General features: G+C 38.9%; 42 protein-coding genes and 1 pseudogene (1 of these 43 cut by a window edge). 9 read left to right on the forward strand and 34 right to left on the reverse strand.

Features of this window, described 5'->3' with window-relative positions:
• The 7 genes and pseudogenes from CAO17_RS14165 to CAO17_RS14190 form a co-directional block, all read right to left on the reverse strand.
• On the reverse strand, positions 1-1,089 hold a 1,089-nt coding region (locus CAO17_RS14165), incomplete at its 3' end, for an AbgT family transporter (protein ID WP_085993334.1).
• A 653-nt stretch (positions 1,090-1,742) separates the two neighbouring features.
• Entirely contained in the window at positions 1,743-3,242 is a 1,500-nt protein-coding gene (locus tag CAO17_RS14170) for an amidase (RefSeq protein WP_085993335.1), read from the reverse strand.
• Between the two features lie 467 nt (positions 3,243-3,709).
• Positions 3,710-5,107, reverse strand: a pseudogene (locus CAO17_RS14175) (FMN-binding glutamate synthase family protein); the annotation flags it as partial.
• A gap of 53 nt (positions 5,108-5,160) precedes the next feature.
• A complete protein-coding gene (locus CAO17_RS21115) occupies positions 5,161-5,322 on the reverse strand; it encodes a hypothetical protein (RefSeq protein ID WP_179151962.1) in 162 nt (53 codons plus the stop codon).
• Positions 5,322-6,506, reverse strand: a complete 1,185-nt coding sequence (locus CAO17_RS14180) for a Ger(x)C family spore germination protein (protein WP_179151963.1) — start codon at positions 6,504-6,506, stop codon at positions 5,322-5,324. Before CAO17_RS14180 ends, CAO17_RS21115 begins: the two co-directional genes overlap by 1 nt.
• On the reverse strand, positions 6,496-7,605 hold the full coding sequence (locus CAO17_RS14185; protein ID WP_085993338.1) for a GerAB/ArcD/ProY family transporter: 1,110 nt from the start codon (positions 7,603-7,605) through the stop codon (positions 6,496-6,498). The genes CAO17_RS14180 and CAO17_RS14185 overlap by 11 nt, the downstream gene beginning before the upstream one ends.
• 46 nt (positions 7,606-7,651) lie before the next feature.
• Positions 7,652-9,250 (reverse strand): spore germination protein, encoded by a 1,599-nt coding sequence (locus CAO17_RS14190; RefSeq protein WP_179151964.1) that lies wholly within the window; start codon positions 9,248-9,250, stop codon positions 7,652-7,654.
• 266 nt (positions 9,251-9,516) lie between these two features.
• On the opposite strand from CAO17_RS14190, the gene CAO17_RS21935 reads away from it, so the two are divergent.
• The 3 genes from CAO17_RS21935 (at position 9,517) to CAO17_RS14200 (ending at position 11,288) form a co-directional block, all read left to right on the forward strand.
• Positions 9,517-9,645: a hypothetical protein gene (locus tag CAO17_RS21935; RefSeq protein WP_281252939.1), complete on the forward strand. Its 129-nt coding sequence runs from the start codon at positions 9,517-9,519 to the stop codon at positions 9,643-9,645.
• Between the two features lie 138 nt (positions 9,646-9,783).
• Positions 9,784-10,785, forward strand: a complete 1,002-nt coding sequence (locus tag CAO17_RS14195; protein ID WP_085993339.1) for a DUF3231 family protein — start codon at positions 9,784-9,786, stop codon at positions 10,783-10,785.
• Positions 10,786-10,793: 8 nt separating this feature from the next.
• Positions 10,794-11,288, forward strand: a complete 495-nt coding sequence (locus CAO17_RS14200; RefSeq protein WP_085993340.1) for a hypothetical protein — start codon at positions 10,794-10,796, stop codon at positions 11,286-11,288.
• Positions 11,289-11,484: 196 nt separating this feature from the next.
• On the opposite strand, the gene CAO17_RS14205 is transcribed toward CAO17_RS14200, so the two are convergent.
• Positions 11,485-11,913: a cell wall hydrolase gene (locus CAO17_RS14205; RefSeq protein WP_085993341.1), complete on the reverse strand. Its 429-nt coding sequence runs from the start codon at positions 11,911-11,913 to the stop codon at positions 11,485-11,487.
• Positions 11,914-12,204: 291 nt separating this feature from the next.
• Here CAO17_RS14205 and CAO17_RS14210 point away from each other — a divergent pair, with 291 nt between their 5' ends.
• Together CAO17_RS14210 and CAO17_RS14215 are read left to right on the forward strand one after the other, a co-directional pair.
• Positions 12,205-13,230: a DUF3231 family protein gene (locus CAO17_RS14210; protein WP_085993342.1), complete on the forward strand. Its 1,026-nt coding sequence runs from the start codon at positions 12,205-12,207 to the stop codon at positions 13,228-13,230.
• Between the two features lie 315 nt (positions 13,231-13,545).
• Positions 13,546-15,318 (forward strand): sulfatase family protein, encoded by a 1,773-nt coding sequence (locus CAO17_RS14215; protein ID WP_085993343.1) that lies wholly within the window; start codon positions 13,546-13,548, stop codon positions 15,316-15,318.
• A gap of 459 nt (positions 15,319-15,777) precedes the next feature.
• Here the strand turns inward: CAO17_RS14215 and CAO17_RS14220 are convergent, their stop codons facing one another.
• From CAO17_RS14220 to CAO17_RS14235, 4 genes are all read right to left on the reverse strand, one after another.
• A complete protein-coding gene (locus CAO17_RS14220) occupies positions 15,778-16,566 on the reverse strand; it encodes a serine/threonine-protein kinase (RefSeq protein ID WP_085993344.1) in 789 nt (262 codons plus the stop codon).
• Positions 16,567-17,015: 449 nt separating this feature from the next.
• Positions 17,016-17,621: a 50S ribosomal protein L25/general stress protein Ctc gene (locus CAO17_RS14225; RefSeq protein WP_085993345.1), complete on the reverse strand. Its 606-nt coding sequence runs from the start codon at positions 17,619-17,621 to the stop codon at positions 17,016-17,018.
• 246 nt (positions 17,622-17,867) lie between these two features.
• Positions 17,868-18,680, reverse strand: coding sequence for a formate dehydrogenase accessory sulfurtransferase FdhD (fdhD, locus tag CAO17_RS14230; RefSeq protein WP_085993346.1), 813 nt, complete (start codon positions 18,678-18,680; stop codon positions 17,868-17,870).
• Positions 18,681-18,690: 10 nt separating this feature from the next.
• The gene (locus CAO17_RS14235) at positions 18,691-21,042 is read right to left on the reverse strand and encodes an FdhF/YdeP family oxidoreductase (RefSeq protein WP_085993347.1); all 2,352 of its coding nucleotides are present in this window, start codon (positions 21,040-21,042) and stop codon (positions 18,691-18,693) included.
• A gap of 289 nt (positions 21,043-21,331) precedes the next feature.
• On the opposite strand from CAO17_RS14235, the gene fdhA reads away from it, so the two are divergent.
• Positions 21,332-22,585 (forward strand): formaldehyde dehydrogenase, glutathione-independent, encoded by a 1,254-nt coding sequence (gene fdhA, locus CAO17_RS14240; protein WP_085993348.1) that lies wholly within the window; start codon positions 21,332-21,334, stop codon positions 22,583-22,585.
• Between the two features lie 400 nt (positions 22,586-22,985).
• Here fdhA and CAO17_RS14245 read toward each other — a convergent pair whose 3' ends face one another.
• Together CAO17_RS14245 and solA are read right to left on the reverse strand one after the other, a co-directional pair.
• Positions 22,986-23,414, reverse strand: coding sequence for a GlcG/HbpS family heme-binding protein (locus tag CAO17_RS14245; RefSeq protein WP_085993349.1), 429 nt, complete (start codon positions 23,412-23,414; stop codon positions 22,986-22,988).
• Positions 23,415-23,779: 365 nt separating this feature from the next.
• Complete coding sequence (gene solA, locus CAO17_RS14250) at positions 23,780-24,952, reverse strand: N-methyl-L-tryptophan oxidase (protein WP_085993350.1); 1,173 nt, start codon at positions 24,950-24,952, stop codon at positions 23,780-23,782.
• 427 nt (positions 24,953-25,379) lie between these two features.
• On the opposite strand from solA, the gene CAO17_RS14255 reads away from it, so the two are divergent.
• The gene (locus tag CAO17_RS14255; protein WP_085993351.1) at positions 25,380-26,297 is read left to right on the forward strand and encodes a LysR family transcriptional regulator; all 918 of its coding nucleotides are present in this window, start codon (positions 25,380-25,382) and stop codon (positions 26,295-26,297) included.
• 317 nt (positions 26,298-26,614) lie between these two features.
• Here the strand turns inward: CAO17_RS14255 and CAO17_RS14260 are convergent, their stop codons facing one another.
• The 8 genes from CAO17_RS14260 to CAO17_RS14300 all read right to left on the reverse strand — a co-directional run bounded on the left by CAO17_RS14260 (position 26,615) and on the right by CAO17_RS14300 (position 39,308).
• Positions 26,615-28,078, reverse strand: coding sequence for a sodium:solute symporter family protein (locus tag CAO17_RS14260; RefSeq protein WP_085993352.1), 1,464 nt, complete (start codon positions 28,076-28,078; stop codon positions 26,615-26,617).
• A 363-nt stretch (positions 28,079-28,441) separates the two neighbouring features.
• Positions 28,442-30,211, reverse strand: a complete 1,770-nt coding sequence (locus CAO17_RS14265) for a hydantoinase B/oxoprolinase family protein (RefSeq protein ID WP_085993353.1) — start codon at positions 30,209-30,211, stop codon at positions 28,442-28,444.
• Positions 30,204-32,348 carry a hydantoinase/oxoprolinase family protein gene (locus CAO17_RS14270; protein WP_085993354.1) on the reverse strand — a complete coding sequence of 715 codons (2,145 nt, stop codon included), beginning with the start codon at positions 32,346-32,348 and terminating at the stop codon, positions 30,204-30,206. The genes CAO17_RS14265 and CAO17_RS14270 overlap by 8 nt, the downstream gene beginning before the upstream one ends.
• 542 nt (positions 32,349-32,890) lie before the next feature.
• Complete coding sequence (locus CAO17_RS14280; protein ID WP_143833767.1) at positions 32,891-33,625, reverse strand: isochorismatase family protein; 735 nt, start codon at positions 33,623-33,625, stop codon at positions 32,891-32,893.
• A 229-nt stretch (positions 33,626-33,854) separates the two neighbouring features.
• On the reverse strand, positions 33,855-35,270 hold the full coding sequence (locus CAO17_RS14285) for a sigma-54 interaction domain-containing protein (RefSeq protein ID WP_179151965.1): 1,416 nt from the start codon (positions 35,268-35,270) through the stop codon (positions 33,855-33,857).
• 240 nt (positions 35,271-35,510) lie between these two features.
• Entirely contained in the window at positions 35,511-36,719 is a 1,209-nt protein-coding gene (locus tag CAO17_RS14290; RefSeq protein ID WP_085993357.1) for an MFS transporter, read from the reverse strand.
• 315 nt (positions 36,720-37,034) lie between these two features.
• Complete coding sequence (locus CAO17_RS14295; protein WP_085993358.1) at positions 37,035-37,964, reverse strand: alpha/beta hydrolase; 930 nt, start codon at positions 37,962-37,964, stop codon at positions 37,035-37,037.
• 234 nt (positions 37,965-38,198) lie between these two features.
• Entirely contained in the window at positions 38,199-39,308 is a 1,110-nt protein-coding gene (locus CAO17_RS14300; protein ID WP_085993359.1) for an FAD-dependent oxidoreductase, read from the reverse strand.
• Between the two features lie 293 nt (positions 39,309-39,601).
• Here CAO17_RS14300 and CAO17_RS14305 point away from each other — a divergent pair, with 293 nt between their 5' ends.
• Positions 39,602-40,225 (forward strand): TetR/AcrR family transcriptional regulator, encoded by a 624-nt coding sequence (locus tag CAO17_RS14305; protein WP_085993360.1) that lies wholly within the window; start codon positions 39,602-39,604, stop codon positions 40,223-40,225.
• A 724-nt stretch (positions 40,226-40,949) separates the two neighbouring features.
• On the opposite strand, the gene CAO17_RS14310 is transcribed toward CAO17_RS14305, so the two are convergent.
• Positions 40,950-45,968, reverse strand: coding sequence for a lamin tail domain-containing metallophosphoesterase family protein (locus tag CAO17_RS14310; protein ID WP_245831959.1), 5,019 nt, complete (start codon positions 45,966-45,968; stop codon positions 40,950-40,952).
• A gap of 578 nt (positions 45,969-46,546) precedes the next feature.
• On the opposite strand from CAO17_RS14310, the gene CAO17_RS14315 reads away from it, so the two are divergent.
• Complete coding sequence (locus CAO17_RS14315) at positions 46,547-47,221, forward strand: metal-dependent hydrolase (RefSeq protein WP_085993362.1); 675 nt, start codon at positions 46,547-46,549, stop codon at positions 47,219-47,221.
• A gap of 128 nt (positions 47,222-47,349) precedes the next feature.
• Here CAO17_RS14315 and rlmD read toward each other — a convergent pair whose 3' ends face one another.
• The 11 genes from rlmD to CAO17_RS14370 all read right to left on the reverse strand — a co-directional run.
• The gene (gene rlmD, locus CAO17_RS14320; protein WP_085993363.1) at positions 47,350-48,834 is read right to left on the reverse strand and encodes a 23S rRNA (uracil(1939)-C(5))-methyltransferase RlmD; all 1,485 of its coding nucleotides are present in this window, start codon (positions 48,832-48,834) and stop codon (positions 47,350-47,352) included.
• Between the two features lie 159 nt (positions 48,835-48,993).
• Positions 48,994-49,698, reverse strand: coding sequence for a hypothetical protein (locus CAO17_RS14325; protein ID WP_085993364.1), 705 nt, complete (start codon positions 49,696-49,698; stop codon positions 48,994-48,996).
• On the reverse strand, positions 49,691-50,572 hold the full coding sequence (locus CAO17_RS14330) for an ATP-binding cassette domain-containing protein (RefSeq protein ID WP_085993365.1): 882 nt from the start codon (positions 50,570-50,572) through the stop codon (positions 49,691-49,693). Before CAO17_RS14330 ends, CAO17_RS14325 begins: the two co-directional genes overlap by 8 nt.
• Before the next feature lie 3 nt (positions 50,573-50,575).
• Positions 50,576-50,947 carry a GntR family transcriptional regulator gene (locus CAO17_RS14335; RefSeq protein WP_085993366.1) on the reverse strand — a complete coding sequence of 124 codons (372 nt, stop codon included), beginning with the start codon at positions 50,945-50,947 and terminating at the stop codon, positions 50,576-50,578.
• Between the two features lie 675 nt (positions 50,948-51,622).
• Entirely contained in the window at positions 51,623-52,099 is a 477-nt protein-coding gene (locus CAO17_RS14340) for a thioesterase family protein (protein WP_085993367.1), read from the reverse strand.
• A gap of 12 nt (positions 52,100-52,111) precedes the next feature.
• On the reverse strand, positions 52,112-53,086 hold the full coding sequence (locus tag CAO17_RS14345; RefSeq protein WP_143833768.1) for a 3-hydroxyacyl-CoA dehydrogenase NAD-binding domain-containing protein: 975 nt from the start codon (positions 53,084-53,086) through the stop codon (positions 52,112-52,114).
• 1 nt (position 53,087) lies between these two features.
• Positions 53,088-53,981, reverse strand: a complete 894-nt coding sequence (locus CAO17_RS14350; RefSeq protein WP_085993368.1) for a beta-keto acid cleavage family enzyme — start codon at positions 53,979-53,981, stop codon at positions 53,088-53,090.
• A gap of 16 nt (positions 53,982-53,997) precedes the next feature.
• Positions 53,998-54,534, reverse strand: a complete 537-nt coding sequence (locus CAO17_RS14355; RefSeq protein WP_085993369.1) for a GbsR/MarR family transcriptional regulator — start codon at positions 54,532-54,534, stop codon at positions 53,998-54,000.
• Between the two features lie 37 nt (positions 54,535-54,571).
• A complete protein-coding gene (locus tag CAO17_RS14360; protein ID WP_245831855.1) occupies positions 54,572-56,248 on the reverse strand; it encodes a CocE/NonD family hydrolase in 1,677 nt (558 codons plus the stop codon).
• 47 nt (positions 56,249-56,295) lie between these two features.
• Entirely contained in the window at positions 56,296-56,946 is a 651-nt protein-coding gene (locus CAO17_RS14365) for an ABC transporter permease (RefSeq protein WP_085993370.1), read from the reverse strand.
• Between the two features lies 1 nt (position 56,947).
• On the reverse strand, positions 56,948-57,671 hold the 3' portion of the coding sequence (locus CAO17_RS14370; RefSeq protein ID WP_085993371.1) for an osmoprotectant ABC transporter substrate-binding protein. The gene runs 200 nt beyond the window's last position; 724 of the gene's 924 nt are visible here — the last part of the coding sequence; its start codon lies beyond the right edge, outside the window — the gene reads right to left on this strand; the stop codon is at positions 56,948-56,950.

A 57,671-nucleotide genomic window follows, 5' to 3' on the forward strand; every position in this document is an offset into this window, starting at 1 on the left:
AAAATATGCAACGAATTGACCTGCCGTAAATGCTAAAACAATAAACATTCCCATGGATGCCATTGTGTCTGTCATTTGGCCCGCTACATCTTTATCATTGCGAATGGATTTGGTTACCATCCCATAAACAAGTCCTGGAATAAAAAACAAAATCGCAATAATCGGCACTAAGGAGCTCATGAATGGTGACTGAATAATTTGATCCATCCAGTTCCCTTCCGTACCACGCATCGGTGCATTCTCTGGTAAAATAAGTAAACTCATGAGAATAACAGAGACAATCACAGAAACTCCAGCCCAAACAATCCCTTTTTTCTCGGCAGATGTTAATGTTTCTAATTTTTCACGATATTCTCCTTTATACTCGCCCAAGCGTGGTTCAACCACACGTTCCGTTACCCATGCGCCAATAAAAGTAAGAATAAATGTTGAAACAATAATAAAGTAATAGTTCATCGCAATACTCATATTGTCTGCATATGCAGGATCGATAATTGCCGCACCAGCAGTAGTCAATTCACCTAATAGTGCATCGGTACCTGATAGGAATAAATTTGCACTAAATCCACCAGAAACTCCTGCAAACGCTGCTGCTAAACCAGCAAGCGGGTGACGACCTAATGCTGCAAAGATTAACGCACCAAGTGGAGGTAGAACAACATATCCTGCGTCAGATGCCACACTAGACATAATCCCTGCAAATACTAGTCCTAATGTAATAAATCTCTTAGGAACAGATAATACGAACCCTCTTAGTAGGGCACTAATTAAACCCGAGCGCTCCGCTACACCAATACCAAGCATCGTTAAAAGAACAACTCCTAATGGTGCAAACCCTATGAAATTATCCGTCATGCTCGTAAATATATATTGTATTCCTTCAGCACTTAATAAATTTTTAATTTCAACCATTTCCCCTTCGTTACCAGGGTGTTCTACACGAATTCCTAATGGCTGTAATAATGCTGAAAGGAGAAGAACCGCTAAAGCTAAAATTGCGAACAATGTAACAGGATGTGGGAGTTTATTACCAACCACCTCAATCCCATCCAGTGAACGCTGAAACAAACCTCTTCTTTTATTACTCATAATTACTTCCTTTCTTTCACCATATGGATAATATTCTGAAAAATACTTCTTATTTTGTACACCAAGCTACATTATAAAATGTGTTATTACTATTGAGAACCCATTTTCCAGAAGTAAAAATTGCAACATATTTCTCCATATTTCGAGTAATTACTTTAATGACTCTGAACTTCAGTCCTTTTATTGGAGTTAGCACCTATTTATTCAGTGTTTCTTTTATCAGTAATATTTCAATTTATTGGTGTTCCACTCTTTTTATCAGCGGTCCTTTCCTTTTATCAGCTTTTCCTTCACGTTTATCGGCGTTCCTTCACGTTTATCGGCGTTCCTTCACGTTTATCAGCGTTCCTTCACGTTTATCGGCGTTCCTTCACGTTTATCAGCGTTCCTTCACGTTTATCGGCGTTCCTTCACGTTTATCGGCGTTCCTTCACGTTTATCGGCGTTCCTTCACGTTTATCGGCGTTCCTTCACGTTTATCGGCGTTCCTTCACGTTTATCAGCGTTCCTTCACGTTTATCAGCTTTCCTTCACGTTTATCGGCGTTCCTTCACGTTTATCAGCGGGCCATCCAATTTAGCAGGGTTCGCGCTCATGTTTTCGGATACCTTCTAGCGCTCTCCACTAATTTGAGTCTTATCCCTCCAAAACCTTCATTCAAAATACGAATTCCCCCTCATTCCAACCCATTTATCGGAATTCTCTAATTGATAAGCCAGCTGTAATAATTGATCTTCTTCTCCCTTTTGCGCCATTACCTGAACACCTAAAGGAAGACCATCACTCGTCATATGAACCGGTACGGACATGGCTGGTTGTCCCGTAAGATTTGCTAACTGTGTAAATGGTGAATAGGTTAAGCTAGGTAAAAACATGTCATAAATAACTTGTTGCTGCTCAAAAACATTCCGAGCTGAATGAATCTCTTCTAGTAGTTTTTCTCTTACCTCTAGATTTGGTGTTAGTTCTCCTACCTTTGGTGCATGATATGCCGTTGTCGGTGTTATGTAAAAGTCATACATTCGGTGAAAATTCGCCATTAATTCTGCAGCATGATCCCAAGAGGACAGGCTTGCAGAATACATTGCCGCTGATACCGATTTACCCGCATGGTGAAGAAGCCAGGACTCAATTTCCATATCATCGGCTGTTAGCTCTCTTCCCAAAGCCTGTTCCAACCCAATGACTGTTGCATTCATCTCTCCACTATTCATCAAATAATAATCCTTCATAAGTCTTACTCCATCTACCGGGCAATCAGCTTCTTCCACTTGATGTCCATTTGACTTAAGCCATTTTACCGTTTTCTTCACTGCCTGAACTGCCTCTTCTGAAACTGGCGAACCAACAGGAGATTTCGTGGAAAAAGCAATATGTAATGGGCGATTAAAATCTTCCACCATCTTTTGTTTATAACTTCCAGAAAATAATGGGGTTTGAAAAGCAGCCTCTGGTTGGACTACCTGAAGCACATCAAGCATTGCTGCGCTATCCCTTACAGTTCTACTTAATACAAAGCTAATCGCTGCACCTTGCCATTGTCTTCCATATCCCGGTCCAACTGGTGTACGACCTCGTGTTGGCTTAAGACCAAAAAGACCAGTAAAAGATGCCGGAATTCGAATGGAACCGCCTCCATCACTCGCACCAGCAATAGGGACAACTCCCGAAGCAATGGCAGCTGCTGCCCCTCCACTAGATCCACCAGGTGAATAATCAGGATTCCACGGGTTTCTAGTTGGACCATATAATTCTGGTTCTGTGATATTTTTCAAACCAAACTCCGGAGAATTGGTATGGCCCATAAAATGAAACCCAGCTTCACGGAGTTTTTTTACAAAATAGGAATCATGTTTGGAGCGATTTTTTTGAAGGAGTCTGGAGCCTGAGGTCATTAGCTCACCTTCTATATTTTGTGAAAGATTTTTTAGTAACAAAGGGACACCATTAAATGGTGCACCTTCCAAGGATAGCTGCTCCACCTCTTTTAAGGCACGTTCCTTTCTTACGTGTGTAACAATATTCAATGTATCCTGCACATTTTCTAATTGCTCGAATGCAACCGTTAGTAATTCTTTAGAACTAACCTCCTTCCTTCTGATTAAATTAGCCATCTCTGTCGCATCTAATGATAGATAGGTTTTTATATCCACGCAATCACCCCTAGCACTTTTTAGGCTAAGTCTAACATCTCTGTAAAATAGTTCCAGTTCTAAGGATTGTCAGAGCTTGAGCCCGTATTTTTGCGAACCTTCCTCACCCTTCTCTTCCTTATTTTCACTTCTTTCTTCCCTTGATTTTGTTGTTGTTCTCCCTGGATATTATTCTGTTGACCTTTCTGACTTACTTGCACACCAACTGGTTCTGCTTGAGTATTTTCTCCTTGATTTTGCCCTTGCTGACCCTGCTGTTCACTTTGCGTACCTTGCATTTCTTGAGCTTGTTGGTTTACTTGCATACGTTGCGTACGTTCCATTTCTTGGGCTTGTTGGTTCTCTTGCTTCCCCTTCGAACTCTCATTTTGCATTTTCCCTTGCTGGCTCTTTTCATTTGAAAGAGGTTGATTTTCGGGCTCTTTCTTTTCTTTCGCTTGTCCACCTCGATTCTGTTTCTTTCCTTGTTGTTGATTTGCTTTCCAAGGATGAAAAGAAAATGGAACCCCTACCATTTTGGAAACAGTCTCATCATAAGAAACAAGGTCACTTTTCACTACTTCACCTAATGAACGTTTTCCCATCGCTCTTATCGCAACTTTCATTTCCTCAATGGAGGCCGTTAAAAATTTCGTAGCAGCTTTTACACCATTTTCTTTTTTAAATGAATGACTGAATTTCCCCTCGTTCCAAACCACCTGTGTTGGTGGTTCAAAGGGAAGCGCATTCAATGTTTGTTTATGTGCTACAGAGAAAAGCATAGCAGATCCCACATAGACAGCATCTGCCCCTAATGCTAATACCTTTAAAAATTCGCCTGGTGTAAACAATCCACCAGAAACAATTAAGCTTATCTTTCCTTTCACTTTCCTTTTTTCTAGATGGTTGCTGGCACGAACGACGGCATGTAGTGTCGGTATTCCAAAATCATCAGATAGTATGGGAGGAGCACCATGAGTTGCCGCCTGTGCCCCATCTACAGCTATGACGTCTACCCCTAATTCAATCAATCGATCTAACTCCTCTTCCAAATTTCCGCCAGCACCAATTTTTGCACCAATAGGCACGCCACCTGAAACATTTCTGAGCTCCTTCACTAAATCCTTTAGATCCTTCAGGGTTTGATTTTCAAAAAAGTTATCGAAAATAACGGCATCCTCGCCCTCCTTAAGACCCATCACCTCTCGTGCTTTCCCCGTTAAGTTCTCGGGTGATATTCTCCCACCTGTTCCAAAAAGCGCACCTTGGCCAAGTTTAACTTCAATCATATCTGCACGTTTAAATAAATGATCTTCTTTAGACCATTCCGATTTAGAAAATTGCAGAATATACTTATCAGCTGCCTCCAACTCTTCAGATGGAATGCCGCCCTCACCAGAGTTAATTGCCGTCCCAGTATTTTTAGCTGCTTCCGCTAAAGATAATCTTACTTCCTCACTTAAAGCAACCCCATAGGCCATTCCACTAATTATTAACGGGATATCAAGTTCCAATGGCTTTTTTGCTTGTGGTCCTATCGTTACACTTACATCGACCTCCTCATCACCATCAACCGGAAAGGTAGAAACCTGTGCTGGAATAAAGGTAAGACTATCTAAATGTGGCCAATCTTTGGTTGAACCTAATGGCCGGTGTAATAAGTCCCCTGTTTCCGCACGTAAATTATTTTCAAGAGAGGTTAGTATTCCCATATGCTTAAATCCCGGTATCATTTCAATAATGTTCTCTTGATAGCTATCCGTAAAAATAATTCCTCCCATTTTCTTCACCATCTGCTTCAACATCCGGCGCCAACCAATCAAGACAAAAAAAAGGATGGTGCCCATAGACAACAGAATAAGGGATAAATTTATTATTGGTATCATTTCCGTTACTCCCCTCCTCTCAATCTTTAGAATTTATTCACCAAAGGCTATTTTCAATTCGATGATTGCTTTTTCTCTTCCTTCTTCCAAGGTGGATCCATATCTTTATGCAGTTTCTGATTTATTTTATAAGTTACATATGGTACTAAAAAGGCTAAAGCGGTGCAAAACATTCCTAGAGTTGATGGCATTCTCTCCATTATCATATTCCACATTAATCTTGTTCCCCCTTTTGTCGCATACGAACAGAGGTACCTGGTTCTGTGACATTTGCCTTCACATTGATTTCTATATCAGATTGCGAAAAGTAATTTTCCCCATGATCCCAATCTTCTTTTATTTCCTCCCATAATTTATTATGATGAATTCGCAAATACCTATCGAATTGTAATACATCTACCTGTAGGTCATCCTTTACTTTTTCTAACGTCTTTTCTGCCATCGTCTTAATTCTTCTTTGTAATGCTCGTTCAAATTTCCTTAATGACTTATTTTTATACAGATCCATTGTTCCAAAGTACTCTGTTATTTGTGCCGTTATATTGATATCTACTTGAAAGGTTAGGTTGTTCTTATCATTATTTGTCAGTTTGTATTTACTGTCCCCTTCGGTTATGACGAACGACGTCTGTTTACCTTCAACCTCCGATATAACACTGCCCCGTTGATTTCTGCCAATTATAAAATGAAGGCCTTTTGCCTCATCATCTTTCAATGTGTCCACTAATCGACTTGTTTGTCCATGAAATAATGCTACTCCTTCATATTCTATCGTTTTATCCGAAACCATCGAAAGTAATGGAATAGTGTAACTTTTCCCCATTAATAAATTTTCTTGTATATCACCAAGTCTCGTCGTTTCTGACGTTATCGGAGATTCATTATTTTCCATTAATTCCGTGATATATTTTGATGGAATTTTTATATGCTCTGGCTCTACATATAGAAGATCCTTTGCCTTTTCATCTGCTATTGCCAGAATGATACCTCTACGCATATTTTGTTGACGGACAAAAACATCCAAAATATCTGCAAATAACTCCTTCTTTTTAGCAAGTTCAGAAGAAACAATAATTAGATCTAAATGTTCGACATTTGTTTTTCGATTAAGTTGTCTAGAAATATTTGTATTAATTTCAAAAAGACTTTCACTAGAATCACCTACATTTCGAAATGCTTGGCCTCCTCCAGGCTGTGTAGTTGTACCTAGACCTCCAGGAACAACAACTTGCTCTGTCATCTCAAAAGTAATTTTTCCTCCATGTTCCTCTGCTAGATCTACCGCAACCCCAGAAACAAAGGCCCTCTCCTCCAATTCCACCTCATCCCAGCATCCAGTAAGGAGAAGTAACATAACGGAAAATAACGAAATAAGGGCAATCACTTTTTTATTCCCCATGTCGCTTTCCTCCTCTGATGCCATACATGACCCATAGTAGAACGGTGACCATTCCGGAAAGCCCCCAACCAGAATAACTCACCCAATCTCCAAATTTACTTATTTCTAAAAAATTGTTTGGAATCAGAGAAATAAGGAATATAATCGGTGATAGTATAAAAATAATTTTTACTTTTTTTACCTTTGGAAAAATGGAATTCAATGCATAGACAGTAACATCGAAAGCCATCATCGTAGTTGTAAAGATGGCCATAATCCAAATAACAAAAAATATTGATTCCATTCTTTCAAAAAAACCGCCTGGAATCTCAACAGACTTTGTTAATTCAATAAAAGGTAAGCGAATAACTTCTGTTGCAGGCTGACCAAATACCGCAATACAAGTTAAATAAACGAACAAATAAAGGCTAACTGCCCAGAACATACCAAAAGCAGCTTTACCTGGAGCTTTTTTGGGTTCCTTCACCAATGCCATATAAAAAAATAGGATACCAACCCCCGTGAAGGATAAGGTGCTATTCCACGCCCCTTGTAAATATCCTTTTACATCGGTTGTGAACACCGGTAGAACGTTTCCAACCTTCATATAACCAATAGAGAAAAGGATTAATAATCCCGTTGTTATAAATATAATCGGTAAGAACATAGCATTCAGACGGAATAGACCAACACGTTCACCTGACACACTATAAACAACTACGAGTAAAAATGTTAGTGCTACAACCTCGACTGGAGTTCTGTCAAACAAATATTGATGAGAAATATTTGTAATCATACGAACCTCAAAAGAGGTTAACGCTATTCCCTGAATAGCAAACAAAAGGGTTAAACAAATAGCAACAGGCTTTGTAACAAGGGATGAGGAATAGGAAAGAAAGGTTTGGTTAGGAAACTTAGAGGCTATTTTCGCTATAACCCATGTGAATAAAATAGCTATGATTCCGGATAACATGACAGAAACCCATCCATCGGAGAATTTGGTAGATTCAGCTAACGCTCTAGGAAACGTTAAAACACCAACCCCAATAGTCATTGAAGATACTGCAATCATGATATCCCTTGATTTAATCTGTTCATCTGCGTATTTAAAAGTAAACATGAATTTAGTTCCTTTCCTTCCGAGAGGATATTGTAGCTACATCCATTTATTTCTTTCTTCTTGACAAAATGCCAGTAGACTTTTTCTTTGTTGTCTTTTCCTCTATTTGAATATCTTTTGACACCTCGTCCTTTGCCTTTAAATAGGCTGGCCTTGTGGTTAGTTTTGTTATTGGAGCACGGATGACAATATCTTTCAAGTCTTTCCAAAATGTCGGTGCAAATGGAGTTGAATATGGTACACCAATACTTTTTAAATTGACGATATGTATATTCATCATGATATAAACAAGAATGACACCATATAATCCTAGAAAGGATGCCGCAAGAATATTAGCAAATCGCAATGCCCGAAAAGCAATTGCCATGCTATAGGATGGGACACTAAAGGAAGAGATAGCAGTCAGTGCCGTCACAATAACCATAATGGGACTAACAATTCCTGCACTAACTGCCGCTTCCCCAATCACCAACCCACCAACAATGCCAATCGTTTGTCCGACAACTTTTGGAAGCCTTACCCCAGCTTCATGTAAAATCTCAAAAGTTAACGCCATTAGAATTGCTTCAACCGGTGCAGGAAAAGGGACCCCTTCCCTCGTAGCTGCAATCGAATATGCTAAGGTACTTGGAATCATACCAGGATGATAAGAAACAAGTGCAACAAAAAGCCCTGGTAAGAAAACCGCAAAAAAAGCAGTCAAATAACGTAACAACCTCAATAAACTGGCAGAAATCCATCGTTGGGTATAATCTTCTGTGGAATACATGGCATCCCCAATCGTGACAGGAGCAATAAGTGCAAATGGGGTTCCATCAACAATAATTCCTACTTTTCCTTGCATGAGATTGGCGGATACCCTATCTGGCCTTTCTGTATCTAGTATTTGTGGGAATGGGGATAAAAAGCTTTCTTCAATCCATTGTTCCACAACTGACGAATCAGGTACATAATCAATATCCATCGTCTCTAGCCTACGGTTAATTTCATCTACTAATTCAGGATTTGTTATTCCTTCTACATAACACACCACTAATTGTTGTTTCGAACGCTTCCCAACCTCATGTTGTTTAAAACGTAAATTCGGATCCTTAATATCCCTACGAATTAATGCTATATTCGTATTAATATTTTCAACAAATCCATCCCTTGGACCGCGGATTAATGTTTCCGATTCCGGCTCAGTAATAGAACGACTTTCACCACCAGTGGTCCCCATAATTAATACTTCTTCTAATCCATCCAAATAAAAGGCTGTATTTCCATTTAAAATAGCGAATGAAACATCATCTAAGTTGTTGGTCCTTTTAATATCCGTAATAGCAATGACTTCTTTATGTATATTGTCTAAAACGTTCGTTTCAAATTCCTTTAGATTAAGCTGTATTGACTGTAAAATATTCTTATTAATTAGCTCCTCGTCCGTTATTCCACTAATGTAAATAACAGCAGCCCTCTTATCCACCCCACCTATGATTAATTCACGGACAACTAAATCACTAGGATTCCCTAGCATTTGTTTAATATTATTTACATTATCATCTAAATTTTTAGTGATTTTATTTTGAAATCCTTGTTTTGATTGCATTTGTCTTTCTATCTGTTTTTTGCTTTTTAAACGATTAAAAATGGAACCTCTCGCCATTTCATCCCCTCGATTGCAGAAATTTATTCCTCCTTCTTTTTCCCAATCTCGTCTTTTTTATGCAAATAAATAACGGTAACCAATTTGAATAACAAGCTCTGTAATAGATAAACTAATAAAGCCTGAATTAAGAAAATGGAGGAAACATGAAGATGGATAGGCGGATATCCTTACATTATCTGATACCCAGCCATTGTGGTTCTCAGTCAATTTAATCAGCAAGCAGAAAATCATGACATACGGAAAAAATTAGAGACGGATTAAAAATGCACAAAAAGCAAAAAAGTCAGCTGGAGACATTCTTCCATGAGGAAAGTCGACCACTACCAATTGGATCACCACATGAGTACAACCAACCCAAGGAAACGGACTTTGTGAAAAAAGTAAATGGTTGATGAATTACACGAGTGAGGAGATTGCATTATATGCTGAAGATGGGGCAAGTATAATGATTAAGAATTGGGTGGTTAGAAGACCACCGAGAATGGTCCATTGAGAAGAACTAGCAAAAACGAAAGGCGGGAAGTGAAAAATTGAATAACAATGAAAACATGGAACTAACAGCTGCAGAGATTTATACATTATGGTCGCAATACCAAGAAAAAACCTTGGCAATATGTATATTAAAGCATGCGTTAAATCATGTAGATGATAATGAGATAAAAGCTCTTCTAGGGGATACTTTAGATATCATGAATTCTCATATAGAAAAATTAACCCATTTTTTTCATAAGGAACAGTATCCAATTCCAAAAGGGTTTTCTGAAAAGGATGTAAATATCCAAGCCCCAAGGATTTTTTCTGATAACCTTTACCTTCTTTATATTCTAAATTCTTGTTATATAACCCTTGGTATGTACGCAATGCATCTTGCAAGTGCAGAGCGTGAGGATATTATCGAATATTATAATGAAAGCTTGACACAAGCACAGAAATACCATCAGCGCGCAAAAATGCTAGCAAAGGAAAAAGCAATATATACTCCATCACCACATATTCCAAAGCCTGACAAGGTGGAATTTGTAGAAAAGAAAAGCTTCCTCAATGGATGGTTTGGGCGTCGACCTTTAATGGCTAGTGAAATTGCAAACCTTACATTTAATGCACAACGGAATGCAATAGGTCAAGCTGCTATTACTGCATTCAGTCAGATCGCATCTTCAAAGGAAGTGCGAAAATATTTTGAAAGAGGAAGAGATATTGCAGGAAAGCATTTTGAGATATTTCATTCCATCTTAAATAATGAATATTTATCTGAGGGATCCTCCATCATGACTTCAGAGGTTACCGATTCAACCCAATCTCCCTTTTCGGATAAATTAATGATGTACCTTGTAACCGGTCTCATTTCAGCTGGAATTACACAATATGGAAAGGCAATTGCCGAAAGCCCTAGACATGATCTAGGTTTGCAGTATTCTCGTCTAACGATGGAAATAGCCAACTATGCAGATGACGGTACCAAAATCATGATTGATCATGGATGGATGGAGCAACCTCCAATGGCCACCGATCGAAAAAATCTGGCTAAATAGGGACTCTTATGGAATCAAACATCAATCAAAAAAGTAAAAAATTAGAAGCAATCCTATGGAGTATTGCTCTTCCTGGTTTTGCTCAATTATTAAATAAAAAATATGTTAAAGGATTATTATTAGTTGGCTTAGAATTTATTATTAATGTTATGGGTAATTTTAATACGATTATTCTCCTTAGCTTTAATTTTAAAGTGGAAGAGGCGATTACACAAACAAATTATGGTTGGTTAATGTTTTATCCTTGTTTATATTTTTTCGCCATGTGGGATGCATATAAAGATGCTGGCGGCGGACGTGATAAGCCATTTGCCTACTTACCATTTGTGTTCTCGGCCTATTTTGTAACCATTGGTGTATTTTACTCTCCTGCACTTAAATTATTCGGTCATTCTATCGGACCAATGTATTCAGGATTTCTATTTTTGCCAATCGGTATAAGTATCGGAGCCATTATCAGATGGATCCTAATAAAAATATATACGAAACCCAATACCAGTTAGTCGCTCTCTTGTACTTCCTACACTTCGCTGTATTTTTCAACCACGAGAGAGCGATTAACATTTGGTGTTTGTTATGATAGTAGCTTTTTATGTTACCTGCTATTTCCCTGAGTTCATCATACATAAACATGATAATAAACCCCCCCATCTTTTTTATAAAGAAAAGAGAGGCTTAAATAAACCCTAAGAATTCAGTTTAATACGTGCTATAAATAGCTTCACATTCTTCTGCAGTCGGTTCATAAAAACAATGACTTTTATAACGCCCAACAAATGGCTGGTCATACCAGGTTGCAGGGCAATCTTGAGGTGGCCTAAAATACCATAGACTATATACTGCAGGCCATAACCTTGTTCCTTTAACCGCTTTGCGAGCTAATCTTTTCTCACTTTCTCTTGCCCTTTGGTAAAAGTAACCATGTGTTACCGCTTCAAAGGCATGTGGTTGAAAAACCATTTGTGGTATCGTACGAATATCTTCAAAGTCAGAACATGGAACTCTTACCCGGTTAATACCTACATTTCCAACCATTAGCATCCCCTGCTTCCCCTCACCTTCTGCTTCTGCTCGAAGTAATCTTGCCAATAGATTAATATCCGATTCATTATATTGAACAACAGCCATGTATGTCCCCCCGCTATCTTTCTTCAAACTTATATGCTAAAGCCTCGAAAACAATTATATTAAAGGCTAACTGGATAATCATTACTTAACACAAGTAACATGTGTTATCATCACAATTTACCATATGCAAATCCTACTTAAAAATTGAATAGCGAAAGATGGTGCATGGATGTAGTCATATGTTTTATTACCGAGTAGCCTCTACTAATCCCCAAAGCTATATCATTGCTCATAATACATTTAAAATTGGGTAACATAACTCTATACTTAATAATTTATAGGAGGTTGCCAATGAATGAAAAAAAGATACCCCTGACATCTGCTGAGATTGCAGGTCTTTGGACGGGGTATATGAATGATAGTATGTCGATATGTATTCTCAAACATATGCTAAAGCACATACAGCATCCGGAAATAAAAACGATTGTACAGTTTGCCTGTGATATCTCAACTAAACATATAGAACAATTACTTGCCATTTTTAAAGAAGATCATTTTGCCGTACCAAACGGTTTTACGGAACAGGACGTTAATATGGATGCTCCATGGCTATTTACGGACATGTTCTGCTTAACTTATGTAAATCACATGGCTAAAGTAGGAATGATATCCTACAGTGGATTTATCTCTATGAGTACAAGAAAGGATATACGCCATTACTTTACAGGGGCTTTATCTGAAACATCTAAGCTCTATAACGAATCTACAGATATTGCCAGTTCAATGGGGATAAATGCCAGACATCCAATTATTGAGGTTCCTCATGAAACAGATTATGTGGATAGTAAGAAATACTTTAGTGGGTTAAATCCTTTTAGTGAAAACAGACCATTAAATGCCATAGAAATCTCCCATCTATACCAGAACATCATGACAAACTCCGTCGGGATAAAATTATGTCTCGCTTTTGCTCAGACATCACCAACAAATGAGGTACAAGAGTTTATGCTTCGTGCTAAGGATATATCGAAAAAGCATGTAAAACATTTTGTTGATACGCTATTAAAAGATGAAATTCAAACACCACATTTACCTGATGTGAGTGTTAGCGACTCGACAAGCCAAACCTTTTCAGATAAGTTAACCATGTTTCATATGTCACTCATTATGGCAGCTGGGATTGGAAATTACGCTACAGCTGGAGGAGCAAGCCAGCGAAGTGATTTAATGATTAATTATGAACGCTTATCTTTAGAAGTTGCCAGATTAGCCAAAAGCGGTGCCGATATCATGATAACGAACAACTGGCTTGAACAACCACCCGGAATTAAAGATAAGGATAAATTAGCACGATATAAATTTGATACGAATAATTAATGCCTATGGAACTTCCAGATTATTGTCGAGTACCATTAAAACAAAAGACTAACGTATTCCCTAATCATGGAGAATACGTTAGTCTTTTGTTAATATGAATCTTCAATCAGTTGGGGATTCTTTCATCCCCAACTGAAACAAAGGAATAAAGGCTAAAGTCGCAATGTCCGCCCCAACACATCCTAAGATCTATGTCTCTAGACCCGAACGAAGCGGGCCTTTAAGGGCTCTTTTTCCTTTTTGCATCTATCAAGACATACCTTCTTTACATACTATAGTAGTCAAAGGATTATTCATTTAAAGGAGGATGTTATATTGACTAAACAAAAAGATTCATATGACTCACAACTAAAAAAGTACCCTAATATCCTGGTAATTCTCGTTGATGAAGAACGATTCCCACCTGCCTATGAAAATGATGAAATCAAATCATGGCGTAAAGATAATTTGAAGACACAGGAATTATTACTGGAGCATGGAATGACCTTTTTAAATCATTATATTGCAAGTACGGCTTGCGCTCCGAGCCGAACCTCTCTGTATACTGGACAATACCCTTCCCTACATGGAGTGACTCAAACAACAGGTATTGCGAAAGGGGCTTTTGATCCAGATGTCTTCTGGCTAGACCCGAATACTGTTCCAACGTTTGGAGACTATTTTCGTTCTGCTGGTTACCAGACTTTTTGGAAGGGAAAATGGCATGCCAGTGATGAAGATATATTAATCCCGGGTTCACACGATGCCTTATTAAGCTATTATCCCCATACAGGTAAAACAGATACTGAAAAAGAACAACTTTACCTTCATGCCAACCAACTTGATTCTTATGGATTTAGTGGGTGGATTGGTCCCGAACCACACGGAGCGAGTCCGAGAAATTCAGCTTCCTCAGCAGCCAATGGAATTAGCGGACGTGATGAAATCTATGCGAAAGAAGTAGTTGAATTATTAGAAGACCTTAAAAGTAAAAAAAGTGACAAGCCTTGGCTCATTGTCTCTTCTTTCGTTAATCCTCATGATATCACCTTATTTGGACTACTCACTCAACTAAATCCATCTTTTAAGTTTTCCATAGATCCTTCTGTACCTTTCATTCCCCCTGCTCCTACAGCCAACGAGGATTTACTTACCAAACCATCAGCACAAAAGAGCTATAAAGAAGTGTATCAAAAAGCGATACAACCAACATATGACACTACTTTTTATCGCAGGCTCTATTATTCCCTTCATAAGCAAGTAGACAAAGAAATGTATAAAATTTTCCAAGCACTTAAAAATTCCCCGTTTTACGAAGATACTATCGTCGTATTTACAGCAGATCATGGTAGTTTAGTAGGGTCACATGGTGGAATGTTTCAAAAGTGGCATAACGCATATGAAGAGTCCCTCCATGTACCATTCATTATTCACAATCCGAAGCTATTTTCAGTATCCAATGAAACAACCATGCTCACCAGTCATGTGGATATTGTACCTACTTTACTAAGTTTAGCGAATATTAACGTACGAGACGTGCAAGAAAAGTTAAAAAAAGACCATACAGAAGTTCACCCTTTTGTTGGCAGAGATTTACGTCCTCTAATCCATGGTAAGTCAACATTCTCAAGGGCCAATGAAGCCTTATATTTTATGACAGACGATGAAGTTACGAAAGGACTTAATCAAGTAAATGTAACAGGTGAGCCATATGAGGCCGTCATTCAGCCAAACCATATAGAATCCATTATTACCAAACTCCCAACAGGCAAAAATCAAATAGAAGAGATTTGGAAGTTTTCCCGCTACTTCGATAACCCGCAATTCTGGAGTGACCCAAATAATGAAGATAGGGTGACAGAGAAAAATAAGGATAAACCCGTTTCAGAAACGAAGTATGCCTCTATATGCATTACTACAACACAATCCCATCCTATTCCAGACCAATTTGAACTCTATAATTTAACAAGAGACCCATTTGAAGAAATCAATTTAACTCATCCACAACATGAAACAGCAGAATCAAAAATCATACAACATATCCTTACCAAAATCTTAAAAGAGCAACGTAAACAAAAGCGATTATCCCCGTTAAATCGAATCCTTTAATGAATAGCCTTTTAAAAGAAATATAAACAAGACTGCTTGAATAGAAGATGGGGAATAATAAAAGTGTTTAACTCCCAAACAACGAACCATGCACTACCTTTTTTGTAAATTTCCTCACCGCTTAGAGTAGTAAGCTAACTTAAAATAGCAGCCAACTATTTAAGTATGGTAGAATAGGTCAAAATCGCACTTAGCAAAATACAAAAAGAGGTGAAAATATGTTTGATAAAATTAGAAGACAACTGAAGAATATGGCACGCGGAAGCAGTAGTAGAAGGCACCGTTACTACGGAGGTAGTAGTAGTAACAGGAGACATCGTTATTACAAAGGAAGTAGTAGTAGCAGACGCCATCGCTACTATAGAGGGAGTAGCAGTAGTAAAAGACATAAATATAATCCTTTAAGTGGTAGTAAACGCTATAAACGCAGAGGATGGGGAAGTAGCAGCTAAGCATCCGTTATTGACGATTCTCACAAGCTTGTACTGCCACATAAAGATCATCCAATATCTGCGGAATAGTAAGGTATGGTTCATCTATTCTTAGTAGTTTTTTTAATAGGAATACGGTCTCTTGTCTTAACAAAAGTTCTTCTGTCCACGGGAGGGCTTTTTTATTTTTAGAAGGATAGGTTGTATAAAGCAAATATAAAAGGATATCTCCTAAATCATAGTAGTCTTGAAGCATCCATTCCTCTTTTTTTATCGGAGGATAATTAGGTTTCACTTGTTTCGCCAAGCCAAAATCGATTAAATAAGGTTCATTGTCCTTTAATAGGATGTTGGGAATCCGTAAATCAAGATGAAAAATTCCCTTATTATGAAGATAATCAACTAATTTAATTAATTTAGCAATAAAAAGTAAAGACTCTTTTTCATGAAATGTTTTCTGATTTAGAAAAATTTCATCCTCCATGTTTACTCCATCAATATAGTCCATTACGTAAAAATAATGACCTCTCTCTGAAAAGGTCCCATAAAACTTAGGCATATGATTATGTTTTAGTTTCTCCATGATGGATACTTCGTTATAAAACAGCTTGATTTCATCCATATTTCTGCGCTTACTTGGCCTTAGTTGCTTTATTACTTTCTTTTCCTCCGTGTGCAAATCATAGCAAAGATAGACCATTCCATAACTTCCAATTCCAATCATATCCAAAATTCGGTAACGGTGATGTAAAATTGCTGCTTCTTTTAAAGGGGTGTCTACTATAAACTGATAGACTTTTCGAATAGGACGTAGCATGATTGACTCCTTTTTTAGATCCAAAGTATAGCATTGTATAGCATTTCTCTGTATAGGGTTGATTACCAACATGCTATTATTCTAATTACATATAGTATAGCATGAATACTGCTTCATCATCTTAGTAAAAAAAACGTTCATCACTAATAAAGTGATGAACTGAATTTCAAATTATTCTATTGGTAATTCCAAATCATTAGAGACCGGGACAAAAGAATTTCCCTGGGCAAAGCCCGAAAAGCTTCGGTCTATAAACCGCTCCGAAATATGTCCCAACTTCCTATAATTCATATCAATGAAAGATAAATAAATATTTACTTCAAAAAGTATTGACATAGGTTTTTATTTTAATTATACTTTAAAAAGTAAAAAGACATATAGTAATAATCTAACTTGATAGATGATACCCCTAAGTATGATGAATATCGCAGTTTAATAAGCTATAGTGCTTATACTCCTGATACTTCCGCTTCACTTGTTTCATCGCTTTCCTCTGTTACAGGATCAGGTTTTACATAATCAATGGTTACGATTGTTTCTTCATCATCATGATTGAATGTACAGTTACTATATTGTTTTTTAATATCTGCTACTTGAATAGTATGACCGATTTCAAAATTAGTGATATCAATTTCAATCTCATCAGGGATATCATTCGCTTTTGCTGTTATATCCAATTCGTGAAGGAATTGTTTAGCGATTCCACCTGTTTTCTCACCTTCAGATGTTCCTTTTAGAATGACACTGACTTTTGTATCAATTTCTGTATTTTCATCAACTTGAAGAAAATCCACATGAAGTATCTTACTATTTATCGGATTAGTTTGATAATCTCTTAAAACAACATTTTTTGATTTTCCATTAAGATTTAGAGATAAAATTCCATTTCTACCAACATCTCGTATCACTTTTAATAAATCTAAACTTTTAATAGAAATAGATTGGGTATTAATGTTACTTCCATAAACAATCGCTGGAATCCCCCCATCATTTCTCAATCTCTTCAAAGTAGACTTTCTTAAATCCTTTCTTTCTTGGGCTACAAGTGCATTCATTTTACTTCCACCTTTCTAATTATACACATCTTAGACTTTCATTTTACATAGAAATGTCTAATAACTATTAAACTATCTTCCTATACTAGTATAAGTAATCCTGCATTTTATTTCAAACGCACTTGACGATAGTGGAGTGGTATACCTCTTTTCGTGCCAAATACTTTAAAACACCTTGAACTTAACCCACATTTTCCAATTGGAGAATGTGGGTTTTGGTTTACAAAATCAAACTGCCTTAATAGCTTACAAATTATTATTTGCACTATCGGCTTCTATAATTCGATGGGGGTGCGTATAAATATTTAATCGATTGCCACGTGTAAAGCCTATTACTGTAATACCTAAGTCATCTGCCAATTGTAAAGCAAGATTGGTCGGTGCTGACTTAGAAACAAGGATTCCCACACCCATCTTAGAAATCTTCAGTAATACTTCAGAAGAAATTCTACCGCTAAAAACGACTAATTTATCTCCAAGTTTTATTTTATTTTGGATAACATGCCCATATAACTTATCTAACGCATTATGTCTACCAATATCAGAACGGATGGTAATTATCTCATCGTGTGTTGCAAGTGCAGCATTATGAACTCCACCCGTTTTAATAAATTGTTCTGATTTTGTTTGAAGTGCATTCATTAATGTAAAACATTGGTTCACCGAGATAGAAAGTTGACTCATAATTGTTTTTGCTGTTCGAACATCATTTTTAAAATAAAACTGCCGACTTTTTCCACAACAAGAACCGATGAACCGTTTGGAGTGATCCAGCTCGAAAACGTCTAAATCCTTTTTTAATTGAATGTAGGAAAATCCAAGTTTCTCATCTATCGATATTGATTTTATTTCATCATAGAAACGGATAACCCCTTCAGCCGCAAGAAAACCTACTATAAGATCTTGAAGATTCGTTGGCGTACATACGATGGTCGCAAACTCCTTCCCATTCAATATAATGGTAAATGGCTTTTCGATTGCAACCTCTTCTTGTAGGATAGACTTAGAATCTCCATTAAATCGAATTATTTCCCACCCATTCTTCTTCATATCATTCATTCCATTTCACCTAACCTAATTCCATCTCAAGCTCCTCAACTCTCTTTTCCGCATATTTCGTATCTTTATGTGCAAAATATGTTTCCGCCTTTTCCAAGATAACGGCTGTATTATATTCCGGTATACCTGCATATTTTTCATAAACACCTTTTGGTACAAGTGCATTTCCTTCTGGCCAGTGTACTTCTATATTTCCTTCTTTTATTTTTACAAATTTGGCATTACCATGAAATGTACCATATTGATTAAAAGCAACAACAGGATCGCCTTCTTTTATGCCTAGTTGTGTTGCATCTGCTTCATTCAAAAGTAGGTCATAACGATCTGCATCATTAAATGGGTCTGTTTCATTATAAATCATCGAATTAAATTGTTTCCCACGTCGTGAGGTTACATAAAAATGTCCTTCTGGCTTACGTAGTTCTGGTAGTTCCACTGTAATGAGATTCCCTTTTCCATCTGGTGTTGGGCATATCCCATCTTCACATAGCCATGCACCTCCCCATTGAAAGAAATCTCCCCTATCTTTCAAATGTTGAATTCCATCATAATTTGGTGCCGCCTTTGCTATTTCCTCCCGAATTTCAAATGGATTTTTAAAATCAATTAGATGTTTTTCATCCGGTTTTACTCTTTTAGCAAGGTCAACGTAAATTTCCCATTCTGCCCTTGCTTCTTCTATACGTGGTCCCTTTATTTCCGGTGAAAAATATACCATCCTTTCTGTAGAAGTAGAGGTTCCTCCACCGGGTTGCTCATACCGTGTCATCGCTGGTAGTACAATAACCGCTTCCTTGGCATCTACGAGGGTTGACGTGTTAAAAATGATATCCTGATGAACACGAATATCTATATTCTCTAAACATTGCTTCACAAAATCAGGATTGGGCATCGTTTCTAGAAAATTACCACCAGATAAATAGTAGAGTTTAAGTTTTCGTTCATGATCATCTGGAAGGAGTGCATTCTCTAAGGAAACACCAACAATGTCACCTTGCCATGTTGGAATATCGAACCCCCAAATCGACTCCACTCTATTTCGATTTGCTTTATCCATACCCCCACCTGGAAGTACAAACGGGTCTGCTCCCATCTCCCCTGAACCTTGAACTCCAGAGTGCCCACGAATTGGCATTAGGCCACAATGTTCTCTTCCCAAAAAGCCTCTAAGCAAGGCTAGATTTGCTACCTGTGATATATTATCCGTACCAAATCGATGTTGTGTTAGTCCCATTGACCAAACAAATACCGCAGATTTTGATTGAGCAAGAAGATCTGCTAATTCAATCATCCGTTCTTTCGTTAATCCCGATGATTTTTCTAACTGCTCCCATTCATAGGCAACAACTTTTTCCCTCAACTCCTCCAACCCATTTACACGCGATGAAACAAATTCATGATCGATTGCAGAACCATAAGCACTTTCCTCCATTGTAAACCAATGCTTCATGATTCCATGCATAAAAGCAATATCTCCACCAATATTAACTTGATAGACATCATCTGCTATTTTCGTTCCGAATAAAGCCGACTCTGGAATGGAAGGAACCCAGTAATTATCCATTGCAGGCTCATGATATGGATTTATAATGATAATTTTTGTACCCTTACGCTTTGCCGCATACATATATTTCGTGGAGACTGGTTGATTATTTGCTGCAACAGAACCCCAAAAGACAAGGACATCTGTACCGATCCAATCTTTATAGCTACATGTTGATGCACCAACACCAACAGAACGATTTAATGCTGTTTTTGATGGGGAATGACAAATACGTGATGCATTATCAACATTGTTCGTACCTAGAAACCTGGATACCTTCCCTAATGTGTAATATGCTTCATTCGTAATTCCTCTTGACGTAGTATAAAATGCAAATTTCTTCGGATGAAGCATCTTCATTTTAGTTGAAATTTTATCCAATGCATCATCCCAACTAATACGACTAAATTTCTTTTCTCCTGGTTTACGAATAAGTGGATACGGAATTCTGCCTAATTTACGCAATTCTGTACTACTCATTTTGCGTAAATCAGTAATATCAGCATGTAAAAATTTCTCATCCATAGCAGGCATCGTACTTAATCTTAGGACATTTAGACGGGTGGTACATAAATGTGGACCTGTTAACGTTTGATCCCTAAGTCCCGATACTCCAAGAGCACAACCATCACACACTCCTTGCGTGAGAATTCTCTTTGCATACGGAAGATTATCTTTATTTTCCCAAAGTACTTTCATTGTATCGCGAATATGATGTGGCTTCACTTTCCCAAGACCGAACGGAACTTTACTTACCCAAAGTGACGAGTCTGGTTTTCTAGGTAGTTTAACTGGACCAGTATGCTTTGTTTCCCCCACAGACATCCCTCCAATAAAATATATTAACCTTCTATCTACTGAACTCAACTTAAGATTGTTTAATAATGTAGGAATAAAATGGACTACTAGATATATATATTAATTATAATGAAGGATCTTTATAATAGGCTATGTTCTACCATTATAATAACATACTAATAAAAATATTTTAACATTTATAACTTATTTAAATTATTGAAATATTTATTCTAAACTGTTATGATTGAGATTAGAGACATATTGCTTATTACAAAGACATCTTTAATAACAGATTATTTAAGGAGGTTTTTTGGTGAGTAACAAAGCAGTAGTGTATGTTAAACCTGGTGAAGTCGAGGTACGAGATATCGGTTATCCAGATTTAGTACTTCGTGATGGTCCAGGAGTCAATCCACTTAATGTAGGAAGAAAATGTAATCATGGTGTTATCGTAAAAGTAATTTCCACAAACATTTGTGGAAGTGACCAACACATGGTTAGAGGACGTACAACAGCACCCAGTGGATTAGTGCTTGGTCATGAAATTACCGGACAGGTTGTTGAAGTTGGTAGTGATGTTGAATTTATTGAAAAAGGTGACATCGTATCTGTTCCATTCAACATCGCATGCGGTCGTTGTGATAATTGTAGAAAACAGGATACTCATATTTGTACTAATGTTAATCCTGATCGTCCAGGTTCTGCATATGGATATGTAGATATGGGTGGTTGGGTTGGTGGACAGTCTGAATATGTGATGGTTCCATATGCAGACTTCCAATTACTAAAATTCCCTGACAGAGATCAAGCATTAGAAAAAATACTAGATTTAACCATGCTATCAGATATCTTCCCTACTGGATACCATGGAGCAGTCAGTGCAGGTGTTAAAACTGGTTCAACAGTTTATGTTGCAGGGGCTGGACCGGTCGGATTAGCTGCTGCGCATTCCGCTCAGCTTTTAGGAGCATCTGTTGTTATTGTTGGTGATTTAAACGAGGATCGCCTCACTCAAGCAAGAAGTTTCGGCTGTGAAACGGTGAATTTACGTGAACATGATGATCTCGGCGAACAAATTGAGCAACTATTAGGCACGCCTGAAGTGGATTGTGCAATAGATGCTGTTGGTTTTGAAGCTAGCGGACATGGTAGAGATGCTGGTGAAGCTCCTGCTACTGTATTAAACTCCATTATGGACGTAACTAGAGCAGGTGGACGATTAGGTATTCCTGGTTTATATGTAACAGGGGATCCAGGCGCAGCCGACAAGGATGCAAAAGAAGGTACACTTAAAATCCGCTTCGGTCTAGGATTCGCAAAAGCACATACATTTGTAACAGGGCAAACTCCTGTTATGAGATACAATCGAGACCTAATGAAAGCCATTTTAAGTGGTAGAGCACAAATAGCAAAAGCCGTTAACGCTACTGTTATCTCACTTGATGAAGCTCCTAATGGCTATAAACAATTTGATGGCGGTGTATCAAGAAAATTCGTCATCGATCCACATAATATGATTAAAGAAAAAAGTTACTTAACCGCAAGTAAACAAATTTCCAACTAGTTTTGGAATGAATTATAAAAACACCAAGTACGGAGTTTCACCCCATAACTTGGTGTTTTATTTTGTGAATTTTATATCCTTTTATATCAATAATTGGTTTATAATTGGTGATTCTCTTTCTGTATAAAAGAATCCTTTTTATCAACATTAAACAACATGGGTATACAACAGGTCTGGAATAGATAGGCGTTTTTATTCAAGAAATTTCTATCATTAAATGAATACATTCCTAGTTCTAGTAATCTCATGTAGAAAGTTTTTCGTATGCGATAAAAATCCTAATTAGAAAAATAATTCCGTATCGCTTCTATCACGATACGGAATTATTTTTCTAATTACTCTTCTTAGTTTAATATTGCCACAATTTGATCGTTAAAGATAAATAGGTAGATTGCGCATGCTAGCGACCTGCACCAACATTCAAACTTTCAAAAACGTTAACTGCCGCCTGCGCTACTTGAACATCATGTTCTACACTACTTCCACTCACACCTACAGCCCCAACAACCTTACCATCCTGTTTAAGTGGGATACCACCGCCAAATACTACAAGTCTTCCACTATTTGTTGTATTCAACCCATAAAGCTCAGCTTTCGGAACCGTTGCATCGGCTAAGTTAGAAGTAGGCATTTTCAGTGCAACAGAAGTCCAAGCTTTATTTTGAGCTATTTCTACACTTGCAAGCCAAGCGTCATCCATGCGATGAACAGCAATAAGATTTCCACCTTCATCCAAAACAGAAATGACCATATTAACACCAAGTTTTTTTGATTCTTGCTCAGCACCTTCAATTAGTTTTTTCGCTACTTCTAAATTTAATTTACTCATTATCAATTCCTCCTATTATCAATCATTTTGCATTCATCCAGTAAAAATGGTTCAGCACTGATAGAACATTATATGATATTATCAGATTCCTCCCTTTATGACGTTTAATAGGTTAATTCTATGATAAGCTACCTCTATCATAGGTGGTAGCTGGATTCAGGTAAAATAACTATTATAGATACCTGTAATCTGTAAAGCTGATATCCCATATCAGACGTTTCTCTATTGACTTTTAAATTAATAAAGGGAACTTTCAATCATCTAGGTTTTCTTTCATAGGGGGTATTACTGCCCCTTAACCTGCGAGAAAACTATATAATAGTAGAATCAACTCCCATCTTTGTTCTTCTTATGCAAGCTTCAATTTAATTTTTTGCTTTCATAGATAGACTAGGTCGATTTATACGGAAGAGGGAAATGTCATGGTCGGTTTCACCTGAAATGGCTAGTTGAGATAAAATCTCCCCGACAACACTAGCAAATTTAAATCCATGACCCGCGAACCCAGCCGCAATAGAAATATGTGAATGTTCCGGATGCTTATCAATAATAAAGTGGTCATCAGGAGTACGTGTGTACATACAAATGACACCTTTTTTCAGCTCCCCTGATGCTTCCGGCATGAAGCGATCCAAGAACTCACGGATATGTCCTTCGTCATTTTCGCTAGATCCAAAATTGCGATTCATGGTATCTGGATCAATCGCATCAATATACTCATGTCTCCCCACTTTTACTCCACACCCTCCAAAAGATGGGAAGCCATAATAAATAGCCCTTGAATGACCATTTGGAACTTCTACCATAAACGTTGGGAATGCATTTGCATTAAACAATGCTTCATTTGCTTCAAACCAGGCAACAGGTTGACGAGATGGCACAAGTGGTAGGTTCAGACCAACGTTGGAAGCCAGCTTTCCATTCCAGGATCCAGCACTAAGTATTAGCTTATCCCCAGTAAAACTGCCCTTTTTGGTAATTACTTTTACCGAATGATCATACGCCTCAATCGTTTGAACCGGGTCATTCATAGAAAGTTCAGCCCCATGAAATTCAGCTAGTTCTCGATATGCCTGGATACAGTTTTCACTAAACAAAAATCCTGAATCCGGCTCGTAGAATGCATCATAGTCATCTGGAACAGTTAGCCCAGGGAATCGATCCTTCAACTCTGCACCATTTAATCGTTCCACATTCAAGTTGTATTCCTTAGCACTTTCGATTGCTTCGTCAATAAATGGAGCATTCCCTTTTTGTCCAAAACCAATGGCACCACTTTGCATAAATATTTTGTGATGCGTCTTTTTTTCTAGCTCATTCCACAATACCTGCGAACGAAGTGCCAAAGGAACATATTCTCGTCCTTCCCCATAGGCATGACGAATAATTCGGGTCTCACCATAATGACTTCCTTGATCATGTGGCGGATCAAAGGCATCTACTAGTAACACGTTAACTCCTTGTCTAGCTAAATAATACCCAGCTGCCATTCCCATGGAACCAGCACCAATAACAATAACATCATAATGTTTCGTCATCTTTATCCCCCCTCGTATTTTATGGTTACACTCCAACCAAAGCCAGGTAAACGTTTACATAATAACCACTATTTTTCTTTCACACCCCCATATACGAAAGATCCTCGTAGGTCAATCAGTAAACTGTAAATAATATAGAACCTACCATTATTATACGAACGATTTATCTCCATGTATAATGATGGGTAAAGATGTCTGCTATCTGTCTTACTGATGGTGTATAGAACACGTATTCCATACCATCATTTCATAACTACGAAGGGATGTTCAATATAGATTTCATCTTCTCGCTCCCTAAGATTTACACTATTGCCAACTTGTTAAATATTCTAAATTATTATAAAATATAGTTGAGCTCTTGATCATTAGAAAAGATAGCTTTTATCACTAAATGGATGTCATTGGAATAATTAGTGGAGGGTTGTAAATGGAAATCAAAGACTTGCTTATTTTTCAAAGTGTTGCTCGAAATGGCAGTATTAGTAAAGCAGCAGATGAGTTATGTTATGTTCAATCCTATGTAACTGCTCGAATAAAGTCATTAGAATCATATTTACAAACACAACTTTTTCATCGTCATAGCCGAGGAACTACATTGAATTCGGAGGGGAAAAAACTTCTAGCCTACACTGAAAAAATTTTATTCATGATGGATAATATAACCGCAGCTTTCCAAGATTCGGACAATCCTTCGGGTACCCTTGAAATCGGGACGGTTGAAACGGTTATGAAACTACCAACGGTTTTATCAGCCTATCACAGAAATTACTCCAATGTTGATCTATCACTTCGTACTGGTGTCACAGAAGAACTTATCCATCAAGTTTTACGATGTAAGCTTGATGGTGCATTTGTCACAGAATTTGGGACACATCCTGAAATTGAGCAAGTTAAAGTTTTCCAAGAGAAATTAGTATTAATATCTGATAGCCAAGAAGTTACTGCTGACGATTTAAAAAATAAACCCCTTCTGGTCTTCAATTCGGGGTGCATTTATCGGGAACGACTAGAAAATTGGCTTCGTGATGGAGGAGTAGTCAACGCAAAAATCATGGAATTCGGTACACTGGAAACCATTTTGGGTAGTGTTATATCTGGTCTAGGGGTTAGCCTTGTTCCGCAGTCAACCGTTAATCATTTAGAATCAAGGGGGGCAATCCAATGCCACGATATTCCAAAAAAGTACAGTAATATTTCAACTGTGTTTATCCGCCGGAAAGACGCTTATTTAACCAATGCAATGGAAAAATTCATGGACACCATACACGAATATAAAAATAAATCCTGCCACCCGATGATTGAATCCATTTTACCATTCTCCCATCGTAAACAATTTCCTGTATAGAGTACTCTATAAGAATCAATGAAGAACAGTGTACACATATAGTAGACGGAAATTTTAAAGGATCAACTGAACTTGACACATATAGTCCATTTGCAACCAAACATACTTTAGAAACCTTTTTCTCTCGCCTCTAAGCGAATGTGGCCGTTTTTCTTATAATTGGTACTTTTCTATGTTGAATCCTTAACCTCATAGTATTTCATGTTTTCCAACGTGAAAAAAGGGTAAACCTATTACAGTTTACCCCTTTTTATTTGCGAATATAATGAAACTAGACTATAGAACTTTTTCAGAATTCGTTGCTACTCCTTCATTCATTATATAGCTTTTTTCTCTGCAGTATTAAAATTTTCATGAATCATTTTTAACTTTCTAGACGGCGAACCAAAGATTCTACTAAATACGTATGTGCCAATGATTGAAATAACCATACCGATTGATCCAGCAATCCAGACATTAGAATTTAGAAGTAAAATGGAAAAAGCTACAACTCCTAAAAGGGAAGCAACAATTGCTCCTTCTTTTGTTGCCTTTTTATCAAACACGGCCATAATGATGGGACCTACAACAAGAGACCCCATTCCGCCTAGTGCACCATACACGAGGATGGAAAGAAATTCAGGCGTTCGAACAAGTGAACCGACGATAGCAATGCTTCCTATGATCAATGTGCTAATCTGTGAGATTCTTAGACTTTGCCTATCCGTTAATTTCATACCAAAACACTTTTGGATTAAATCATACCCGACGGTTGTACCCACTGAGTGTAAAATAGATGAAACTGTAGTAAGCACTGCTGATAAAACGCCTATGACTACCAACGCTCCTATATAAGTCGGAAAATAGGTACTAACAAATACTGGCAATACGGCATCTGCTTGATCTAGGTTAGGAAATAATATTCTACCCGCATACCCTGCCCACATACCCCCGCTAATGATAACTGTAAATAGAATGACATAAATGACCACTTTCCTAAAGCTCTTTACATCATTTAAGGCAAAAAGTCTAATACTCATGTATGGTTGACCAATTTGCCATAGGCTATAATAGATTAGCATAAAAATAACGGTTATGGGGGTAAACATCACCGGATCAAAAATCCCTGTAAGAGTGGAATCAATAGTAGTTAACCTCTCATTCATCGCTCCCCATCCACCTACCATATATATACTTGCTGGAACGATGAATATCATGAGTACCGCCATAAAAATACTTTGGGCCGCATCTGTCCAAGCAACAGTTACAAATCCCCCTTTTGAAGAGAATATAATTAAAACGGCACCTAGTACAATAATTGGCCAGTCAAATGAGGTTCCAAAAAAGGCGCTAAATAACACTCCTACTCCTTTAAATTGGGCGACCATCATTGGTGTGTAAAATATTAATATCCCGAGCGACATAATTAACTGTAAAAACCTACTTTCATATATTTCTCCTAAAAAGTCTGGAACAGTTAACGTATTTAATCTCACACTAATCATACGCATCCTTGGTCCAAAGAATAAAATCGGTATAACGATCCCAATCAGACAGCCTACCCAAATCCATGTCATAGACCAGCCATATTCATATGCAAGTCCAGGGTTTCCTAAAAAACTACTTGCACTACCATACGTTGCTATAATCGTAGCAGCAACAATAAGTGGACCCATATTCCTACTAGCCAACGCAAAATCTGCCGTAGATTTCGTTTTCTTTGAGGATACATATCCAACGATAAGCAGGAATACTAGAAAAAGTGACAAAGATACAATAATCGTGATCATGGTATTGTCCATCAATCCGATTCCCCTTTAATAAATCTATCCATCTTTTCTTTTGTCCAATATTTATTCATATATAGTATAGATAAAAATAAGGTTCCCCCTACACAAATGATGTAGTAAAGAAAAGCCATATGCATCTTAATCACTCCTTTTGGAACGTTTGCACTTCTAAAATTACTTCATTAAAAATAACTCTTCTTATATAGATAAGAAACTTCTATAGATAAGAAACTTCCGTACATGAGAATATGTCTCAATTAATAAGCAATTTTTAAAGTTAACAAACTCCTATTTTACTAAATGGTAAATGCCCTACTTTAGAGCATTACCATGATTCTATCTATCCATCGGTATAATGACCCTTTCTAGTATTACTTATTGTGTAAATAATGGTAGCTTCCCTCTCTGTTTGCGCATATCTTCTCTTCTTTCTTCCGTTTTTTCCATATTGAGATGCCCTTGTTCGATAACAACACCATAATCATTAAATGCAGTTTTAACAGAGACAATCTCGTCAAGGACATCTTCATAGACCTTTCTGGCATTCCGTTCTAGTGGATCACCGTAACCACCGGAAGATGGTACCATAATTTTCACAGATTCCCCTGCTTTAAAACGTTTCCCGTTTAATTTGGAAGGGAGTTCCTCCGGATTGATATCCGGGTTTTTAATTAATGATGCCTCCGTACCTGGTAAACCACCATTGTACCCCCATGGTTTTACGGTGTGTTTATCCCCTTCCATGGACATAAATCCATCTGTCAAAAAGCGATTCCAACGTATTATTCCGAGTCCACCTCGTGTTTTACCAGCACCACCAGTATCTTCTCTTAATTCATACTGCTCGCAAATCATCGGAGTATGCATATCAAGGTCTTCAATTGGATTGTTTCGCGTATTCCATGAAACATAGTCCATGGCATCCATGCCGTCTTTTTCAGGACGACCACCATAAGAACCCTCATTAACTTCAATGTACACCCAATAATTACGATCCTGGTCCAAACCGGAATAAGAAGCAAATTGGATATTGGCGGATCCACCTGCACAAGTTTTCTCCGGTATGACGGATGTTAATGCCTTAATAATTAAATCAGCCGCAGTATTGACCTGGTTTGCTCGACTAAAGGTAGCCGCCGGTTTTATTGGGTTAAAGATACTTCCCTTCCTCGCTGTTACTTTAATCGGACGAAACACACCATGATTAGCTGGCACAAATTCTTCATGAGTATAGGTATCAAGAAATATCGAACGTAACGTGCTATACACACTTACACATAGTGCACCAGAATAGGCAGCGTTAAAAGCAGAAGCAACCTGGTCAGCAGATTTAGAAACATCTATTTCCAGCTCGTCGCCTTTTTTAATTACATTCACATGTACCTTCAATTTTTCATTCAGATTAATACCATCATCATCCAGCCATGACTCTGCTTCATATTCACCATCAGGAATCTTAGCGATTTCTGTGCGCATCATTCGTTCGGAATAATTCATTAATTCCTCACCAGCAGCTAGTACCGTATCTTTTCCAAATTTATCAAGAAGTTCTATAAACCTCTTTGTCCCAAGTCGACAAGCAGCTACCTGTGCTTCTAGATCGCCAATAACGATGGAGGATGTGCGCACCTTCTGTCTGACAATTTCAAACAATGTTTCATTCGGTTTTCCTTTGTCATACAGCTTTACACCGTTTAATACTAAACCCTCTGCATAAACATCAGGGGCATCGACGATTAATCCCGGCTGTGCACCACCAATATCAAGGTGATGTGCAGTTGTTCCTGCATAACCAATTAATTCACCTTCATAGAAAATGGGCTGCGTTAGCGATATATCAGGTGAATGGGATGCACCAGCATATGGATCATTATTCCAGATAATATCATCTGGATGCTGATCGTCCCCGAGTACTTCCTGAAACCCTTGAATATAACCAGGAAGACATCCTAATTGCATTGGCGTTGAGTCAGACTCAGCCAATGTTTCGCCAAATCTTGTGAATATCCCAGCACCAAGATCCTCCGACTCCCGGATAAGTGAAGAATAAGCCATCCGTTGCATAAGATGAGACATTTCTTTAGCAATGGTATCCAACGCCCCACCAATGACTTGCACCGTTACTGGATCAACCTTTTTACTCATCCCCTAACACCACCTTTGAAAATTTCTTTTCTCTATCTTTGGAAGTCCCTTCTTTTGGTGTTGCAAGTAATGTGCCATGCGAAGAAACTATCACTTGCCAGTCCGGCGGAACAATGGTTGTTGAATCACGTTGAATGATGGAAGCAGGTCCTGTAATCCAATCATTCGCCATCAATTTTTCTCGTTGATATCGCGGTGTTGGCAATCCTTTAAATTCCCCGTCTACTTTAAAATAGGTTTGCCTTTCATACATCTTAGCTTCCTTTGGATTTGTTCGTTTCATTTCCTCTAATTTTGGCAATCTTAGTGATGGTGTCTTTCCTTTTGCAACAATATCTAAAGAGATTAATTCTACCGTATTCTCTGGAAAGTAATGACCATATTCCTGTTGATGGATAGAATGGAATCTAGATACAATCTCTTGGATGCTTTGTTTGGTTAATTTTCCTTCTGGAATCGGCACACGCAACTCAAAACCTTGGCCCATATAGCGACATTCCGCAATCCGTTCAAACTCAATATTACGCTTACTGATACCGTCCTGAATTAACTGTGATTCGGCTTTCTGCTCTAATTGCTCTAGCTGCTGTACCAACCTTGTTACAAGATAATATGAAATCGTTTTCATTTTCTCGATATGGGAAGCGTTAAAATGGTATTTTAAGTCACTAACTAATAAACCAGTAGAGGCTGTAATACCCGGATAATTAGGAACCATTACAAGCTTCGAATCAATCGTTTTGGCTAAATCAATAGAATGGAGTGGCCCTGCACCGCCAGCTGCCAATAAGGCAAAATCCCTTGGATCAATTCCTTTACGTACAGAATTTTCTCGAATCGAAAGTGCCATATTGTTATTAATGATTTCTAGTATTCCAAAGGCTGCTTCCTCAACAGTCATATTTAATTTGTCAGCAACCTTCTTTTTAATAGCCTCAGCACTTTTTTCTGGGTAGAGCGGAATATCCCCACCCAAAAACTGTTCTGGATCCAACCTTCCTAAAACAACATTGGCATCTGTTACACACGGATCTTCACCGCCTTGCCCGTAACATGCAGGTCCCGGTGTTGAACCAGCACTCTTTGGTCCTACACGAAATGCTCCACCAGCGTCAACATAGGCAATAGATCCTCCCCCAGCACCAATCGTATCAACTTCTAGCATAGGGGTAACCACCGGATAACTATTCACTTCCGCATCCCTTGGATTTACCACTCGTGGAGTATTATCCGGGATAATAGAAATATCAGCAGAAGTACCACCAATATCGACACTAATGACATCTTTTATACCTTCTAACTGCCCCCACCATGAAGCAGCTAATACGCCTCCTGCAGGTCCAGATTTTAATAGATTCATAGGGGATACCATCGCATTTTGAGATGAGGCCATTCCACCTGACGATTGCATGATTTGGAGTTTCCCCTTCACATTAGCTTCTTTAAGCGATTGGACTAAATTATTGATATATTGATTAACCTTAGGTGCAACAAAGGCATTCATTGCTGTCGTGCTGAAACGTTCATATTCACGTATCCGAGGCGCAACCTCGCTGGAGGTGAAACATTGTATTTCCGGCCAAATTTCTTTCACTATTTCTTTTGCTCTTCTCTCATGGACATCATTAAGAAATGAGAAAAGGAAAGCTACAATAATAACTTCTACCCCTTCCGCTTTCAACTTTCTAACCGCATCACGAACCTCTTGTTCATTCATTGGAGTACGGATTTGTCCATTAGGTGCTTGAAGCTTTTCCGTAATTGGAATACGGTGCCTACGCTTTACCAATGGATTATCCTGCCAAGGAAGGCTTTGCTGAATAGAAAAGTTTTCACTCTTTTTATGACGAGCTATATGCAGTATGTCGCGATAATTTCTTGTTGTCAGCATACCAACCTTCGCACCATTACCTTCTATCGTAATATTGGTTGCAACAGTGGTTCCATGAAGAATGTATTCCACATCCCGCACATCGACACCACTCATTGTACAAAGTTCTTTAATTCCTTTAATGACACCGACTGATTGGTCATATAGTGTACTTGGTACTTTGTGTACGTTTATTTTATTTACTTTCTCATCTATTAATATCAAATCAGTAAACGTACCACCAACATCGACCCCGATACGAACCATACACATTCTCCTCTCATTTGTGGATTAGTAGTCAAAATTATTTACAACAATCATTCCCTATTATTTCTATTAGTTCGATCTATTTTTATAATATTTAAAATTATTATAAAATTAAGTCTCATGTTTGTATAATAACTTGTAAAGATATCTCTTATCATCCAAACTGATTGCCATAAATACGTATAAAGTAAAGCTTCATTCAGCCGAGGCTCCCCCCACTTCTCCCAAGTTTATTTTTATCATAGGAGAGAGCAGAATTGAGTTATTAGGAACAATGAAAACCCCACATAAAAATTATGTTATTCTCTCCATTTTGGGGGTGGGGTTTTCACGTAACCTTAGGTCATTACGTATTCTTGATAGTCTTCATCTACTATATCCAGTATCTCTTCCAATCATCATTTTAGTAGGAAGTATATTAGACCACCAAGTCACTGTTAGAAGTGGTCTATACTTGCACCTAAGTGATGATTTCAGAACTTACTTTAATATGGTCATACTAAAGGGAATGACACTAGACTACCCCGTGATATTCATATTTATTAAGTGAACTGTTTTGTCTTGTTGCTGTTGTAAACACTATCATCGATGCTAGTTAAGTAATCAACTACTTCATCAACTGGTAGAACGTCTGCAAATTTTGCATCCATATCAAATAGATTCCATTCCACAACTCCTGGCACTCTATCACCGATCGTTCCTTCTGGTACAATGGTTTTAAACCCATATCCAGTAGAATCCATTACGGTATGACGTACACATGCACAAGCTGTAGCTCCCATGACGATTAGTGTATCAACCCCTAGTTTAACCAATGTTTGAGCGAGATGTGTTCCAAAAAAGTTACTTGCATATTTTTTATGAATAACTGGCTCTTCTGGCCTTGGCTTAAGCTTTGGATCGATTTCCATCCATTCGGAGTCTATTTCTAATGTATGCAATGGAATTTTCTCATCCCATCTTGGTAAATCCCACTGTTCTTTTCCTACAAAGCCCGTTGTTGTATGAAAAATTGGGACACCAGATTTTCTCCCAGCTTCTAATACCTTTAAAGCATTTGCACAAATTTCATCGTTGTTATTACACGTAAATGGATGTCCTTCACTCATCCAAGCCTTCGCCATGTCAACGGTAGTAATCGCTGGAGCCTTCCCAAAGCCCATTCGTTTTTGGAACCCTCTCTCTTTATAAATTTTTCTTGCCTCTGCAAATGCCTTTTCTAATAACTCCTGATCAAATTCATAGTTCCCTTGATTGTCTGTGTACTTTTTATTCATGAATAATTCCTCCCTCATATTTATAAAAATGTTTCTACCTAAATCGTTGCAAAATCCGTGCCAACTTTTAAAAGGTTCATATAATAGGAAATACGGTAATAAAAAATGAATACTCTGTTGCTTAAATGCAACAGAAATGTATGGAGAGGGCAAAAACACTAGGAGTGATAACGTTTTCATTTCTGCAACATTATGACCTATTTTGCAAAAATGCAACAGCTTTCTATGTTTAAATATCAATATCATATTTTTTAATTTTTCTAGAAAGAGTGGAAGGGTTAATACCAAGGGTTTTTGCTGCCTTTCTCAAGGAACTATGTTTATTAAGTGCGGATTGCAATATACTTTTTTCATAGACCTCCATCAGGTAATCTAACTTACCTTTTTGACCTTCAGCGTGTTTATAGTCGTTCATTAGTACATGTTCATTTAATATCTTATCTGGTAGCTGTTCAAAACTTATTTCTTCTCTTTCGTTCATAATAAACATGTATTCCACTACATTTTGTAGCTCCCTTACATTTCCTGGCCAGGAGTATTTTACAAGCGCTTCGACAAGGTTTTGGGACATGATGACGTTTTTCTGGTATTTTGTGTTAAGTTTTTTTAAAAAGTGATTGATCAACTCTCTTATATCCTCTGGTCTATTTCTGAGGGGAGGAATGGTAATGGGAATCACATTCATCCTAAAATATAAATCTTCTCTAAATGTGCCATTTTTAATTTCCTCTAAAAGATTCCTATTAGTTGAAGAAATAATTCTCACATCTAATTTGATCGGTTTTGTTCCACCAATTCGTAAAACTTCCTGTTCTTGTATGACTCTTAACAACTTAGATTGAATCGGCATGGTGAGTTCTCCAATTTCATCTAACAGTATCGTTCCGGTATTGGCTAGTTCAAACAATCCAGCCTTTCCAGAATTAGAAGCTCCTGTAAAAGAACCAGGCATATAACCAAAGAGCTCAGATTCAAATAGATCCTTAGGTATCGCTGCACAATTTACTTTTATAAAGGGCTTATCTTTACGATTGCTATGTTGATAAATAAAATTGGCTAAAACTTCCTTTCCCGTTCCAGATTCTCCAGAGATAAGTATCGTACTATCAAATGCAGCTGCATTTGAGGCAAACCTTAATACTTCCTGCATAGCCATACTTTTATAGATCAGTCCCTTAGCTGGGAAATGTTCTTTTCGCAAAAGTTCTAATTCTTGAGAATATCGCTGCTTTATTAGATTGACTCTCTCCAGTTCTTTCTTTAGGTTTATTAGATCTTCTATGTTTCTCGTATTACATATGACTCCTATCATTTCTTTATCTTTGTCGAATATAGGGGCAGCAGTTGTAAGTGCGGTTCTGCCAGATATATACCTATGAATCAATGATATAGATTGCTTGGTTTCCAATACCTTTAAGGTTGCGGATTCATTAAAAGCATTTTCATCTAGAAGTGTTTGCAATTTTTTCCCAAGAATTTCACTTCTTTTTAGGCCGGATATATTTTCATAAGCTGGATTAACGTAAAGCGTATTACCATCCATATCAGCTATTAACACACCATCTGAAGAAGATTCTAACCCTCCAAATATATAGTCTTGTATTTGTTCCATTACCTCTTCTTTCATTTTCATGGAATGCTCCAATATATCTCCTCCTAGTAACATCCTTTTACGGACGCCGTAATTATTTATGATAATCATGCATTTTCACCTGGCAAGAAAGGTATTGATTATGCATTAATGGCAAATTATTCTGAATATTACCATCATACACTTTTATCAGAATGAATGAAAGTGATTGTTATATAAAAAGATGGAATATACAGTTTCTTCCATTATTATGGTGGAAGTATTACTGCTCCTTAACATAGTAAATGAGTGGTTTTACAAAGTAGCTTCTTCTGCTCTCCTTTGATTGGATGCTCTTTCCTTTTTCCCATGTAGAATGTAGTAAAGAAAAATAGATACTAGAATGACAAAGACCATCGATAGAAATATACCACGGTATCCTGTAATTGGAACGAGAAATCCAAGTAAGAAAGGTCCTATACCAAGTCCTAATTCATATAGAATAAAATAAGTAGAAGTAGCCAATCCTACTCTATTAGGTGGAGTTACCTTTATAGCAATTGCTTGAACAATCGAAACAAAGTTACCATAACCTAAACCAATAAGTGCAGCGGCTACTAAGAGTATTACTCCATGGTGTGCTTGACTAAATACCAACATGCCAAGAGCAAAAATGATAAGACATGGATATACGACGATATTCGGCCCTTTTTGATCCATCAATTTCCCTGTAAAAGGTCGTAAAAGTAAAACAAAAGTAGCATAGACTAGAAATAAAAATCCCCCAGCCTCTTCTAATTGAATCTCCTCCATATAAAAAGACAGAAAAGACATAATGCCAGAATAAGCGAAACCAATGACAAGTGCTACAAAAGAGATGGGTACTGCTCTTGGTTCAATAAAATTGGAAAGTTTTAACCCCTTTGCACGCTTTCCTTGACTTTTAGTAGATGTTTGGTGACCAGGGATATTCATAGCAGATACCATCACAAGGCAAATAATAGCTAAGATTAAATTAAATAAAAAAATACTGATATAGTCGTCATCCCGTGTAAATAGGATTCCGATAAATGGACCAATAGCAGAGCCTAATATAGCAGTCATACTAAAATAGCCAATTCCTTCCCCTCGTCGGTTTTTAGGAATGATTTGAGCAACGATCGTCCCAGCTGCGGTACTGGCTACTCCCACAGCAATGCCATGTAAAAGTCTAATAATAAGTAATAATGATAAATTAATAGCTGCATAGTATAATGCGGTAGTAATAATGAAGAAAGTGAGGCCAACCAGTATCGTTTGCCTGCTACCTCTATCCTGAATAGTTCTTCCTGTTATTAATCTCCCAACTAAAGAGCCAATAATAAAAATTCCTGATACAAGTCCAGCAACACTTGTAGGAGCATTGAATTCTTGGACAGCATAGGGAGCAATGGTTACGATTAATACAAAATATACCATCATAACTATAAAATTAATCAAGGATACGAATATAAATTCCTTTGTCCAAAGTTTTTCCTTACTCATACTATTTCCTCCTAAATCTCTTCGAAAAAAGTCAATTCCAACTGGCTTTCTTACTGTTTTTCTCTACCATTTAAATGAAGTTTTTCTACATCCAAGTTTTGAAAAGATATGTGTTTGTTGCAATTGGTTCAATCCATTAATTATTAGAGAGCAGATGTAAATAATAAATTCGTTGAATACTCCATTCTGGCTTTCTATCAAGATATTACATAAAAGCTAATGGTTAGGACTTTTCGATTTCAATGAAAGTGTAATTTTGTTTTTAAAAATAAGTGACTGACATGTTGTTCAGCCACTTATTTTTTCAGGATATAACTAGATTCCTTTTTTTAAGAAATCACCAGTAAGACGATAAACATCCTTGTATTCATCTAGGTGCGTCCATTTAGCTAAGAATCCGTGTATGGTACCTTCATACCGTTTCATCATCACTTCGACACCAGCATTCTTCAATTTCTCAGCATAGAGCTCTCCTTCATCACGAAGCGGGTCATGTTCCGCTGTGATAACTAATGCTGATGGAAGGTTTTCCAAGCTTTCTGCTTTGATTGGTGAAACAAGTGGATTCGTTGGATCAGCGCCACCAGATAAATAAAATGAATTATATTCAGGCAGTGCATCTGTTTCTAAACCATTCCCTTTTCTGTTTTCCATTAGTGACAAATAACGGTTCCTGTCAAAATCCAGATCTAAGGATGGGTAGTATAATATTTGTTTGGTAATCGTAAATTCTTTTTTCTCCTTTGCCACCAAGGATACCGCAGCAGCTAGGTTGCCACCTGAGCTATCCCCAGCAACCGCAAGATTCTCCCCGTCCCAATTCAATTCATCTATATGCTCTCTTGCCCATTTTGTCACATTGTAGCAATCTTCCAATGCCGCCGGAAAAGGATGTTCGGGAGCAAGGCAGTAATCAACAGAAATGACTTTATACCCGGACTCCATCGCAATCGGCCGGACAATCTCATCATGACTTTCTAAACTACCTGAGAAAAAGGCTCCACCGTGAAAATACATTAAAATTGGATAAGCGTCTTTTAGTTCTGGTGTATAGATTCGAACATTTACATCTCCTTCTTTAGTAGGAATGGTTTGCTCTTCAACAGAATGAACCTGTACACGCTCCTCCAGCGGTATTACGGGTGTGTTCATTGCATTCCTATGCTCTTCTGGTATGATTTTTTGATTAGAATCAGACTGAGGCATTGATTCTAAGAATTGATGAATTGCAGGATGTAACACCATTTGTAAAACTCCTCCTTATTTTTATAAAATGAATCTTCAATCAGAGACCCACTGAAAAAAGGAACAAAGGCTAAAGTCGCAACGTCCGTTACAACGCCTCCTGAGACCTACGTCCTGTAGGGCCGAACGAATCGGGATTTTAGGGTCAGTCTATACCACAAGGGTATAACTGATTCTTTTTTCCTTTATTTTTAGATGGGGATATTACTGCACCTTACCCTGCGATACATAGTGTCATATACCTAATGCTTCTTTTTCTGGAAAAGCCGTCTCAGCCTTTACATTTGGAGACTGGCGTGATAATTCTTGATAATGACGGGTCATCGGCTTTCTGCGTGATTCATAGATTTTCAGGGCATCTTGTATTGTGTCAGTTTCCTCTATAGATTCTGCTAAAACACCTGCATCTTGTATCGCCATATTCGCACCTTGACCACGATGATGGAGCATCGCATGAGCAGCATCCCCAAGTAATCCGATACAATTAGAGGTCCAACAGTTAATCGGATCAATATCAAAAACGGCGCGACAGGTAAAATCTTCAGCAATCATTGCCATTTCCCGAAATTTAGGATCAAATTCTTTTAAGTGCTGTAATATATCTTCTCTGCTTACCTCTGGATGCCACGAAGCGTCATCAGAACGGACGGTAATATCATAAGAAACTTGATTTCGATGGTGCAGCGGCATTAGATAAATATGAGCACCGCTCTCAGCCACAAAGACTCTAAATATGTCATTGACAACAAAATATGCATCCTTTTCTTTTAAAATGGTCCGATACGCATGCATTCCAGAATAAATCGGCTCTGCATCACTGAAGAATTGTCTCCGTATAGTGGATCGTATTCCATCTGCCGCAATGACTAAATCAGCTTCCACCTTCTTGCCATTTTCGAAATAAACTTCCGCATAATCATCATGTTCGGTAATTGACTTACATCTGTGCTCTAAGTGGACATTTTGAGGTGGGACATGATTTAAGAGAATATCTATTAAATCTGCCCGGTGAATTAATCTTGCCCATGTTTCCTCCGGATTGTCAGTTAAAACCGGCCATGCTTCCTTTACTAAGACTTCTCCATGCGCTGTTGCTACATCCATATAGTTACTTACAGAACTCTTCTGTACAATTTCATCATAAATCCCCCACTTTTTAAAAAAATCTAACGTCGGAGGTCTCATTCCAATCCCAGCACCAACTTCTTTAATGGCTGTTGCTTGTTCGTAAAGATCTGCTTTTATTCCTTTCCTATGCAGCGCAACTGCCGCCGCTGCTCCACCAATACCTGCCCCAATAATAGCAACCCTTAATTCAGATTTTTGCTTGTCTTTGAACCGCATAAATAACTTCCCTCCAAATTACAAATTTTGTACCCATAGTCCACTTATGCACTTTGGGTAAATAACTGTACCTCGAGTTCATATTACTAATATAAAAGCGAAAAAATCAAAGGGGTTTTTTAAATTGATTCAAAATAACTAAATTTTACACCGGTTCTTTATGACCGGTTTCTTGATTTTTCTTTACTCTTCATGTAATCTAAATTGAGTAAAAAGTTGTATTGTTTACACAGATAAAACAATAATATTACCCTGAACCATTTACCTAAAAAATAACCATAAGGAATGAGTTTATGACAGGACCATTTTCTAAAAAACAAGTCCAACATAATCGCGAAGTATACATCCTTCAAGTTGCTGAAGAATTATTAATTGAAAAGGGTTATTTTGACATGTCAATGGATGAAATAGCATCTCGTGTTGGGATTAGTAAGGTAACACTTTATAGACATTTTAAGTCAAAAGAGGATCTTATCTTTTCACTGTTTTTCCGGGATTTTCCTGATTTTTCTAAGGATCTTGAACAGATAACAATGAAGGACCTTCCTATATTGAAAAAAATAGAAAACATGACTTATTTGAGTCTCTTGAACTTTTTGCAAAGAGATTCAGAAATACCCTTATCCCTTATCTCTTTATTAGGTGATCTTCCAATATTCCTAAAAACGAAAGAAAAGGAAATTGAAAAAATCGAACAGACATTAGCAGATTATTTAATTCCAGTACTTAAGGAAGGACAAACTAAGGGTGTAGTTGATGTGTCAATTCCACCTGAACTTCTATTAAAAACATTTTTTGGAATCATTTCCTCATATAGCTTAAAAAACAAAACAATAGAGAATAATTTAGGTAAAAAGGACCTAGCCGAAATGGGTACACGACTTTATATGAAAGCCATTACTGCTTCCAATCAGTAACTATCCTAAATAGAGTACATAACGCCAATTTATTAATAGATTGGCGTTTATTCATACCTGATGCTAGCGGTGAAGGGTGAGACCATAGCCAAAATGCATCACTAAGAACCACTCCTCTTGCTCCAACATCTAGCTAGGGATATGATATTTATGTTTTAGATCATAGAAATCCAACCAATTCATCCATGAAATGATAAGAAAATATATCAATCAAGCAAGTGACTATTTAGTCTTTCTTTATTTTTGTGGTTAATACCTGTATATATTTGGGTTAACTATCCATTCACATATAAAAAGATATGGGGTTATTTTATTTTACGAATAAAGGTAAAATTATAATAAATAAGATACATTCATTTTACCTAAGATCCAGAATTTGGATGGAAATATGCTACGATAGAGTTATAGAAAAATTAAAACGAAATACCATGTAAATTGAAAATCATTTTGGTTTTATGAAATTAAAATATTTACTAGAGTGATGGTTATAATAGGGAAATTTTTTTGGATGTAAGCAGAGGGATGGTTCCCTTTGACGCACTCCACTGGAAAAGCGGAACCGTACGGTCATGAGCTTTCCTACCGTCTTTTCTTTCCTTGGTTACCACGCACGAAAGCCTGTGCATTCGCTGTCCTTTAGCGAATGGCACAGGCCTTATAGTTGTTCCTAACCAATCATATAATGCACCACTGAGAACCGTCCCTATAATTCATTCTGATCCACTCATTCCACTACGAACTTGTTCTTTACTTCTACTTCGTTCATTTCAAATGTTTGTTTACTATCACCGTTAATGACGATGAGGGTTGTTTCTTTTTCACTTAGGATGCTGACTTGTTTTTTGGTTAGTAGTAGGCGTCGTTTCTTTTTCTTGTTGGTGATGTCGATGGTTACGACTGCACCATGCTCGATGGCTCGTAGGTCTTTAGAATGTACGGTTGCTGTTCCGTTATTTTTCTTCGGTTTGATTTCAGCGACTGGTCGTTCTTCCCCTTCCTCTGAATTTTCATCCTCCTCATCGGAACCTTCGTCGTCCTTACTTCCTTTTACAATGGTCCAAATGTCTGAGGTTGCTTCACCAGTATATTCATCGGCTGCAACGGCGTACCATGCATAGTTCTCGCCTGCTTCTAATCCGTTCCATTCGACCTCTGCTGTTTCTCCACTAGGTACATCTGCAACTTTTCCAATTTCGTTGTCCGTATAAACGTTCACGGAGAAGGAATCGGTTGCGATGCGTTTTTCCTGTACGGTTAAATCTAAATCAATGGTGAATTCATCTTTTTCTGGATAGGCATCGGTATCGTAGAAATTGTAATCATCCATGTATGGAGAAAACGTATTGACAATGACTCGATTGTTATCCTGGTCAAAATGAAGCAGTCTCATGTAGCCTTGACCACCCTCTGGTCCTGCCTGGTAATCGGCAAGCATTTGATATACGGTGCGGTCAGGGGAACCGTCTCCATCATCATCAATTTCATCGATATAGGTTTGGGCTTCATGATAATGTCCGCTTAGTACAGCAATCACATTTTCATTTGGCACAACGATTTCGTTGTATAATTTTTCCCCAAGTGGGTGTCTTGTTCCAGTTGCTAATAGATATTCATGGAAATTCAAAATTGCTTTTCGATCAGGATGCGCTTCTAGTACGTCATTCACCCAGGCAATTCCTTCATCGGTGACATCCCAGCCAAGGTAGACCATGATATAATCGTTTCCACCAACGGAGATTAAATCATAATGTCCACGGTTATTCTTGTAGCTGGCACCATAGTATGGCTTATCCTCGAAACGATCCTCACCAAAATATTGATAGTATTGTGTGTAATCATTGGCAATACCACCGACATCATGGTTTCCAGCTAATACGCCATATGGAATATTATGCTCATCCAACGTTCCCATGTATTCGTCGGCATGATTCCATTGATATTCCTCAGTCGATACATCCACTAAATCTCCGGTATGGAACACATATTCAATCTTCAGTTCATCCTTATTTTCCGCAATCCACTGGGTTTGTCGTTCAAAAATATGTGGATAGCTCTCTGCATAATATTGAGTATCGGACATCCAGACAAAAGTATAGTCATACTCTTCTGGTGAGCTTGGAATTTCATCCTGGACAAGGACTTGAACCTTCGAATCCTGGACAAATTCGCTAACCTCAACTTCCACACTCAATTCAAAGTCTTCCTTACCTGCAATTTGGTAGGTTACTAATTTCCAATCCTTTTCCACATGGCTCCATGCATACATCGATACCTTTCTACCTTCGAGGGAATTTCCTTGCCAAACCAGCTCGACGACATCTTTTTCATCCACTTTTTCATCAATGGTTACCTCAAAACGATGATACGGGAACTGTGTATCCGAATCGGTCGTCAGGTATTTTCCATCGATATCAGAAACGTTTGCGATATCCTCTGGGCTAAAGGCTTCCTCACCCTCGGGTACCATTGTTTGCGGTGGCTCGGTGTCCGCCGCATTTTCCCAGGCTTGGACATGCTCGGTTTGACTTGGATCATAGTGATAACCCTTATAGAAGGTAACGTCCATTTCATCCTCTGTTGGATCCGTGACGCGAACTTGAAGCTTCGGATTCCCATCCACAGTCGCCCCAGCTTCCGGCGCGATTAATTCAGGCTGGTCTGGATTTTCCGCAACAACGGTAAAGGAAACTACTTCTTCACGCTCATTTCCTACTGCATCCGTTGCTACAACCCTCAGCACATGTTCACCTGGTTCAAGCTCGGAGGATGCTGTTTCATACGGCACTTCCAATTCCTCGCCATCCAGCGTCACCTTTACCGCTTCGACTCCAGCAGTTTCATCTGTCGCCTCCGCATCAATGGAAAAGGCACCCTTGTATTCCTCTCCATCCGTAACAGTAGTTTCCACAGCTGGTGCGGTGTTGTCAACCAGTATGGTCGCTTGTTTTTCCTCATCGCTATCCTTTACGGTAATCACATGCTCACCATCTGCAACCTGTGTTGTATCCCAATCGTGGGTTTGAGATTCGGCATGCTCGTTGGTAATTTTGAAGCTAAAATCCTCAAATGGATGCCCATCATTCATTCCCATGGATCTGGTCGGATCGGCGAAATTCGGATCTCTTACAATCGATCCATCTGATAAAACCAAGCGAACATTTCGTATCTCGTAATTATCACGGTTTTCCTTGGATTCTAAATCATACGGAGAAGCTTTGTTTCCAGACCGAACCGTTATGGTATTTTCCCCAACGGTTAAATCATCTGGGTTGATCGGAACACTGAACGTTTTCCACTCGGTGAGCCAGTCCTTATCCATCATGAGAAGAATCTCATCCCCCATCGTGACGGCATTTTTGAAATACGTATTCAGCCCGTTTACTTCTAGAGCAAAATAAGCAGGGCGCTCCACGGAAGCATATGTGTCCGTTATCTCCTCCCCATCAATCTTTAGGCTCACGTCATCGGTGGCATCCTCTCTGGAGGTCCCTTTTAAGATGACATTGCCACTTAAAACCTCTTTCTCACTCACGTTTAAACGTAGGCTCTCATTTTTAAAATCACTAGTCACTGCGATTTCGAAGGTTTCACTCGTTACCTCATTCATACCATCAGACACGGTAAAATAGTATTCTACCTTTTTGTTTCCAATCAATTCTGGGGAGTAGATGGTATGCTGATACTGACCGCTCTCTTGATCTTTTTGCAAAACGACATCCTTATAGTCTGCTTGATTCGTAGTTTTATAGAATAAACGAACACTGACAACCTCTTTGTCATCTTCTACATTGGCAGCGATTTGGATATTTTCCTGTTCATCCACCTCAGTCGCCTCGGTTCGATTTTCAACAGTTGGAGGTATGGTATCCTCCTCTAGCTGTAATGGCTGTTCTGGTACCTGGTAGGATTCCACCTCTCCAGGCGTACCATCCTCTACTCCGGCACTTACTTTCATCGCTTCGATGGACCCATCCTTTGGAAAAGTAAACACAATCCCCTTGTTCGGCTGGGCATCATCCACATTCGTGTCATTATAGTAGGATCCGGAAATCTCATTCCCCATGTTCGTCTTCACCACCAATCCACGGGAGCCACCATTGGCCATTCCCCCAGTGTAAATGCGAACAATTTCCTCATTTTCTACTAAACCCGTACCATAATGCGCATTAAAATCGGCAACTGTCGCCTCGCCATTATTGGCATTAATGACCCAAAAAACGAGCGTTTCCCCAGCAGGAATCACGACATCCTCTGGGACAGAAGGCCAGACCACATCCCGAGATGGATCCCTGTCATAGCGGTAATTTAACTTATAGTCTGAAAAATCAATGGGTTGACCGGTGTTATTATACACTTCGATAAACTCATAGCCATCAGAACCACCGATATTGGATGTATCTGGCATCACCTCGGTTACCAATAAGGGCGGAACCTCTTGAAAATCAACGTCCGCCGTTTCAACGGATATCGTCATTTCCTCTGTCGTCGCCTCATTACTTCCGTCCGTTGCTGTTATGTAATAAACAACATCCTCCTGTACCGACTTACTCGGAACTTCTGCTGTATAGATGGACGAATCCTCTGCACTCGGATTCATCGTTACCGCGGTGAAATTCTCTGCTCCCGCTTCTTTAAAATGAAGTGTTGCTAGCGGGATGGATCGGTTATCCGTAATTGTCGCTTCCACCTTCACTGGTGAAAACGAACTGCTTTCCGTAATCGGCGTATGCTCAATGGTTGGTGCCTCTGTGTCATCTGGAACGTCCGGCAATGTCACAGGCGTTGCTGGAACTTGTGTGGATTCAAACGTACCAGGTGTTGGAACCGCTGAACCTTGATCCTTCTCCATCACTGTTCCTTCTGACGGGTAACGATAATGAATATCCGCTCCACTATTATCATTGTCCTCTCCCAAATAGCTGGCCGAAATAATCTCCGCGCCATCCTTATCCTTCACGGCAATGGCACGATCCCCACCATTGCTGAATCCCGGGAAAACGGATGTATATTCCACGACCTGTTCACTCGTCAAGTTTGTCCCAAAATTATCGTTAAAATCCTGCAATGTACGCTCCCCATTGTTAAACCAGAGAACCAATGCCTCCCCAGGCTCTAATGTGACAGGTGGCACTTGGAATACTAGATCCTCCCCTGTATTGGTATACCGGTAAACAAAGGAGTAATTCTGTAGCGATAATGGTTGATTCGTATTGTTATAAAGTTCAAAAAACTCATAGTAATCCGTTCCACCACCCTCAGAGTTCGGAGAGATTTCCGTGATTAATAATGGTGGATACTCATCGAAATTCCCTTCGGATTCCGTATTGGAGCTATCCTGCGATTCTGCTTCCGCTTCTGTTACGGGGTTTTCCTGTTCTGTGCTTTCTTCCTTCATTTCCGTCTCATTAGTAAGATTTGCTTCTTCGGTTTGGTTACTTTTAGCTTGCTGAGGTGATTCTTGATCCTCTGTTGTTTCGTTATCCTCAACTTGCGTATTTTCCTTTAAAGGTTTGTTCTCTTTCTCTGTCGTTTCATTTGTTGGCTCTGTTTGAGGAACTTTGTCATTTGTTTCCTGTGATGTAGTTGCTTTACTAACTTCCTTCTCCTGAAGGGCCTTTTCACTAGTAGGCGTAGCATCCTTCTGCACCTCTACTACCGGAGATACCTCCCCTTGCTCCTCCGCAAAAGTACGATCACCCGGCAACACCATGGCAATGTCCGTAAATAGAACCGTACCAATCATCAAACTCGATAAAAACTTCCTCCTCTTCCTATCCATGAAATCCTCCTAACGTAATCTACTCTATACTGTCGATTATGAGGGGAATTTGTTGAATAAAGGTTAACCCATCTTAAAGATTCCATGAATTAAAACAGGCGAAATGAAATAGGATATTATCCCCATGGAATGGGAGGGACGGTTCTCTCTGACGCACTACTAATCTAATAAAAGAAAATGAAGGATGGTTCTGTCATACTATATGATGGAACCTTTTTTGCTCGTAAAGCTTAAAATGGTATGACATATTCTAGTTTAAGAGAATTTCTGATAATATAGGAAGAGACTGGATGGGCGCACTATAGAAGATTGGGTGTTAGTAAAGAGCGGTAAACTCCCTGAAAAGAAGGCCTCTTTTTCTATGACGAAGTTTTTCCTTGTCCAGTGAGAACAGCACTTGTCTGAATCAGTCAACCGCCATTGTAAAAATCAACATAAGAACAGATATCAAGTTTCCACACATCAACCGTCTCTACAACATTAAAAATGTACAAAAACAGCCTAAGTAAAGGACTGGCAAAAAACCACAAAGAGGTGACAGCATGAGGGGACGAACGCATTTAACAATAGGATTAGGAATAGGAGTCGTGGCATGTGTTAATCAACCATTTGACATGATGCCTGTCATTTTAGCTGCTTCTGGTGTCGCTTCCCTAGCTCCTGATTTAGATGCCAATAATCTATTAAACAGACGAGTTACAAGGACAGCCAAATGGATTAAAGAGATTGGCGTTTTTGTTGCAGTGGCAATGATTTTACTTGCTATGCTTACATACATTTTTGATCTGGAATTTCTTCCATTTCTAGATGAGAGTTGGTTTAACCAGCAAAATAGCCTGCTTCTCTTAGGATGGGGAGCCGTTATACTAGGGATTTCCCTAAGAAATCAGGAAACAGTGAAAAATATTCTGATGAGCATCATTGGTTTTTTCCTGCTATCTTATGCCGTGAACCATGAGATTGGTTGGCTGATGATGTTTGCCATATACCTGGGGGGTGTCGGCTGGTTCGCCCATCGAGGACTAACACACACCATCTGGGCATTGACCTATTGGTGGTATATGTCACATTTATTAGAGCTTAGCATGGAAATAGACGGTTTAGCGCTGATTTCTACGTTAGCCTATCTTTCACACATTATAGGGGATATGCTAACGAAACAAGGAGTTAAATTTCTTTATCCAATTACCAATAAGGTATTTCGTATGCGTATGTAAAAGGCTATGCTTACATATTTCTCCGGTCCAACTGCTAGACAAAAAGAGACGGTTCTGATGCAACAGACATTGCATCAAATGAACCGTCTCTCCTTGCACAAACAAAGCAAGAACCTCTACCGTTCTGCTCATTTCTTCAACACGATTTCGGCTACGCTTTCTACATGTAATGTCTGCGGAAACATATCCACTGGTTGGATACGTTTCACCTCATATCCATTTTGAACGAGATATTTCATATCCCGGGCCTGGGTGACAGGATTACAGGACACGTAAACGACACGCTTTGGCTTTAGTTTTACCACGCTAGACAAGAACGCTTCGTCACTCCCGCTTCGTGGTGGATCCATAATGACTACATCCGCTTTCTCACCATGTGCTGCCATCTTCACCATGAATTCTCCCGCATCGCCTTGATAGAAGCGAGCATTTTTCACGCCATTGCGCTTGGAATTGTGGATGGCGTCTCGAACCGCATCTTTGTTCAACTCGACACCAATAACCTTGCCAGCCTTTTGGCTTGCAATCAGACCAATTGTCCCAATCCCGCAGTATGCATCGATCACGGTTTCTTTTCCAGTCAACTGGGCCATTCCAATCGCCCGTGCATATAACTTTTCCGTTTGGACCGGATTGATCTGATAAAAGGATTTCGCGGATATATCAAACTTCATTCCACAAAGGGTATCGGTTATCGTCCCTTTTCCAAACAACACTTTTTCCTGATTACCTAGAACCATGCTCGTATTCCGATTATTCACGTTCATGAGGATGGTCGTAATCTCTGGGTGGGCCTTCCTGAGTGCTTTCACAAAATGATTCTTCCCTTTAAAAATAGGGGAAGCTACAACCAGCACCACCATGATCTCACCACTAACCTTGCCGACCTTCACCAGTACGTGACGCAGAAAGCCTCGCCCAGTATCTTCATTATATGGTTGCATTTTAAAGGACTTCATCATGTCCTTCATCGTATTCCAGATTTCATCCGCTTTTGGGTCGTGAATGAGACACCGATCCATGGAGATAAGCTGGTGACTGTTCTGAGCGTATAGCCCACCAATAATTTGCCGTTCCCGATTCAGACCAAATGTTGTATGGCTCTTGTTTCGGTAATCATACGGATGGTCCATGGTTAAAATAAGTTCTGGTTTACCGAATGGTCTCATCAACTTTTGGATGGTCTCCTGCTTGAAACGCTTTTGCGCCTGCTCGTTCATATGCTGCAACTGACATCCTCCACAAGCATAATAATATGAACACATTGGCTTCACCCGGTCTTTAGCCGGGGTGATGATCCGCTTCAATTGCGCGTGAACTACTCGCCCGCTTGTGGACACAGCAATCTCCGCTTTTTCGCCTGGCAACAGATGCTCCACCTCTAGCTGCCTTCCTTCCCATTGGACAATCCCTTTCCCCTCATGGGACAGCCCTGCGCAGACCACCTCTACGGTTACTTTTTTCTTATTCCCTCGACGATTACTTGTTTTCGACTGCTTTCCATGTAATTTGTTGCTCTCGGTAGCCAATGCGGAACGATTCTTCCCATATGATTTATTTGATTGATGGCGCTTTTTTTGCGTTTTATATCCATTATTCTTACGCTTATTCATAGGCACTTCCTATCTATTTTTATTCGGTTTATCATTATATACTATCGAAAGAGACTAGTAAAACCTCCTAAAGAAAAAGCAATCACCAAATATTGGATGATACAAGAGGGACGGTTCCTTTGCTACAGATTTGCACAGCATCAGAACCGTCCTCTTGTATCATTTTATTTTAATGGGTATATCTCTTACTATTTTGTATACCAATATAGTTGATATCGCTGCTATAACGATAGATCCTACTATGGCGATGGCAACATGGGGTACTGGAATCGTAAAGTCAACTAATCCCATCATTGGTTTCGGTGTACTAAATGCCCATAAAAGATCATTGAGAGATACGATAACAAAAGCTACCACAATGGAAACAAATCCGCCAGCACCCCCATATCGATAAAAGCCTAAGCCAACTAGCCATCCAGATAGAAAATATACCATGACTACAATGATATAAGAGATGGTAGTCCATAACCAACTACCTTCCCCAAGAGATGATAACACACCCCCCGTTAAAGCGTTGATGTCCATTACACTTAGGATCCACGTTAGAATGGTTGTAATACCGATAGTAGTGATTGCTAAACCAATGGATGAATAGAATGCTCCTTGAAAGTATGATTTTCTAGTCACACCATGCTTCACATACATTGGTAGGAATGCCAGGCTTGAAAGAATCCCGCAGATGAGCAGAAAGATTGTGGCTGTTTGAAAGGTAAAGGTAAGTAACGACATCGACCTTATTTCTGGTTCATCCACGATCCAAAAAACGGCAACGTAAAAAACATAAACAATTGGCAAGTACCACGCTACCCATTTCATTTGTACTGAGTATAGGTCCATCGTTATTTTCTTAACCGTTTCATTCATTTTCATTCCCCTCCTTTGTCAACTGAATAAATAAATCATGCAGGGAGACATTTCCTATTTCTAGCCCTTTTCGTTTTATATCGTCTACTTTTTCTCTCGGTATTTCTCCGTACACCATCACCGATTTCGTTCCCCCTAGCTGTTGTTCACGTAATACATGTAATCCATCAACTACTTCTTCTACATCTTTAATGGTACCTGTCAACGAGAATCCTATTTGCAAGAGAACATCCATTTCCTCTTGGATGATTAATTTTCCTTTGTGAATAATAAGAGCTTCATCAAACAAGTATTCCATTTCTGATACTAAGTGGGTAGATAAGATGAAGATTCTGGGGTTACGTGCTTGCTCTTCTAAAACTTCTTTATAAAAAATCTCTCGAGTAGGTGCATCCATTCCTTGATATGCCTCATCGAAAATAGTGATTGGCGTTCTATTCGCTAACCCGATGGTTACATTAAAGGCAGATTGCATTCCCGTTGATAATTTCCTCAATGGTTTATCTGTTGGCAGCTTGAATAAGTCCACCAATTGTTCCGCATAGTTCCTATCAAAGGTAGGACGATAGCGCTCGGCTAGTTCAATGAATTGACGAATGGTATCATATTCGTCTTTATAGTCTGTTTGATGAACGAACGTTACCTGGGCCATTGCTTTCTCATTCTCAAAAATATTTTCCCCATCTAGCATTAATTCCCCACTCGTCGCCTTGCGATAGGCAGCTAATAACGACAATAGCGTCGTTTTTCCAGCACCATTTCGACCGATTAGTCCATATATTTTCCCATTATCCAATGTAAAGTTAATATCACTTAATGCGTTAAATTCTTGATAGGAAACACCGATATTTTTTGCCTCTACTTTCTTAGTCATCTTTCACACTTCCTTTCCTTTCCATTTTTCTATTATTTTCACGATTTCACTGTCTGACAATCTCAGTTTTCGCGCTTCTTTTAACATCGGTAGAACAAATTCCTCAGCAAAACCTTCTCTTCGCTGTTGCAGCAATTTTTCCTTCGCACCTTCTGCCACAAACATGCCGACACCTCTCTTTTTATAAATAATTTCCTCTTCCACAAGAAGGTTAATCCCCTTCGAAACAGTGAGGTGATTCACCTTATAAAACTGAACGAGCTGGTTCGTCGACGGAATTTGGTCATGCTCTTTTAGTTGCTCATTTATGATCTGGTCTTCAATTACTTCTTTTATTTGAATGAATATAGGTCGTTTATCATCTAACTTGCTCAATGCTCGCGTCACCTCCACTTATTGTTATAGGGTTATATAGTTATGTATATAAGTATATGTGCGTGCGCAATTAATGTCAACGGTGAATGGTGCTAACTTATTAGCCTTATATGAAGAAAACCGCCAATTATGGCGGTTTTTTCTTCTTAGATGATTTTATTTTTGTATCAATTTTTCCTCATGAATATTCCATTGTACATCTGCTACATTTTGAATTAATTGTTTATCATATGAGGCAAAGAGAATGGTGCCGATAACTCATTTACTGGAAGCAACCAAACTTTGCTTTGGTGAAATCGTTAAACTAGAATCATGATTCCCAATATGGTGTAGCAATGTACTTTTACCAGTACCGCTGCTCCCCGTGATTGCGATTTTTTGACCAAGTGTTGGTAATAATGCGTAAACAGCAGAGCGAGCTTCATCTTCGTTTATTCCCTACCACTAAACTGAACCGAGTCATCCCGTACACCTAACTTACCCAGTAATGATGGACAATAATTTGCTACTATTTATATTGCTAATTCCATTACCACATACTTTTAAACCTTAAAAAGCCAATAAAAATAGAGGTACCCATCATTTACGAATGGTACCTCGTTTCATTACCGTTTTATTTTTTTATGATTCGCAACCTAGCTCTAGACCATGTTTTCCCACCATCTCAGCTACTAGTTAAGCTTTTCTTCTAATTCCGATAATCCGTCCAACTTCACTTGGCTTTTCAGTTGGTGTATGTTTGTTTGCTATCTCTTCTATATTTGACATGACTTCATCTGGAAAAGGGGCGGGTCTACCACTCGTTTGATCGATTCCCATGACCATTTGTTCACTAGTTGCCGCACGTTTTTGATTTTCCCCATACAATTCAAAGAATAAATGGGCTCGTTTGGCGTCATAATCGATGACATAGAGGTGGACTTCAAATGCTTCATCCAGCTTCATTTCATCCAAATAGCATACATGATTTTCTAACGTAAACATGGTATAATTCTGTTTTTTCCTGAAATCCGCTGTGATGCCAATAAGATCCATGAATTGATCGACACCCGAACTGAATGCCCGAACATAATCGGCATCATTCATGTGACCATTATAGTCAATCCAGGCTTGTGGGACCTTGTCTTTGATTAAAACCTTTGACTGTACCAACTCTTCCCCTCCTTATAGCCTTCCTGTCAAATTAGCACCTGGCCAATACTTTTCCAATAATTGCTGTAGCTCAATTAAAAATTCGTCACGGCGATTTTCCAATTGCTCCATTTCTATATTGCGCGTTTGGTTTTCACATCCGGTAATAACCTTTTCTGCTAATTCATCCGTCAGTTCTGGTGCTTCTAATTTCGTCCAAGGAAGCTTTAATGCTGGTCCAAATTGGTGAAGAAGGTGGCGCATGCCTTCCTTTCCACCGCCCATATGCAACGTTAGAAACGGCCCCATTAATGCCCATCTGAGACCCGGTCCATAAATAATGGAAGCATCCACTTCTTCTGTTGTTGCTACCCCATCATTCACAATATGAAGGGATTCACGCCAGATGGCTTCCATTAATCGATCTGCGATATGACCTTCTATTTCCTGACGCACAACGAGTGGTTTCATGTGAAGCGATTCATAAAACATTCTTGCTTTTTCAATAAAAGCAGACTCCGTTTTTTCCCCGCCTACCAATTCAACTAAAGGCATTAAATAGACCGGATTAAATGGATGGGCGACGATGACACGCCCAGGATGGTTTGTACAATCTGCCTGCAATGTGCTTGGTAAAATACCAGATGTACTAGAAGCAATAACTGCTTCTTTTGGTGCATACGCATCGATACTTGCAATGACACTACGCTTTAATTCTTCGCGTTCTGGAACATTTTCTTGAACAAAATCTGCTTCCTTTAGTGCCTTTTGTAAGTCAGCTTCAAAAAATAGATTATCCTTTGAAGCATTTTCCGCAAGCCCCATTTTTTCCATCCATGGCCATGCACGTTCCACCGCTTCTCTTGTACGCTCTTCTGCTTTTGGATCAAGATCAGATGCGGTGACGGTATACCCATTCGCTAGAAAACGTGTAATCCACCCATTCCCAATTACACCGGTTCCTACTACTGTGATTTTTTTTATTGAAGCATCGTTAGACATTGTCATGTTAGCCTTCCTTTCCATACGGGTTACGTAATCCTAGATGTTTTCTTGCTTCAGCTGGTGTCATTATATCTGAACCTAGGCTGTGAACCATTTGAACCGCTTTGTCAACCAGTTGTTCATTCGTAGCCAATTGGCCTTTTTTCAGGTAAAGATTGTCCTCTAGACCGACACGAATATTTCCACCTTGAAGAAGGGATTCCATCGCCATTGGTATTTGTTTACGACCAATCCCAAAAGCAGCCCATGATGCATTTTCTGGAATGCGACTCTTCATATAGGATACGGTTTCTGCATCTGCATCGGCACCCCATGGAATACCTAAACAAAATTGGAAAATCGGATCACCATCAATAAGTCCTTCTTGAATTAATTGATTCGCAAATCGTACATGTCCTGTATCAAAGCACTCTAATTCCGGCTTAACCCCACTGTCTTGAACCATTTTCGCTTGTTTTCTTAACCAATCAGTAGGACTGACATATAGCATATTGCCAAAGTTCACACTTCCACAATCAAGTGTACACATTTCCGGTAGGATCTTTCCGATTGGTTCATGACGTTCCTCAGGTGTTTGCATATCCGTTCCTTCTCCACCTGTGGTTGGGTCTTGTTCATTCGGTACCCAATCTCCCCCACCACCAGATGTAAGGTTAATGATGACATCTGTTTCTGATTCTCGGATTCTTTCTACTACTTCCTCAAATAAACGCACATCATGGCTAAGCTTTCCTGTCTTCGGATCACGAACATGAATATGTGCGATGGTAGCACCTGCTTTTGCTGCTGCGATAGCTGAGTCAGCAATTTCCTTTGGTGTCACAGGTACATGAGAACTCTTTGAAGTCGTTTCTCCAGCACCTGTTAATGCAGCTGATAGAATAACCTTTTTATTCATTTTATCCACTCCTCATTTATTTATTTTTTGGAACATGCTTAAAGATTTCTCCACTCTCAAAAAAGTCGGTTACCCGGCGAATCCAATCATAATAATCCATCCATTCTTTTAACTCCGCTAGTAATTCATTAACAGCTTGCTCATCTTCCGGGCTTAAATCTTTTTCATCTTGTAGCTGATCTAATCGCTTCATGATCTTTTGTTCAAATGAGCGACTTCGATTAATCGCTTTTTGCCATGTGGAAGTAAAAAGGGAAATAAATGTTTGGTAATAGTCTTCCTCCACTTGGTATAAATCTTTACGAACACCCTTTTTAAAAACGCGTTCCGCGATATTCAAGTCCTGCATTTCTCGAACAACCTGACTCATTCGTGTTTTACTCATACCCGTTTCTTCGGATAATTCATCAAGCGTCATCGGCTCACGGTTCATATAGATAATCCCTAACACACGTCCAACACTTGTTGAAACACCAAAAGCATTCATATTGTCCGTTATTTTTTCAATAAATTGCGTTCTCACATCATCAACGCTGTTATGACGATGCTCCATTTTACTGCCCCCTTATTGGTTAAGACTCAGACATCCGTTACGACTTCCCAGTTGGCACGAATATAGCCGAATGCTTATTCCCACCATGGAAAATGGATTCAAATGCTACCTTACCACTTGTATGTGTTTTTGTCGTTTTTCCATTATTTAAGTTAATATCATAGAGTGGTGCATTACTTGCTGCCATATCCAACCGTAATTGATGACCCTTTTTTAGGGTATATGCAGTTGTCCCAATATCCACTTCCATACAAAATGGCTCACCTACTACGTTTAGCTTTTCCCGATGAAAGGAATCTACTATATTATAGGGTCGTCCTTCTGGGTCTACATCCGTTATTCGTAATGCAATATCAACTAATTCCGTTTGGGCTGACATCCATAGTTGTGCTCGGATGGTACCTCGTATCGGATAATCCTCATCTAGTGGTGCACTTGTGTATACCAGAACATCCTCACGGTCCTGTATATCACCCATGTCAAACATTCCCGATTCGTTACCAGCAATAAGACTTCCTCCCCCTCGAGTTGGAACAGGGTGCTGGGGGTCCAGCTTCATTTTACTTTCTGTCTCATTTGCTAGGGAATGCTTCATTAATCTTCCATCACCCTCACGCGTCTGGGATGCCCCTTGACTATGAAGGAACCACTCATCCTCCACTATTCCATTGTTAACCGGCAACAAGTCATAAGCTTCCCAACGGTTTTCTTCCATCAGATATAAATGAACCGGTTTTTCCATGGACATGGGCTTGTCCTTTAGCCATTTATCAAACCATTCGATATGAATTTCAGTCGGATCTTTGACGTGATCCACGCCGATGTTTGTTTTAGCATGTGGAAAGAATCGTTCCCCACATCTACCTGTCATCTCTTCATGTGTCCACGGACCAATCCATAACATCTTTTCTCCACCATAATGCGCATATACCTCTAAAGTGGTATTTAATAAGGCGTCGAACCATCCCCCAATAAATAAGGCAGGAATCGTAACGCCTGGGATTTTATCCAGAAGATTTGTTTCCTTCTTCCATTCAGCTGGCAACGTATCATTTATCAAATCAAAATAGTAAGAATCTGCATCTAGATCTTTTATTGGCTTCCAATCGTCAGCTGGTGCATGGGATAACCATTCTGCTATATTTTCGTAATATAAATCGAATGCTTCCTGATTAAAAGTCCCCTTCCGCTTCAACTGATCCTCTAACATGGAGCCCAAAACCCAGGTTTGCAATTTGGAACTGGTGGTTGCTTCATCCTCTTTCCCTACAAATCCCCCTAATAGATCTCCACTCGTCATCACGGGGGCAATGGCTTTTAGGGATGGGGGTCTTTCTGTTGCTGCTGCCAATTGGGTATATCCGTGATAGGACATGCCGAACAATCCAACCTTTCCATTGGAATAGGGTAGGTTTGCTGCCCATTCAACAGATTCATATCCATCCTGTGCTTCATGAATACAAGGAAAGAATTCACCTTCTGAAGCAAACCTCCCCCGTACATCCTGAAGAATGACAACATATCCTGCTTCTACCATGCGCGGAACCTCTAAATACTCGTCATAATACCGAGGCGTTTCTTTATCATATGGTAACCGAAGCATGAGGACAGGATACTCGGACTCCGTATTAGGACGATATACATCCGCTCGTAAAATTGTTCCATCTGACAAGGTGCAAGAGATATTCTTTTCGATTATCATGTTCTGTTTCAACGTCGTCACCTCTATTTATACAATCACTACTGTACGTTATCATGCTGTTACTTCGAAGACTTCACGGGTTGTAGTTTCCGCTCAATCCAACCTAAGACAACATCCGCGATAATCGCCATCAATGCCGTCGGAATCGCCCCTGCTAAAATAATCGCCGTTCCATCTGTCGCGTTGGTTCCGGTGAGAATAATGGCACCAAGACCACCTGCACCAACGAATGCACCGATGGCAGCAATACCGATACCGATGACAAATGCGGTACGGATACCGGCCATAATCACACTAATCGCTAATGGTAATTCAACCATACGTAGTAATTGAAACTTTGTCATGCCAGAAGCATAACCAGCCTCTATTACCGTTTTATCTACATCCTTCATCCCAACATAGGTATTTTGGGTAATGGGTAGTATTGAGTAAATCATCAGGGTTGCTATTGCCGTATTCGTACCAAGCCCCAGCACAATCATAATAACTGCCATCGCACCTAACGCTGGAATCGTCTGTGTGATACTTCCAAATGCTAACACCCAGCTACTTAGTTTTCCATATTTTGCTATAAGGATACCCAAAGGAATAGAGATAATCGAAGCGAATAGCACACCATAAAAAGACATTAGAAAATGCCTATAAAATTGTTCCCAGATATAATCGCCATTTTGGCTTACATACTGAATCAATTGATCCAATGTTTCCATATCACTTCTCCCCTTTCTCCTCAAAGTAATTATTCTCTTCTAGAAAATCTCTTGCCACTTTTCTAGGACTCATTAATTCTACATCCGCATTATAATTAAGCTCCTGCATTTTATCCGTAGAAATTTGTCCGGATAAACGCTCGGTTATATCTTGAATGGCAGGGTATTTTTCTAATACTTCATTTGCAATGACAGGAGATGAATCATATGGAGGGAAGAATTGTCTATCATCCTCTAACACCTTCAAATCAAACTGTTTAATTCTACCGTCCGAGGAATAGGCGAGGACAACATCCATATGTCCACTTGCAGCCGCCTGGTAAACTAACCCAATATTCATCGGATACACTTCACCAAAATCAAAATAAGTCTCCTTGAATCCATCATAGCCATCTCCTTTACGATTAATCCAGGCATTATCCACACCAAATCGTAATTCATCTGCATATGGCTCCAGGTCTGAGATTGTTTCAATATTATTTTCTTCCGCAAACTCCGATGTCACAGCTACAGAATAACTGTTTTCAAAACCATAGGTCGGTGCCCATGTTTGATTAAAGCGTTCCTGAAATTCTCGTTTAACGATGTTTAATGCTTTCACAGGATCGGTTATCGGGTCCATCCCTAGCGCTCCGGATAAATCCGTTCCGGTATAACGTGTACTTGATATATCTAGGTCTCCTCTCATCATCCCCTGATGCTGAACAATTGAGGATCCGAGATGG

Origin of the sequence: Oceanobacillus senegalensis, from assembly GCF_900176885.1 — a bacterium.
GTDB lineage: Bacteria > Bacillota > Bacilli > Bacillales > Amphibacillaceae > Oceanobacillus > Oceanobacillus senegalensis.

Coding starts and splice junctions, on each gene's coding strand:
- CAO17_RS21115 (WP_179151962.1), bottom strand. CDS start 5,322: ATGTGGAATATGATAATGGAGAGAATGCCATCAACTCTAGGAATGTTT.
- CAO17_RS14180 (WP_179151963.1), bottom strand. CDS start 6,506: ATGGGGAATAAAAAAGTGATTGCCCTTATTTCGTTATTTTCCGTTATG.
- CAO17_RS14185 (WP_085993338.1), bottom strand. CDS start 7,605: ATGTTTACTTTTAAATACGCAGATGAACAGATTAAATCAAGGGATATC.
- CAO17_RS14190 (WP_179151964.1), bottom strand. CDS start 9,250: ATGGCGAGAGGTTCCATTTTTAATCGTTTAAAAAGCAAAAAACAGATA.
- CAO17_RS21935 (WP_281252939.1), top strand. CDS start 9,517: ATGCACAAAAAGCAAAAAAGTCAGCTGGAGACATTCTTCCATGAGGAA.
- CAO17_RS14200 (WP_085993340.1), top strand. CDS start 10,794: ATGGAATCAAACATCAATCAAAAAAGTAAAAAATTAGAAGCAATCCTA.
- CAO17_RS14205 (WP_085993341.1), bottom strand. CDS start 11,913: ATGGCTGTTGTTCAATATAATGAATCGGATATTAATCTATTGGCAAGA.
- CAO17_RS14210 (WP_085993342.1), top strand. CDS start 12,205: ATGAATGAAAAAAAGATACCCCTGACATCTGCTGAGATTGCAGGTCTT.
- CAO17_RS14220 (WP_085993344.1), bottom strand. CDS start 16,566: ATGCTACGTCCTATTCGAAAAGTCTATCAGTTTATAGTAGACACCCCT.
- CAO17_RS14225 (WP_085993345.1), bottom strand. CDS start 17,621: ATGAATGCACTTGTAGCCCAAGAAAGAAAGGATTTAAGAAAGTCTACT.
- fdhD (WP_085993346.1), bottom strand. CDS start 18,680: ATGAATGATATGAAGAAGAATGGGTGGGAAATAATTCGATTTAATGGA.
- CAO17_RS14245 (WP_085993349.1), bottom strand. CDS start 23,414: ATGAGTAAATTAAATTTAGAAGTAGCGAAAAAACTAATTGAAGGTGCT.
- solA (WP_085993350.1), bottom strand. CDS start 24,952: ATGACGAAACATTATGATGTTATTGTTATTGGTGCTGGTTCCATGGGA.
- CAO17_RS14255 (WP_085993351.1), top strand. CDS start 25,380: ATGGAAATCAAAGACTTGCTTATTTTTCAAAGTGTTGCTCGAAATGGC.
- CAO17_RS14260 (WP_085993352.1), bottom strand. CDS start 28,078: ATGGACAATACCATGATCACGATTATTGTATCTTTGTCACTTTTTCTA.
- CAO17_RS14265 (WP_085993353.1), bottom strand. CDS start 30,211: ATGAGTAAAAAGGTTGATCCAGTAACGGTGCAAGTCATTGGTGGGGCG.
- CAO17_RS14270 (WP_085993354.1), bottom strand. CDS start 32,348: ATGGTTCGTATCGGGGTCGATGTTGGTGGTACGTTTACTGATTTGATA.
- CAO17_RS14280 (WP_143833767.1), bottom strand. CDS start 33,625: ATGAATAAAAAGTACACAGACAATCAAGGGAACTATGAATTTGATCAG.
- CAO17_RS14290 (WP_085993357.1), bottom strand. CDS start 36,719: ATGAGTAAGGAAAAACTTTGGACAAAGGAATTTATATTCGTATCCTTG.
- CAO17_RS14295 (WP_085993358.1), bottom strand. CDS start 37,964: ATGGTGTTACATCCTGCAATTCATCAATTCTTAGAATCAATGCCTCAG.
- CAO17_RS14300 (WP_085993359.1), bottom strand. CDS start 39,308: ATGCGGTTCAAAGACAAGCAAAAATCTGAATTAAGGGTTGCTATTATT.
- CAO17_RS14305 (WP_085993360.1), top strand. CDS start 39,602: ATGACAGGACCATTTTCTAAAAAACAAGTCCAACATAATCGCGAAGTA.
- CAO17_RS14310 (WP_245831959.1), bottom strand. CDS start 45,968: ATGATTGGTACGGTTCTATTTACGGACATTGCCATGGTGTTGCCGGGT.
- CAO17_RS14315 (WP_085993362.1), top strand. CDS start 46,547: ATGAGGGGACGAACGCATTTAACAATAGGATTAGGAATAGGAGTCGTG.
- rlmD (WP_085993363.1), bottom strand. CDS start 48,834: ATGAATAAGCGTAAGAATAATGGATATAAAACGCAAAAAAAGCGCCAT.
- CAO17_RS14325 (WP_085993364.1), bottom strand. CDS start 49,698: ATGAATGAAACGGTTAAGAAAATAACGATGGACCTATACTCAGTACAA.
- CAO17_RS14330 (WP_085993365.1), bottom strand. CDS start 50,572: ATGACTAAGAAAGTAGAGGCAAAAAATATCGGTGTTTCCTATCAAGAA.
- CAO17_RS14345 (WP_143833768.1), bottom strand. CDS start 53,086: ATGACAATGTCTAACGATGCTTCAATAAAAAAAATCACAGTAGTAGGA.
- CAO17_RS14350 (WP_085993368.1), bottom strand. CDS start 53,981: ATGAATAAAAAGGTTATTCTATCAGCTGCATTAACAGGTGCTGGAGAA.
- CAO17_RS14355 (WP_085993369.1), bottom strand. CDS start 54,534: ATGGAGCATCGTCATAACAGCGTTGATGATGTGAGAACGCAATTTATT.
- CAO17_RS14365 (WP_085993370.1), bottom strand. CDS start 56,946: ATGGAAACATTGGATCAATTGATTCAGTATGTAAGCCAAAATGGCGAT.